Genomic DNA, 57671 nt, shown 5'->3' on the forward strand with positions numbered 1-57671 from the left:
CTTGACCGGCAGGGTCCGCATCGACAAGGAGACCTCGCGGTCGGAGATTCCCACTGCGGCGACACGGCCTGCGGTGGCGACCACGGACAGCGCGTTGGTCAGCGAGTCCGGCGCACCGGTGGCTTCGACGACCAGCGACGGTCCCTGCGCACCGGTCCAGTGCGAGAGCAACTCGTGCTGAGCCGCGTCGGGGAAGGACACCGCAGGATCGATCACCATCGTGTCGACGGCTCCGAACTTCCCGGCGAACTCGCAGCGATGCTCACGCGTGTCGGCCGCGACGACCTCCACTCCCAACGAGGTGAGGTACATGGTGGACAGTAGGCCGATGGGCCCGCAGCCGAAGACGAATGCCTTCTCCGCCGCACGCGGACGCCCGCGGTCGACCGCCTGCATCGCGATGCTCGCGGGTTCGGCAAGCGGCGCCACTCGCGGATCGAGCCCATCGGGAATGCGGTGCAGTTTGGTCACCGGAACGGCCATGTACTCGGCCAGGGCACCGTCCTCATAGCACCCGTAGACCGACATCCGCACGCAGGCGTTGACCCTGCCGATGGAGCACGCGTAGCACCGGCCGCAGTACGTCATCGGGGAAACCGCGACCCGATCGCCGACGGCCACTGCCTGCTGTGATCCGGACGCCTGCTCGACGATCCCGACGAACTCGTGCCCCTGCACGATGGGCAGGTCGGTGGCGTAGTCGTCCTCCCAGATGTGCAGATCCGTGCCGCAGAGGGTGAGGCTCTCGATGCGTACGAGGGCCTCACCCGGTCCGGCGACCGGCATCGGCACGTCGTGGTACTCGATCGTCTCCTTGGCGACCGTGCGAGCCACCCGCATTACCGTCGTCCCTTCCGAAGGCGCTGCGTTGCGCTCACTGCAGACCGCCGAAGAAGATCTGCCAGGCACGGATATCGCGGTCGGCGATGAGACCACGCTTGTAGAAGGGTTCCTGATCCAGCAGGGCGGCAACGTCCTCGACCGAGTCACCCTCGAACACCAGTAGCGCTCCGGGGTCGCTCTCCGGGCCGAACGGACCGGAGACCCGCAGTCGACCGGCCTTGTACTGGTCCTCCAGGAAAACCTTGTGTTCGGGGCGGTGCTCGTCACGCGAGGCCGCGTCGTCGGTGTAGGTGTAGATCACCGCATACGTACCCATGGGGCTCGCTCCACTTCTGATCCGGGGCAGCCCGGCTGTCCGGTGACTGCCGTGACACCCGGCATCATCGCGAAACGCGACTATTTCTGTCCAAGACAGAATTGGATACCTACTTAGTGCTTATTACACATAATCAGGATGGGATTCCCGAGGTCGTGGTGCGGGCTCGTTCAGGCATTGCCGGGCACGTCCGCGGAGTCCTCGGCAGACACGTCAGCCGGGGCGAACACCTCGTCGGCCACCGCGAGGATGGCGCGCAGCGCCTCGGAGGAGTGCTCGGGATTCCAGGCGATGCCGGTTCTCAGCACCGGAGGGGTGCCCACCAGCGGAACGAAGACGGCACCTGCGGGCATGATCGAGCGCAGGCATTCGGGCGCCAGGCTCACTCCGACTCCTGCGGCCACGAACGACAGGATCAGGTAGGGGTCGTAGACCTCCTGGGCGATCCTGGGTCGAAAACCCGCTCGCACACAGGCATTCACCACGATCTCCCGGTAGACCGATCCCGCCTGCAGCGGCATCGTGACGAAGTCATCGCCGGAGAGCTCGGCGAGATCGATGCCGTCGGCGGTGGCCAGCGGATGGTCGACGGGAAGGACGACTCCGAGGGACTCTTCGGCGATGTCTCGGGAGCACACCATCTCCGCGGACAGCGGCAACCCCACGAACGCCAGGTCGAGACTGCCCTGTTGGAGCTGATGGAGAGCATCATACGTGGCCACCCTGTTCACCAGGGTGAGCGCGATGTTGGGGTGGCGCGTGCGCACCGTGCGGGTCAGCGGGGGCAGGGTCCGATGGTTGAGCGCGCCCGAGAATCCGATCGTCACCTGGCCGTAGACTTCTCCGTGCGTGGCGCGGGCGGCCCGCTGCGCCAGGTCCATCTCACCCACGATCCTTCGCGCATGCGGGAGGAACGCATGACCTGCCGAGGTCAGGGAGACCGCTCGCGTGCTGCGTTCGAACAGTGTCGCTCCCAGCCGGCGCTCGAGCTTTTTGACGGTCTGACTCAACGGCGACTGGCCCATGTGCAGTCGTTCGGCCGCGCGCCCGAAATGCAATTCCTCGGCCACCGCGATGAAGGCCTCGACCCAGCGAATCTCCATGTCCCATCCCAGCAGACGGCATCGACACCCCCATAGTGCCGTGCGCTGTGATCGCCGGGCCCCAGGCCCGGTGCCGCCTCCACGGGTCCGGACACGCGGGCGGACACCGGGCCGATGGAGGCGATTCACGATAGCGTGCCGACATGGATCCGGCGCTACGAAGCGACCGCCTGCTGGTGCGGGACTGGACCGTCGACGATGCCGAGGAGGCGTTCGCGATCTACGGATCGGCCGAGATCGCGAAATGGTTGGCTCCGGCGATGCAGCAGGTCCCCGACCCCATCGCGATGCGCTCGGTGCTGGAGGCCTGGATCGAGGACCAACCCAACCTCATCCCCCCGAGCGGCCATTGGGCGCTGGTGCGGCGCGCGGACGAGGTGGTCGTCGGCGGGCTCGCGCTGCGGCTGCTGCCGCCGCACGAGGAGGACGTCGAAATCGCCTGGCAGATCCGGCCCGACGAATGGGGACGCGGATATGCCACCGAGGGCTGCCGGCTACTCATGCGATGGGCATTCACCCAGGACATCGACGAACTGTTCGCCGTGGCCCGAACGAACAACACTCGTGCGATCGCCACGGCCCGCCACATCGGCATGGAATGGGTCGGGGAAACCACCAAGTACTATGGACTTCGACTGCAGGTGTTTCGGATCCGCCCCGCTGATCTCGACAGTGTTCCTTCCTGAGGTTCCTTCCCGAGCGGACCGTCGCACCTGCCGGCCGCGCCCGGAAAACGCTTGTACGAGTCGGAGACGAACACCATCCGGCACCGATGGGAAGAGGTCCAGCGTGCAGCCCACACCCGAGGTCATCGACAATCCCGACCGCTCCCGGTTCGAGCTCTATTCGGGAGAGGAACTCATCGGCTTCGCCGAGTACCGCACCCGGGAGCAGACGATCGATTTCGTGCACACCGAGGTGGACTCCCGGTTCAAGGGGCGCGGACTGGGTACGCAACTGGTCGGTACCGCACTGGAGGCCGCTCGCCTGCGGGATGCGGCCGTCGTACCGCACTGTTGGTTCGTTCGCGACTGGATCGCCGAACATCCCGACTACCGGGACCTGGTACCCGAGCGGCTGCGTCCCGAATTCGATCTTTGATCCGAGCGGACCGGCCCGAGCAGGCCGCGATCAGGACTGCGGCAGGTAGCCGAGCTGCGCCGAGAGCTCCTCGGAGGCCACCGTCATCGCGCCCACGACTTCCTGGACCCGTTTCCGGGAGAACCGGTAGGACGGGCCGGAGGCACTCAGCGCCGCGATCACACCACCGTCATGGTTGTACACCGCGACGGCAGCGGCGTTGAGACCGAGTTCCAGCTCCTCGTAGCTGGTCGCATAACCGTCCCGCACGATCGCGTCGAAGTCCTTGCGCAACTCGTCGGGCTCGGTGACCGTGCGCACCGTGTACCGTTCGAGTTCCTCGGTGAGAAGTTCGTCCTGGTCTTCCTGCGGTGCATGCGCGAGCAGCACCTTCCCGCTCGAGGTGGCATGCAGCGGAGTGCGCTGACCGACCCAGTTGTGCGCGGTGACCGCCGCGGTTCCCCGCGCCTGACTGATGTTGATGGCGACGTCGTTGTCCCGGACCGCGATATTGACCGTCTCGCCCAGTTCGGAGGCCAGCGAGTCACAGAACGGCCGTCCGAGTCGAGGCAGATCCATGCGCTCGGTCGCCGCTCCGGCGAGCCGGACGACACCGAACCCGATCGCGTATTTGCCGCGATCACCGAGCTGCTCGACCATGCCCCGCGTTTCGAGCACGCTGACCAGCCTGGACGCGGTGGATTTGTGCACTCCCAGTTCACCGGCGATCTCCGTGATCCCGGCTTCACCATTGCGCGCCAGGAATTCCAGCACGGTCACAGCCCGATCGACGGACTGCACGAGTGCACCGGAGCTCTTGGCGCGTGACTCCTCTGCGTTACCCACGGGTCAACAGTATCCGTTACGGGGGTGCATGCCGGAACCGTCCGCGCGTCTCGACTCTCTGATACCAGGAAACCACATCTGTGCTGGATCATACCTGCTGTTCCCTATAGCGCAACATCGCAGCGAAAGTGCCCGGCGGAAGTCCGGAATTCGGCTCCTCGGGAACCGCGGACAGCGATCACCGATGGGTGAACTCGGCCATGGCATCCAGGAGCAGATCCGTCAGGTAGTTCGCGAAGGAGCCACGTACCAGCAGCCTGTAGTCGGGTTCGGTACCGACCTGCCAGAGCACGGCCTGCGTCCGCCCGAACAAGCTCTGCGCGCACTGGCCCGGTCCGAACGCACGCGGGTGCAGGTCCAGCGAGCAGACCTTCTCCAGTACCTCCCGAGCCGTCGGACCGGCCAGTCGAAGCGTGGTCCGATTCGCCGAAACGTCCACCGTCGAGCCCGGTGAGTCCGCCGACGCCGTTCGTACCGCCTCCACGATCCGCCCGGCTTGGCCTTCCGGAGCCATCACCAGCCATTCGTCGGGACCCAGCCACAGCACGGCATCGTGCTCGCCGCCTGCCACCCGGTTGGGTTCGCGCGGCAGGGTGAGTCCCAGTGTCCGCTCGATCCTGGCGACCGACGGACTCGCGGTAGGTGCTCGCAGGTTCACCTGGGTCAGGAACGGTTCCTCGCGCAACCGAACGCCACGCAGTCCGTCCGTACCGGCCGAGGCGAGTTCGTCCTCGCGGTCGGCAAGAGGGCTCCGTCGCAAGCTCGCGGATGCGGTCCGTGTTTCGTCGATGTCAACGGCCGTCACGGCGGACTCCTTCCTCGTCGTAGAAGATCGGTGTGGTGACCTCGACGGGGATGTCGGTGCCACCGACGGGCGCGTGGAGCACCTCACCGAGGCGGTGAGTCCCCTCGGTGATCAACGCGAGCGCGAACGTCCGCCCGAGCGCGGGACTGCGGTAACTGGAGGTGACGTGCCCGAGCATCGGCACCGGCGGCTGCCGTGGCGCGTCCGGAGCAACCAGATGTGCCCCCTCCGGCAACAACTTCTCCGGATCCACCGGAAGCAGCCCCACCAACTGCTTGCGGTCGGTGCGTGCGGTGTCCGGCCGTGCGAACGAACGCTTGCCGATGAAGTCCTTGCGTCGGGAAACCACCCGATCCATGCCCAGATCCAGCGGGGTGACCGTGCCATCGGTGTCCTGCCCGACGATCACGAATCCCTTCTCCGCACGCAGCACGTGCATCGCCTCGGTGCCGTACGGGGTGATGCCCAGGTCCGCCCCGGCCTCGGCGATCGCCTCCCACGCGGCGAGCCCGGACCAGGCGGGCACATTGACCTCGAAGGCCAGTTCGCCGGAGAACGAGATCCGGGATATCCGTGCCGGAATCCCGTTGTGCAGGGTGGTTTCCCGGAACTCCATGAACCCGAAGGCCTCCGCCGAGACGTCCAGGTCCGGTGCGAGGCGTCCGACCACGGTGCGGGAATCGGGACCGACGACCGCCACCGCGGCCCACTGCTCGGTGACCGAGGTGCAGTACACCACGAGGTGCGGCCACTCGGTCTGCAGCCATTCCTCCAGCCAGTCCAGCACACCGGCGGCACCACCGGTGGTGGTGCTCATGAGGTAGCGGTCCTCGGCCAGCCGCATCGACACCCCGTCGTCGAGGACCATCCCGTCGGCGGTGCACATCATGCCGTAGCGGGCCTTGCCCACCGGCAGCTTGGCGAATCCGCTGGTGTAGACGCGGTCGAGGAACTCGGGAGCATCGGGCCCCACCACCTCGATCCTGCCGAGAGTGCTCACGTCCTGCATGGCCACACCGGTCCGTGCCGCGATGCATTCGCGCTGCACGGCGGCGTCCATGTCCTCGCCCGGGCGTGGATAGTGCCGCGCACGCTTCCACTGGCCGACATTCTCGAACTCCGCGCCCGCTGCCACGTGCCAGGAGTGCATCGGCGTGGTCCGGACGGGATCGTACAGATGGCCACGGTCCCGGCCGACCATCAGCGCGAACGGTACCGGGGTGTACGGCGGGCGGTACGTGGTCGTTCCGACTTCACCCGGCGAACCGGCCGCCAGGGCCTCGGCAATCACCCCGATGGCGTTGATCCCCGAGGTCTTGCCCTGGTCCTGTCCGGTGGAGATCGTGGTGTAGCGCTTGACATGTTCCACCGAGCGCATCCCCGTCCCGAGCGCACTCCGGATATCGGCCACAGTGGCATCGCGCTGCAGGTCCACGAAGTGGTCGTGCCATTCGTCGGGAGTTCCCGATTCCGCCGGGACCAACCACAGTGGACGGGGTTGGGTACATGGCCGGTCTCCCGCGACCGGCGGCACCGGTGGCGCCGCGACGCGGAAACCGCTGGCGGTCGCCGCTTCGGCGCCTGCCGCCAGGCCCTGCGACAGGCAGCCTGCGAGATCGTAGGTTCCGCGTGCGGATCCGATGACCTTCGGCAGCGCACCGGACGACTTCTCGGGGACGAATCCCGCCGCGATGGGATCCCAGCGCAGGGCGCCACCCGCCTGGCTGAACAGGTGTACCGCCGGGTTCCAACCCCCGCAGACCGCCAGCAGATCACACGGGAAATCGTGCACCGGTCCCGTCGGGGAGCCTTCCGCGTCGATGCCCGCCACCCGGACCGAGGACACTCGGTCCTCACCCCCGGTGGCGACCACGGCCGACCCCGGATATACCCGGCCACCGGCCTCCCGGATCTGTTCGGTCAGGTGTGCGGGCGGATTCGCCCGCGTGTCCACCACGGCAGGTACCCGTGCTCCCGCGGCGATGAGTTCCAGTGCGGTGGTGTAGGCACTGTCCGATGTGGTGAGCACGACCGCCTGCCGTCCCGGCAGCACGGCATGGCGATTGACATAGCTGCGCACGGCCGAGGCGAGCATGATGCCCGGCCGATCGTTGTCGGCGAAGACCATCGGCCGCTCGTGTGCGCCCGTGGCGAGAACGACCTGCTGCGCACGCACGTGCCACAGCCGCTGGCGCGGGTGGTGTGGAACGGCCTCGGCCAGGTGATCGGTGCGACACTCGGCGATCAGCACGTAGTTGTCCTCGTAGCAACCGACCGCGGTGGAGCGGGTGAGCACCCGGACCTCCGTCATTTCCACGAGTTCGCGCACGGCCCGGCCGATCCAGTCCGTGGCCGGGCGGCCGTCGATCAACTCACCACCGTCGAGCAGCGTGCCGCCGAGCTCTCGCCGTTCGTCGACGAGGACCACGCGCGCACCACTGCGACCAGCGGACAATGCCGCCGCGATCCCGGCCGGCCCCGCTCCGACGATGAGCACATCGGTGTGCACGTATTTCTTGTCGTAAACCGCGGTGTCGGCCTCGTCGCCAAGACGGCCGACCCCGGACAGGCTTTCGGCGACCAGCCCGTCGTGGAGCTCGATCCGGGTGGCGGGCAGCATCGGCTCCTGGCAGGCACCGTGCAGTTGCACGAGTGCGTTGGGTTCGGTGCAGTCGGCAGCGACGATGCCGCGTGGGCGGCTCCGACGGATCGACGGCGCGACCGCGATCCTGCCCTCGGCCAGCAGAGCCGAAGCCAGCGTGTCCCCGGGGTGGCCGGAGAGCTCGACTCCGTCGAAGGTGAACCGCAGGGTGCGGGTGCGATCGATGCGCCCCGCCCTGGTCGTAGCATCGAGGCGGTTCGGATTCGTCATCGCGTCACCGGCTTTCTCGCCGAGGGCAGCTCGGCGCGCATCCGGTTGGTCGCCGTGTCGCGGATCGCGTTGAACCACCGTCGGCACCCGGCGGTGTGTACCCATCGCTCCGCGAGTTCTCCACACGGGTTGTCCCGGATGAACAGGTATTCGGCCCAGGCTTGGTCGTCCAGAGTGGATGTATCCTGCGGATGGTGCACATGCGCCTGTCCGCCGTAGCGGAACTCGGTCTCCTCGCGGTTACCGCACCATGGGCAACGAATCAACAGCATGGCGAAGAACCTCCTCAATGCGCGACGGCGGCGGCCCCGTGTTCGTCGATGAGCGCCCCGGTGGTGAAGCGCTCCATGCCGTACGGCGCGTTGATCGGATGGGGCTCACCGGTGGCGATGGTGTGCGCGAAGACCCACCCCACACCGGGAGTGGCCTTGAAACCGCCCGTGCCCCACCCGCAGTTGACGAACAGGTTCTCGTACGGGGTCGGACCGATGATCGGAGAGGCATCCGGGGTGACATCGACCGTTCCCGCCCAGGTACGGATCATGTGTGCCCGCGCGAAGATCGGGAACAATTCGACCGCAGCGGCGAGCTGATTTTCGATCGTACGGATCGAGCCCCGTCGGGAGTAACCGTTGTAGGGGTCGATCCCCGCACCGAGCACCAGCTCACCCTTGTGTGCCTGACTGCAATAGACATGGACGTGGTTGGACATCACCACGCAGGGATGCACCGGTTCGAGCAGTTCCGAGGCCAGTGCCTGCAGTGGGTGGCTTTGCAGCGGCAGTCGGATACCGAGGGTGTCGGTGAGCAGGCTGGTCCTGCCTGCCGCGGCCAATCCGACCCGACCCGCGGCGATGGGGCCGAGATCGGTCTGCACCCCGGTGACTCGGTCACCGTCGGTGGTGAAGCCGGTGACCTCGCAGCCCTGGATGAAATCCACGCCCATCTCGTCGGACTTGCGGGCCAGTGCCCACGCCACGTGGTCGTGCTTGGCGATGCCCGCGCGACGTTGCAGGGTCGCACCGAGTACGGGATATCTGACCTCGTCGGACGTGTTCAGGATGGGGCAGATCTCGGCGATCTCCTCGGGAGTGACCCACTCCGTGTCGACGCCGTTGAGCTCGTTGGCGAAGGACCGGCGTCGGGCATCGCGGACCTCCTGCTCGGTGTGTGCGAGATTGAGAACGCCGCGCTGGCTGAGCAGGAAGTCGTGGTCGAGTTCGGCGGGTAGCTGCTCCCAGAGGTTCAGCGCGTGGTTGTACAGTGCCGCGCTCTCGTCGAGCAGGTAATTGGAACGAATGATCATGGTGTTGCGAGCCATGTTCCCGCCCGCGAGCCAGCCACGCTCCAGCACCGCGATATCGCGGATGCCGTGGTTGCGAGCCAGGTAGTACGCCGTGGCGAGCCCGTGTCCGCCCGCACCGACGATGACCACGTCGTAACCGCGTTTCGGTTCGGGATTACGCCACAGGCGTGCCGATGGATCGGGGGGAACATGCCGAGGTGCGCCCACAGTGACTCCCTTGCGGAAAAAGCCTTCGTCGAGGGAACGCCTTTGTGCCGGTCCGGCGGCCGGAGACACCAGTGAATAATTCTCGTGTACAACTACACGACAACTGATATGTCAGTCTGTGAGGTAGGCTACGAGCCATGTCATCAGCGGTCAATTCCCCATCAGGTGACAGCTCCCCTGTCGACGGTTTCACAGGAATGCACCGGACGCAGAACCTCTCACAGGCCGAGCGCGCGTACCTGACCCTGCGGGATCTCATCCTGTCGCTGCGGCTTTCCCCGGGATCGCCGGTGCAGGAGGAGCCCCTGACCAAGGAACTGGGAATCGGACGCACGCCCTTCCGGGAAGCCGTCAAGCGGCTCCAGGCCGAATCGCTCATCGCGATCTATCCCCGGCGCGGAAGCTTCGTCACCGAGGTCAACATCACCGACCACGCCCTGATCGCCGACGTGCGCCGTCAACTGGAAGGACACGCGGCGCAACGGGCCGCCGAACGCGTCACCGAAGCCGAGCGCGGCGAACTCGAGGAACTACGCGAACTGGTCGAAGCCCTGCCCGGTGAGCAGGCCCCGATCATGGATGTGGATACCCGGGTGCACCGGACCGTGTATCGCTGCACCCACAACGGCTACCTGGAGAACACGCTCGGCCAGTACTACAACCTCGCCGTGCGGATCTGGTGCCTGTTCTTCGACCGCCTGCCCGACGTCACCGACCACGTCGTCGAGCACGGCGAGCTGCTCAAGGCCGTTATCGAGGGCGACACCGAACGTGCCGACCGGATCGCGGTCGCGCACGTGGACCATTTCGAGCACGCCATCCGCCAGGTGATCTGAACACGGACGACCTCCGCGGTCGGACACGCACCGCGTCGGCACTGCACCCACCGAAATCGCTCGAATGTGTGTCTTGACGCACACGAGCCCCCAAGCGCACTGTTGCGTGTGACGCAGTTAGTTGTCATAGGCGCAACGACAGCAGGGGGTGGAGATGGGTACGGAACTCGATTCCAGCGCGGGTGTACTCATCGTTGGCGCAGGAGTCGCCGGCTGCAGCGCGGTGTGCCACCTCGCACGTCGAGGGGTCACCGACGTGCTCGCCCCCTCGCGCTACGGCCACAGCATCGATGTCGGCCTCGCCTGCCCCGGCTGCCCGCCGATCTCACCGAGGAGGGCACCGATGTGCAGGTTGTCCGCTTCCGGCGGAGAGATCCGGCAACGGTCGTCATCGATCCCGCCTTCGATCCGAAGATGACGCGCATGCGCCGCTGACCGGTATTGATCGCGATCGACCACCCCATATGCAACGCCCGGTCGCTCCCATATGCAACGCCCGGTCGCTGACCACAGCGATCCGGGCGTCATCAACCCATCCACAAACCCACCCGTCAACTCACTCGCAGAAATCCACCCGTGGAAACCGACCCGAAAGAAAACCACACAACCCTCGAGGAGTACCCCATGAGCATCAATCCGAACCCGGGAATCCTGCAGTACCCGCGAATCCGCAAGTCCCCGTTCTTCTACGCCTCCCGCAGGCACGGCGTGAGCCTGTACAGCGTGTACAACCACACCTACCACGCTCGGCACTACGGGGACCCCGTCGCCGAGTACTGGGCCCTGCTGGAAGGTGTGACACTGTGGGACGTCGGCGTCGAACGGCAGGTGGAAATCACCGGCCCGGACGCTTTCGACTTCACCAACATGCTGGTTCCCCGGGACCTGCACAAGTGCCGGATCGGGCAGTGCAAGTACGTGTTCATCACCGCCGAGGACGGCGGCATCATCAACGACCCGGTCCTGCTGCGGTTGGGGGAGAACCACTTCTGGCTCTCGCTTGCCGACAGTGATGTGCTGCTGTGGGCCAAGGGACTCGCCTACAGCCTGGGCATGAACGTGCAGATCCGAGAGCCCGATGTGGGCCCGGTCCAGGTTCAGGGCCCCAAGTCCCGCGATGTCATGGTCGACCTGTTCGGCGAGTCCATCCTCGACGTGCCCTACTACTACGCCGTCGACCGCGAGCTGAACGGGATGCAGTTGGTCGTCTCCCGGACCGGCTTCACCGCCGAACTCGGCTACGAAATCTACCTGCACAACGCCAGCAGGGATGGCGTGAAACTGTGGGAGACCCTCTGGGAGGCCGGCCGCCCCTACGACATGCAGGTGATCGGTCCCTGCCACATCCGCCGCATCGAGGGCGGGCTGCTGTCGTGGGGCAACGACATCACCTACAACACCAACCCGTTCGAGGTCGGCTACGGCTTCGAAGCAACCTGGATGGTCGATCTCAACCAGGAGGCCGACTTCATCGGCAAGCAGGCACTGACCCGCGTCTCCAACGAGGGCATCACCCGCAAGCTGGTCGGGGTGGAGATCGGCGGACCGAGCGTCGGTAGCTTCAACGACGGGTCGATGATCGACGTCTTCGACGTGCACGACCCACACGGCCTGCGTATCGGCGAGGTCACCTCCGCCTGCTACTCGCCCCGGCTGGAGCGCAACATCGGCTACGCGATGGTGCCGATCAGCTACTACGAGACGGGGACTGCCCTGGTCGTCGATACCCAGCACGGACCGCAGGACGCGGTCGTGGTCGAAAAGCCGTTCCTCGACCCGAAGAAGGACATCCCCAAGCAAATCGAGCGGCAGGAAACGGCGGTGCCATCGCGATGACCACGAGCACGCAACAGCAACTGCAGCGGCACCTCATGCAGGCACGGTTCGAGATTCTGCCGCTGCCCGGCACCATGGACCAGGTCGGAGCCCTTTCCAGGGATGCCACCGTGACCGTGACCTCGTCCTCGGCGAAGGGTACGGAGGCGACGCTGGATCTCGCCACGCGGTTGCGGCGCGAGGGGTTCCACGTGGTTCCGCACCTGGCCGCGCGGCTCATCACGGATCGTGCACACCTATCACAACTGTGTGACCGGATCGCCGAAGCCGGAATCTCCGAAGTGTTCGTGATCGCCGGCGATGCTCCCACCGCGGCAGGCGAGTTCCCCGGTGCGCTCTCGTTGTTGCAGGCGATGGACGAACTGGGAATCCGGCCACGCCGAGTGGGGATCACCGGCTATCCCGAACCCCACGCCTTCATCCCCGACACGACGACCGTCCAAGCCCTCGACGAAAAATCCCGCTATGCGGATTACATCGTTTCCCAGATCTGCTATGACCCGACCACGATCCGGTCGTGGGTGGAATCGTTGCGAGAGCGTGGGGTCACGCTGCCGGTCTACATCGGAGCTCCGGGATCGGTGGACCCGAAGAAGCTGCTCCGGATCTCCATGAAGATCGGACTGGGCCAGTCGATGCGCTTTCTGCGCAAGCAGAACGGCATGGTCACCAAACTGCTCACGCGCTACACTCCCGAAAACATCTTCGACGAACTCGGTCCCTACCTTCTCACCCCGAACTACGGAATCGCGGGCTGGCATCTGTTCACCTTCAACGAGATCACCAGGACCCAGAAGTGGGTCGAGGACATGGCAGCACGACTGCAGGAGGTTCCGGCATGAGCATCCCGTCGGATCTGGACATCTCCCGGTCGTCCCCCCGCAAACCGCTGGAGGACGTCGCCGATCAACTCGGCATCGGCTCACACCTGCTCGAACCCTATGGCCGCGACGTCGCGAAGATCTCGCTGCAGGCGTTCGACGAGATTCCCGAGACCACCCCGGCGAAGTACGTGGTGGTCTCCGCGATCACCCCGACTCCGCTGGGCGAAGGCAAGACCACCACGACGGTCGGACTCGGACAGGCCCTGCAGCAACTCGGCAAGCGCTCGACGATCGCGGTTCGCCAACCCTCCATGGGGCCGACCTTCGGAATCAAAGGCGGCGCCGCGGGCGGTGGCTACAGCCAGGTCGTCCCCATGGAGGCACTGAACCTGCATCTGACCGGGGACATGCACGCCGTGACAGCGGCGCACAACATGCTCGCCGCGATGATCGACAACCACCTGCACAAGGGGAACCGGCTCGGCATCGACCCGCACCGCGTCACCTGGCGCCGTGTGATCGACGTCAATGACCGGGAACTGCGCAACATCGTCAGCGGGCTCGGGACCAGTGCCGACGGCACACCCCGGCAGAGCGGATTCGACATCACCGCCGCCAGCGAGGTCATGGCGGTGCTGGCGCTGTCCACATCGCTGCACGACATGCGGGCCCGGCTCGGGCGCATCGTCGTCGCCTACACCAAGGACGGCTCCCCGGTCACGGCCGAACAACTGGGCGCGGCCGGAGCGATGGCCGTGATCATGCGTGAAGCCATCAAACCGAACCTGATGCAGACGGTGGAGAACACACCGGTGCTGGTCCACGCCGGACCATTCGGCAATATCGCACACGGCAACTCCTCCATCATGGCCGATCGGATCGCCAGTCGCTGCAGCGATTTCCTGGTCACCGAGGCCGGATTCGGTGCCGACATGGGTGCGGAACGGTTCTTCAACATCAAGTGCCGCAACTCCGGGTTGCGTCCCGATGCAGCCGTTCTGGTCGCGACCGTGCGCGCCCTGAAGGCACACTCCGGTCGGTACCGTGTCGTGGCGGGCAAACCGTTGCCGGACGAGCTGCTCGCCGAGAGCCCGGACGACGTGCTGGCGGGGGCGGACAACCTGCGCAAGCAGATCGACAACATCCGCATGCACGGTGTCTCGCCCGTTGTGGCGATCAACGCGTTCCCGACCGACCATGCCACCGAACACGACGTCATCCGTCAGGTCGCCGAACAGGCGGGTGCGCGAGTGGCCGTGAGCAACCACTTCACCGACGGGGGTAAAGGCGCGGTCGAACTCGCCGAGGTGGTAGCCGAGGCAGCCGAGGATTCCAGCGACTTCCAGTTCCTGTATCCCGATTCGGCCGACCTGCGCACGAAGATCGAAACGATCGCCAAGCGGGTCTACGGTGCCGAGGACGTGTCCTATCAACCGGCTGCGGCCCGATCGTTGGACAGCTACACCGAGAACGGGTTCGACTCACTGCCGGTGTGCATTGCCAAGACCCACCTGTCGCTGAGTTCCGATCCCACACTGCTGGGAGCCCCGACAGGATGGACGCTTCCGGTACGCGAGGTACGAGCCTCGGTGGGCGCCGGTTTCGTCTACCCGATCTGCGGTGACATGCGCACCATGCCCGGCCTGGGCTCACAACCCGCGGCCGAGCGCATCGACATCGACGACCGCGGTGAGGTCGTGGGGCTGAATTGAGTCCCCTCGACACCTCCGTTCGGGATTTCCTGGCCGCGGTAGCCGCACCGACACCGTCCGCCACCGGCGGCGGCGTCAGTGCGGTGACCGCGGCTGCCGCCGCGGGACTGGTGGTGATGGTCGCCCGATTGTCGGCATCGTTACCGGACTCGGACGAGCTCACGGCACAAGCGGAGGGACTCCGCGAACGTGCGATGGAGATCGCGACGACCGATGCGGACTCCTATGCGGCGGTACTGGCGGCCCAGCGCCGTCCCCGGGAGGATCCGGAGCGTGCCCAGGCCCTGCGGGAAGCACTCGCGGAATCGGCGCAGCCACCCTTTCGACTCACCCTGCTCGCGGCCGAGATCGCCGATCTGGCGGCGGATCTGACGGCACGCGGTAAGCCGGGATTGCGCGGCGATGCGATCACCGCCGCCACGCTCGCCGCCGGTGCGGCACGAAGTAGCGCTGTCCTCGTGCGGATCAACCTGTCGACGGCCGGTCTCTCGCTCGAGCACGCCGACTCCGCCGACGTGGCAGCCGACGCGGCGGCTGCCACAGCACAACGCTGCGCGGGAACGGACCCGACCACAGCGGACCTCTCCACGGAACGTGGAGTTTCCCCCGGGTGAGGACGTGGTCTCCCACCACGGCCGACTCCGTTCACCCGAACTCGACTCGATCTCCCGGAACACCGGGTCACCCTGCTGACCGACCGGGATCCTGCGAAGGCATCCCGAGCCCTCCGGCTCGGGATGTTGACATGTGATCCACCTAACCATGAATATTTTTCGACATCTTCGTCGAAGATTCATTGTTGGTCGTTCGCACCGATCGAGGGAGACCCGATGCCCGCATCCGGCCGATTACCCCGCCTGGTGACACTGTGCCTGGCAGTCATGACCGGTGCGGCGGTGACCGCCACCGGCACCGCCGCAGCCCCCGCCACCTCCGCCTCGTTCTACGATCCACCTTCGCCCCTGCCTCCGGGAGAGAACGGCGACATCATCCGCCACGAACCATCGGAGTTCTTCCTCGACCCGCTCAAGACCTTGCCCGCCCGGGCCGATGTGCAGCGAATCATGTACCGCAGCACGGACACACACGGCGAGCCCATGGCGGTCACCGGCACCGTACTCACCCCACACGCGCCGTGGCTCGGCACGGGCGAGCGCCCGATCATCGGTTATGCGGTCGGTACCCAGGGCCAGGGTGATCAGTGCGCTCCCTCCAAGCTGCTGGCCGCAGGCAAGGAATACGAGGGCCTGTTCCTGAAGGGTCTGCTGGCACGAGGCTACGGAATCGCGATCACCGACTACGAGGGCTTGGGCACCCCCGGTACGCACACCTACACCAATCGCGCCTCGCAGGCGCACGCGGTGCTCGATGCGATCCGCGCCGCCCAGCGCCTGGACGAGTCCGGCCTGCCCGACGACGGGCCCGTCGCCACCTCCGGATACTCCCAAGGTGGCGGTGCCTCCGCCGCCGCAGCGGAACTACAAGCCGACTACGCGCCCGAGCTGGACTTCCGCGGCTCCTACGCGGGAGCGGTACCGGCCGACCTCGGCGCCGTGGCTACATTTCTCGACGGCAGCCTCTACTTCGGCTTCACCGGTTACGCGATCAACAGCCTCGAGGCCGCCTATCCCGCGGTGAACACCGACGAAATCCTCAACGAGCGCGGAGAGCGACTGCTCGACGAGGTCGAGCAGCAGTGCGTGGGCGAAACCGTCGCCCGATATCCGTTCACGGAGTCCAGCACGCTCACCGAGGACGGTCGTACGCTGTCGGCCTACCTCGGCGAGGAGCCCTACGCCGCCGTCCTGGCCGAGCAGCACATCGGCAACCGTGCCCCCGAAGCACCGGTTCTGGTCGCGCACAGCTTCCTCGACGACACCGTGCCGTACGAGCAAGGCAGGAGCATGGCCCGCGCCTGGTGCGAAGCCGGGGCGACCGTGCGGTTCTCCACCTACTCGTCACCAACCCACGCCGCCACCGCAGCAGCAGCCTTCCCGGAGGCATTCGCTTTTCTGGAAGGACGCTTCGCCGGTCTTCCCGCTCCCGATAACTGCGGTACCTTCTGACGCCCTGACGCCATCTCCACGTCAACACCATCCCGACCGCCCCGGGGCCTCTCCGTGCTCCGGGGCGGTTTCGTTCGGTAATCGGACCCGATCACGAGACTCCGGCGGGCATCCCTGTATTGCGCACTTGCCCCCTCGCGGTGAAACTCCCGAGTAACTCGGCCACAAAACGGGGTTGTATTCGTATCACCATTACGGCACAGTGTTGCGCACCACGGTCGACCCACCATGTCGACGCAACGCTCAACGGCGAGGAGTTCCACGTTGGAAACGATGCAACCCGCATACGGGGTTGTCCCCCTGTTGCTCATCGCAGCAGCAGCGGTCGCGTTGCTGCTGCTGCTGATCATGCGGTTCAAGCTGCATGCCTTCATCTCACTCGTGCTCGTCAGCCTGCTGGTGGCCCTGGCCACGCAGGTACCGCTGGACGAGATCGTGGATACCCTGCTCGCAGGGTTCGGGGAGACTCTTGCCAGCGTCGGTCTGCTGGTCGGCCTGGGAGCCATGATCGGGCGACTACTCGAGATCACCGGCGGTGCGCAGGTCCTGGCGAACACCCTCATCAACCGCTTCGGAAGCAGCCGCGCTCCCCTCGCACTCGGCGTGGCATCGCTGATCTTCGGTTTCCCGATCTTCTTCGACGCGGGATTCGTCGTCTTCCTGCCGATCATCTTCAGCGTGGCCAAGCGATTCGGTGGCTCGGTGCTGCTGTACGCACTGCCGGTGGCCGGCGGGTTCGCCGCGATGCACGCCTTCGTCCCACCTCATCCGGGGCCGGTCGCCGCGGCGACGCTGCTCGGCGCCAACGTCGGCCTGGTCCTGGTGGTCGGTTTGCTCGTCGCGATTCCCTCCTGGTACGTCGGCGCCTACCTGTTCTCCCGGTTCATCGGCCGCCGTATCGACGTGCCGATCCCCAACATTCCCGGTGCCGGGATCAACAGTGGCGGTGCCGGTGGCGGCGCCAGTGACACCGAGAACGAGGGGCAGGAACCCCCGGTGCAGCTGCCGCGCTTCGGCACCGTGATCATGATCCTGCTGGTCCCGCTGTTCCTGATCTTTTTGAACACGGGCCTGGACACGCTGGGCAGCATCGGCGTGGTGAATCCCGATCAGACGTGGGTGCAAGCGCTGCAGATGATCGGGCAGACCCCGATCGCCCTGCTGGCCACGGCCATTCTCAGCATCGTGGTGCTGGGGCGCGGCCGCTCCAACGCCAACGTCGAGCAGATCGTCAACGGTGCGCTGGGCCCGGTGTGCTCGATCATTCTCATCACCGGTGCCGGCGGTATGTTCGGAGCGGTACTGAACAAGAGCGGGATCGGTACCGCTCTCGCCGACACGTTGGAGGCTGCGGGACTTCCGCTGATCGTGGCGGCTTTCGTGATCTCGACGACCCTGCGGGTCGCCCAGGGCTCGGCAACCGTCGCACTCACCACCACCGCGGGGCTGCTCGCCCCGACCGTGGCGGCCACCGAGGGCTTGTCCCCGCTCTACCGAGTCCTGCTGGTGCTGGCCATCGCCTGTGGTGCGACGGTGCTCTCCCACGTCAACGACTCGGGGTTCTGGCTGGTGACCCGCTTCCTGGACATGGACGTCAAAACGGGCTTGAAGACCTGGACGGTGCTGGAGACCCTGCTCGGCGGGATCGCCTTCCTGCTGGTCTTCCTGATCAGCCTGGTGGCTTAGCCGTGATCGTGTTCCGTGGAGTCGGGAGTGCGCGGCGGTGGCTCCGCCACGGCCGCGCTCACCTCGGTGACGATGCTGTGCATCGCCACTCGGGCCACATCCGCATCGCCGGCCACGATCGAGGAGGCGACCAGCGCGTGGAAGCGCAGGGCTTTCTCCTCGGGCTGCGGCGGCATCAGGCGATGCACCGTGCGCCCCACCAGCACCTCCTCGATGACCTCGCACAATCCGGCCATCATCTCGTTGCCCGAGGACACCAGCACGAGGCGATGGAACTCGATGTCCAACGACAGAAACGCTTCCAGGTCCCCGGAGCGGCCGGTCTCGCCCATCAGCGGACCCAACTCGGCCAGTCGGGAACGCTGCTGCGGCGACGCGTGCTCAGCGGCCAGGGCGGCAGCGGGCGGCTCCACGGCAGCTCGCAGTTCCGTCAGCGACCGCAGTTGGGCGTCACGGCCGTGTCCCGCCATGCGCCAGCGGATGAGCTGCGGATCGAAGACGTTCCACTCGGTTTCCGCGGAGACTGTGACACCCGTGCGGGGCCTGCTCACCACCAGGCCCATCGACTGCAGGACGCGCACGGCCTCGCGAGCCACGGTGCGCGAAACACCGAACTGCTGCTCGATCCGTTCGAGGGTCAGCACATCCCCCGGAACATAGTCACCACTGACGATCGCCGGGCCGAGCACGCTCAGCACACGGTTATGCAGGGTTCGATGATGCATCGAGACCATCCGGCACACCACCTCCCACACCGGCGTCGAGATCGCCCACGACAGCGCCTCGCATTGATATCACCAATCATACTGTCACCAAGGCCGCATGGCCGGCATGCAAACCACAGCCACTCCGAGAGAGGAAAACACGATGTCGATCCACGTCATGATCATGGGTGTGGCAGGATGCGGCAAAACAACGGTCGGCAAGCTGCTGGGAGAGCGGAGCGGCCTGGAGTACGCGGAAGCGGACGAGTTCCATCCACCTGCCAACATCGCCAAGATGAACTCGGGGCAGGCACTCACCGACGAGGATCGCCTTCCGTGGCTACACCGGCTCTCGGAGTGGACGGGCGAACGTCGGCGTGCCGGTGTATCGACGGTGCTGGCGTGCTCGGCACTCAAACGTTCCTACCGCGACATCCTGCGCGTCCACGCCCCGGATCTGCGGATGGTGCACCTGTCCGGGCCTGCTGACCTGGTTCGATCCCGGATGCTCAGCCGGGGGGAGCATTTCATGCCCGCTGCACTCCTGGAGTCCCAACTGCGGGACCTCGAACCGTTGCAGGACGACGAGGACGGCACCACGCTGGACCTGACACTCGCACCGACCGATCTCGTGCAACGGTCACTCGCTTGGCTTGCACAGCAACCGGCCGACAGCACTCCGTCGTGAGCCGGAGTGCCCGGTCAACACTTTCCGGTCAGCGCACCACGGTCACCGGACAGTGCGCGCTGTGCACGAGTTTCAGCGCGACCGAACCGAGCATCATGCCACCGAGAGCACCATGCCCCTGGTTGCCCAGTACCAGCAGGTCGGCCTGACGCGTCAGCCCCACGAATTCGTCGACCACGTGCCCGCGCAGCAGCCTTGTCTTGAGGTCCACCTGGGGAAACTCCGCACGTACCGGATCGACGACCTTGTCCAGGGAAACCCGGGCACGCTTTTCGAGCTCCACGTCGGGGACGGCCACTCGGTAACCGAACTGGACCGGCTGGTGCCACACCGTGATCGCATGGACCACACCGCTGAGGCGGTATGTGTACTCCGCGGCCCAGCGCAGTGCATGTCCGGACTTGTCCGAGCCATCCACGCCCACGATGACAATCGGTGGACGCTGCGCCATGATCGACTCCCTCCGGTGCCCCTCGCCTGCCATGACGAAAAGGCCGGTACTTCAGCAAACGCTCGGGCCCTTTTCCGACACACCACTTGATCGTATGGCACACATATCGCCTTCGCCAACCACACGACACGCCCGCCGGGCATGATCGGGCAACAGGTGCAGGCACCGAGAAACCGGCTGCTGCCGCACCGGCAGGCGGATTCCTACAGCTGGTCGACGGCGGTCACCCGGATGACCGCCGTGCCCGCCTCGTCGGAGGCGGCGAGGTCGATCTCGGCGCTGATACCCCAGTCGCGATCCCCGGCCGGATCGTCGAAGATCTGCCGCGCGGTCCACGGGTCGTTGTCCTCGTTGATCATCAGCAGCGCAGGGCCTCGCGCGTCGGCACCGGTGCCGATCTCCTCGTGCTGGTCGAAGTAGTCGTCCAGCGCCTCCGCCCACTCGTCGGCATCGAAACCGCTTTCGTGGTCGAGTTCGCCGAGCTCCTCGTGACGGCGCTGGGCGGCAAGCTGAACGCGCCGGAACAGCGCGTTACGCACCTGCACCCGGAATGCGCGGGTGTTCGCGGTCACCCGCCACGTCTCGTCGGCGGTCGGTGCCGGGGCAGCGGATTCCTCCCCGGAGGGATTGCGCAGGCGTTCCCACTCGTCGAGCAGGCTGGAGTCGACCTGGCGCACCAGCTCGCCCAACCACTCGATGAGATCACCGAGCTCCTCGGTCTTGGCATCGTCGGGCACGGTGTGGTGCAGTGCCTTGTAGACGTCGGCCAAGTACCGCAGCACCAGCCCTTCCGACCGTGCCAGGCCGTAGTGGTTGACGAACTCGACGAAGTTCATCGCCCGCTCGGACATGTCCCGCGCGACGGACTTCGGCGACAGCTCGTGCTCGGCAACCCACGGGTGACCCCGCCGGTAGGTTTCGTAGGCCGCCTCCAGCATCTCCTCGAGTGGCCGGGGATAGGTGATGTCCTCCAGCATCTCCATACGTTGCTCGTACTCGATGCCGTCGGCCTTCATCTGCGCGACCGCCTCGCCACGGGCCTTGTACTGCTGGGCCGACAGGACCTGACGTGGATCGTCCAATGTCGACTCGATGATCGAGAGCACGTCGTGGGCATAGGAGGGCGACTCCGCGTCGAGCAGTTCGATCGCGGCCAGAGCGAACGGCGACAGCGGCTGGTTGAGCGCGAAGTCGAACTGCAGGTCCATCGTCAGCCGGACCGTGCGTCCTTGCTCATCGGGCTCGTCGAGGCGTTCCACGACCCCGGCGGCCAGCAGAGCCCGGTAGATCGCGATCGCCCGCAGGATGTGCCGCCGTTGGGCGGGCCGGGACTCGTGGTTGTCGGTCAGCAGGTGCCGCATCGCCGCAAAGGCGTCACCCGGCCGGTTGACCACGTTGAGCAGCATCGCGTGCGTGACGTGAAAGCTCGATGTCAACGGTTCGGGCTGTGCCTCGACGAGCTTGTCGAAGGTTTTCTCGCTCCAGGACACGAAACCCTCGGGAGGTTTCTTGCGCACCACCTTGCGGCGTTTCTTCGCGTCGTCGCCCGCCTTGGCCAGCGCCTTCTCGTTCTCGATCACGTGCTCGGGCGCCTGTACCACGACGTAGCCCGCCGTGTCGTAGCCTGCACGGCCCGCGCGACCTGCGACCTGATGGAACTCCCGAGCCTTGAGATGCCGGGTGCGCGTGCCGTCGAACTTCGTCAATCCGGTCAGCAGCACCGTCCGGATGGGCACGTTGATGCCGACGCCGAGAGTGTCGGTGCCGCAGATGACCTTGAGCAGCCCTGCCTGGGCGAGCTGTTCGACCAGGCGTCGGTACTTCGGCAGCATCCCGGCGTGGTGCACTCCGATGCCGTGCCGGATCAGCCGCGAGAGAGTCTTACCGAAACCGGCGGTGAAGCGGAAGTCCCCGATGGCCTCGGCGATCCGGCCACGCTGCTCCCGGCTCGCGACGTTCATGCTCACCAGTGCCTGCGCCTGCTCCAGGGCCGAGGCCTGGTTGAAGTACACGACGTAGATCGGTGCCTGGTTCCCGCCGAGCAGTTCCTCGATCGTCTCGTGCAGCGGAGTCATGGCGTAGCGGAACGTCAGCGGGACCGGCCGCTCGGCGGAGCTGACCACGGCCGTCTCCCTACCCGTGCGCCGCGTCAGGTCCTTCTCGAAGTGGCTGACATCGCCGAGGGTGGCCGACATGAGCACGAACTGGGCCTGGGGCAGTTCCAGCATCGGCACTTGCCAGGCCCAGCCGCGTTCCGGTTCGGCGTAGAAGTGGAACTCGTCCATGATGACCTGGCCGACCTCGGCTCGCGCACCGTCGCGCAGTGCGATGTTGGCCAGGATTTCGGCGGTGCAGCAGATGATGGGGGCCTCGGCGTTGACGCTGCTGTCGCCGGTCAGCATTCCGACGTTGTCGGCGCCGAACACGTCGACCAGCGCGAAGAACTTCTCCGAGACGAGCGCCTTGATCGGGGCGGTGTAGAAGCTGCGCTGCTTGGTGGCCAGCGCCGTGAAGTGCGCACCGACGGCGACGAGGCTCTTGCCGGAACCGGTCGGCGTGCTCACGATCACGTTGGCCCCGGACACGGCCTCCATCAGCGCTTCTTCCTGCGCCGGATAAAGCTCGATGTCCTGCTCGCTCGTCCACGTCATGAAGGTGTCGAGCAGGGCGTCGGGGGCGGGATCGGGGGTGTCCGGGAGCTGGTCGGTAAGCGTCATCGCACTCCTATCGTCCCTGCTCATCTCCCACCGGCGGTAGGCGGGGTGCCCGACAGCACCCCACAGGAGTTTCTCGAGCTGTGCGACACCGGCCCTTCCCCCGGATAATACGGCCGGTGTCGGCATTGATGATCACCGCGGTAGCCGCCGGTCCGGTCCTGGCCATCCCGGCCGGTGCCGGACTGGCCATGTGGCGCCCCCCGCGTCCGTGGCAGGCCAGCGCGGTCCAGCACCTGGCCGCCGGACTGCTCATCGGGGCCGTCGCCCTGGAGTTGCTCGCCCCCGTTTCGCGCGGGTCTCCCTGGGCCGCCGTGCTCGGGGTGGGCGCGGGACTGGGTGCGGTGCTGCTGCTCAACGCGCTCTCCGAACGATTGCGCAAGCGGGGGCAGCAGTCCGGCGGTATGGGCTTGGCCGCTGTGGTCACGGCCGACCTCGCCATCGACGGGATCCTCCTCGGCGTGGCGGCTTCGCAGGACCTCCGGCTGGGGTGGTTGCTGGCGATCGGCCTCGTCCTGGAGGACTTCTTCACCACGCTGTCGCTGACGATCAGCCTGTTGGAGAACACCGGAAGAAGGAAGATCACCCTGATCGCGGGAGGCATCGCGGCGGGGATGGTCCTCGGGGTTGTCCTCGGAGCAATGCTGGCCCCGGTGCTCTCCCGGTTCGGCTACCACGTCGTGCTGGCGTTCGGTGCCGTGGCACTGCTGTTCCTCGTCCTGGAGGAACTGATGCGCGAGGCGCACCAGGTCGAGGAAACGCCCTGGGCCACCACGACCCTGTTCGTCGGGTTACTCGGCTTCGTGCTCCTGCACATGCTCCTCTGAGCAAGATCGCGGAACCATCTCCGCCGGTGCTGCCGGTGCTGCCGGTGCTGCCGAGATCCATACGAGTCGCACCCGGCGGATCAGCGAGAACATCTCCTGCGCATCGACGGCGGACGAGCAGTGCGCCAGTGACCGACCGTCCTCGGTGAACACACTCGCGCGCCGCCCGACCTCGATGCCCGGGCGGTACAGCAAGGCCCCCGAAGACGGGATGCTCGTCGTTCCCACGACCCGCTGGTCCGCCTGCCTCCACGACCCTCGACGACGTCGGCACCGCCCACCCCATCCTCGACAACCTGTCGGAAGGACCGGAATGACCATTGAAGCCGAGCCCCTCGTCCGCTTCGGGCGCAACGAACGCGACCACATCAGCGTGCACGTTCCCGAAAGCCACGTACCCGTACTCGACGTTATCGACGAGCGCGCCCTGACCACCATCTCCCACCGGGACTTCATCACCATCACCGAGGGCTGTCTCGCCGAACTCGACCGCTGGTACACCGAACACGGCATCTCCACCGACCAACGCCACGACCTCTACCACCCCACCGAAAACCCCACCGGCAAGCCGTACCACGAACTGCGCTCGGGCCGTTTCCAAGCCTGATCAACGAAGTCCCGCTGCCGGTACGAATCGACCGGCGAACACGGCCTCCATCAGCGCTTCCTCCCCAGGCCGAATAGAGTTCGAGGTCCTGCTCGGCCCGTCCACGCACGGTCCGGACCGTGCCGCCGTACCGTGGAATGCTCCGCCTTTGATGAATCGCCGGTTGGTTGTCGAGGAACGCTGGATGGAGATGAGATGCACGAGCAGGTGCCCTGGGCGGGTGTGATCATCGTGGCGGTAACGATGGTCGGCGGTGCACTGCTCGTACACCAGGTGGTTCGGCGCGCTTCGGACGGTCGCCTCCGCCGTAATGACTTCGCCGGTATCCGAACTCCGTCCACGATGGCGAACGAGTCGGCCTGGATCGCCGGCCACCGGGCGGCACGCCGGGCGACCGATCTCGGGGCTGGAGGCATGGGCCTTACCGGTGTGATCGTTCTTGGACTGCGAGACCCGTGGCCCTTCCTGATCACGACACTGTCGGGGGCTATGTGGGTGCTCTTCTGGGTGTTCGTCAGCGCACGCCAGGCCGGCAAGGCAGCCCGGTCGGCCTCCGACATCACGTAGGCAACGGCGGTGCCGACACACACCGGGATCAGCACGCTCAGTCCCGTTGACGCTTCGGGGAAACGACCGGGTCCCTTGCCCTCCCTGCACACCGCTGGAGCTACCGAACACGGCCGATCCGACCAAATCACCTCCTGACCAGGCATGAGACACTGCTTGGCAAAGCATGAGCGCCTGTGCGACCTGCGTCACACCCCTGAGCTGTCTCGCTGAGCGATCGCTGGGCCTACCATCTGCTCCATGACGGCGTCCCAGCACTCAGCGTCGAGCAGTGGCCGATCCGAACTCGCCCTCATGGAGGGGTTCGAGGTGCCGACTCACGAGCAGTGGCAGCAGCAGGTGGAGAAGGTCCTACGCAAGTCCGGCCTGCTCGCCGAAGGAACACCGACACCCGCTGCGCCGGAAACCCTCCTGGCCGCCACCACGCACGACGGAATCACCGTGCAACCGCTGTACACGGCGGGCCACGACTCCCCGGAAGCCGGATATCCCGGATCGGCTCCCTTCGTCCGGGGCAGCCGACCGGACGGCCGCGTCACCGAGGGCTGGGACATACGGCAGCGCCACACCGACCCGGACGCGACGGTGACGAACCGGGAAATCCTGGCGGACCTCTCGGGGGGCGCGGCCTCGGTGTGGTTGCGTCTGGGGCCATCCGGCGTGGCCGTGAACGACCTCGCCGATGCCTTGCACGGCGTGCATCTGGACATGGCCGGCGTCGTCCTGGAGGCCGGTGAGCGCTTCGGCGAAGCGGCCGAGACCCTGCTGAAGCTGGCCGCCGAGAACGGTGTGCAACCGAGTTCGCTGCGCGGGAACCTCGGCGCGGACCCGATCAGTGTGCACGCGCGCACCGGGCAAGCTCCGGACAACGCTCCCGCCATCGATCTGGCACGTCGCTGCGCCGAGTCCTACACCGGGGTGCACGCGATCACCGTGGACGGTCTGCCCTACCACGACGCGGGCGGTTCCGACACCGAGGAACTCGGCTGCACGATGGCGGCCGGAGTCACCTACCTGCGTCTGCTGACGGCACCCGCCCCGGCCGGGGCCGGGTTGGACATCGACACGGCTGCCGGACTGCTGGAGTTCCGCTACGCGGCCACCGTCGACCAGTTCCTCACGATCGCCAAGCTCCGCGCGGCACGCCGGATGTGGGAACGAGTGCTGCGCGCCTGCGGCGCCTCCGAGCACGCCCGCGCCCAGGCCCAGCACGCGGTTACCTCCTCGGCGATGCTCACGCAACGCGATCCCTGGGTGAACATGCTGCGCACGACGATCGCCGCCTTCGCGGCCGGAGCCGGTGGCGCTCAGGCAGTGACGGTGCAGCCCTTCGATGCCGCGATCGGGCTGCCGGACGGTTTCTCCCGGCGGATGGCCCGCAACACCCAGTCACTGCTGCTGGAGGAATCGCATCTGGCGCAGGTCATCGACCCGGCCGGTGGCTCCTACTACGTCGAGCAGCTCACCGACGACCTCGCCCGAACCGGGTGGGAGTGGTTCCAGCGCATCGAGGCGGCAGGCGGCATGTCGGCCGCGCTGGATTCGGGTCTGGTCGCCGACAAACTCGCGGCGACCTGGTCGCAACGGCAGGAATCGATCGCCGACCGCAGCGATCCGATCACCGGGGTCAGCGAGTTCCCGGACCTCGACGAGACACCACTGCGCCGCGAACCCGCACCGGAATCCGGTGACGAGCCGACGGCGCGGACTGCGCTGCCCCGCCACCGCTACGCCGAGGACTACGAGCGCCTGCGCGACGCCGCCGATAGGCACCTGGCCGATTCCGGCAGACGCCCCCGGGTTTTCCTGGCCACGCTCGGCTCGCTGGCCGCCTACAACGCCCGTGCCTCCTTCGCACGGAACCTGTTCGCAGCAGGCGGTATCGAAACACCGGAAGCCGGAGTCACCGAATCCACCCGGGACCTGGTGGACGCCTTCACCGAGGCGGAGACCTCGCTGGTGTGTCTGTGCTCCTCGGACAAGGTCTACGCCGAACGCGCGGAAGCCGCCGCCGAAACCCTCAAACAGGCCGGTGCGAGCGTGGTGCTGCTCGCGGGCGCTCCCCAGGACCCGCCGCCTGCCGGTGTGGACGGCTTCGTCCACAAGGGTGGCAACGCGCTGGAAATTTTGGCCGATATCCACCACAGGTGGGGATCAGCGAACGGAGCGAAGCAATGACACGCAACGACCAGGTCCCCGGTTTCGCCGAAATCCCCCTCGACGATCCGATCGGCTCGGGTGACCGCGAGCAGTGGGACAGCGCCGTGCAAGCGGCTACCGGCACGGAATCCGACGCGCTCACCTGGGAAACTCCGGAGGGCATCGACCTCAAGCCGCTGTACACCGCCGCCGACACCGAAGAGCTGGACTTCCCGCGCACGTATCCGGGTATCGCGCCCTACCTGCGGGGGCCGTACTCGACGATGTACGTCAACCAACCGTGGACGGTGCGTCAGTACGCCGGGTTCTCCACAGCGAGCGAATCCAACGCCTTCTACCGCCGCAACCTCGCCGCCGGCCAGAAGGGGCTGTCGGTGGCCTTCGATCTGGCCACCCACCGCGGCTACGACTCCGACCACCCGCGTGTCGGCGGTGACGTCGGCATGGCCGGGGTGGCCATCGACTCCCTCTACGACATGCGCCAGCTGTTCGACGGTATCCCGCTGGACCGCATGAGCGTGTCGATGACCATGAACGGCGCCGTCCTGCCGGTGCTGGCGCTGTTCATCGTCGCCGCCGAGGAACAGGGCGTACCACCGGAGAAACTCGCCGGGACCATCCAGAACGACATCCTCAAGGAGTTCATGGTCCGCAACACCTATATTTACCCTCCGCAGCCGTCGATGCGGATCATCTCCGACATCTTCTCCTACACCTCGCAGAAGATGCCGAAGTTCAACTCCATCTCGATCTCCGGCTACCACATCCAGGAAGCCGGGGCCACCGCCGATCTCGAACTCGCCTACACCCTGGCCGACGGCCTCGACTACATCCGCGCCGGTCGGCAGGCGGGTCTGGACATCGATTCCTTCGCTCCCCGACTCTCGTTCTTCTGGGGCATCGGGATGCACTTCGGCATGGAGGTCGCCAAACTCCGTGCCGCCCGGCTGCTGTGGGCCGAGCTCGTCGGCCGATTCGAGCCACAGGACCCGAAGTCGCTGTCGCTGCGCACCCACTCGCAGACCTCCGGTTGGTCGTTGACCGCACAGGACGCCTTCAACAACGTCGCCCGTACCTGCGTGGAGGCGATGGCCGCCACCCAGGGGCACACCCAGTCGCTGCACACCAACGCCCTCGACGAGGCACTGGCGCTGCCGACCGACTTCTCCGCCCGGATCGCCCGCAACACGCAACTCGTGCTGCAACAGGAGTCCGGTACCACGCGGGTCATCGACCCGTGGGGAGGCAGCCACTACATCGAGCGGCTCACCCAGGACCTCGCCGAACGCGCCTGGACCCACATCACCGAGGTCGAAGAGGCCGGCGGGATGGCCCAGGCCATCGACGCGGGTATCCCCAAACTGCGGATCGAGGAGGCCGCCGCGCGCACGCAGGCCCGCATCGACTCCGGGCGGCAGCCACTGATCGGCGTCAACAAGTACCAGCCCGACGCCGAAGAGGCCGACGGGGCGCCCGATGTGCGCAAGGTCGACAACACCGCCGTGCGCGAGGAGCAACTCGACAAGCTGCGGCGACTGCGGGAAGAACGCAATGACGAGGCCTGCACGGCCGCGCTGGCCCGGCTCACCGCCGCAGCCGAGGCCAGTGTGGACGGAAACCGCCCCGACGATCTGGACCACAACCTTCTGACGCTGGCCGTCGACGCCGCGCGCGCCAAGGCCACCGTCGGGGAGATCTCCGATGCGCTGGAGAAGGTCTTCGGGCGTCACTCCGGCCAGATCCGTACGATTTCCGGGGTGTACACCGACGAAGCGGGCCCCTCGGACAACATCGAGGGTGCCCGCGCCCTGGTGGACGGGTTCGCCGAGGCCGAAGGTCGCCGTCCGCGCATCCTCGTGGCCAAGATGGGCCAGGACGGTCACGACCGGGGACAGAAAGTCATCGCCACCGCCTTCGCCGATCTCGGATTCGACGTCGACGTCGGTCCGCTGTTCCAGACTCCGGCCGAGGTCGCCCAGCAGGCAGCGGAATCCGATGTCCACATCGTCGGTGTGTCCAGCCTGGCTGCCGGGCACCTCACTCTGGTGCCCGCGCTGCGTGAGCAGCTGCGCGAGGTAGGCCGGGAGGACATCACGATCGTCGTCGGTGGTGTCATCCCCCCTGCCGATCACGACGCGCTGTACGCAGCGGGAGCCTCCGCCGTGTTCGGGCCCGGTACCGTCATCGCCGACGCCGCACACGGCCTCCTGCGTCGGCTCCACTCCCAAGCCGGTCACGACGCCGAGCAGGGCTGACAGGCAAACCATCGAGAGATCATGCCGCGCATCATCGACGTCCACGACTACGCCAAGGGCGTACTGGCCGGTTCCCGCACCAAACTCGCCCAGGCGATCACGCTGGTCGAGTCCAGCCGCTCCGATCACCGCGCGCGGGCCCAGGAACTCCTCGTCGAGTTGTTGCCGCATTCCGGGCACGCCCACCGCGTCGGAATCACCGGCGTGCCCGGAGTCGGCAAGTCGACCTTCATCGAATCACTGGGCACGATGCTCACCGCCGCCGGGCATCGGGTGGCGGTGCTGGCCGTCGACCCCTCCTCCAGCCGCAGCGGCGGCAGCATCCTCGGGGACAAGACTCGGATGCCCACGTTGGCCACCGACCCGTCGGCTTTCGTGCGCCCTTCCCCCACGGCAGGAACACTCGGTGGGGTCGCCCGCGCCACCCGCGAGACCATCGTGCTGATGGAGGCGGCCGGATTCGACGTGGTGCTCGTGGAAACCGTCGGAGTGGGGCAGTCCGAGATCACCGTGGCGGGCATGGTCGACTGCTTTTTGATGCTGACCCTCGCCCGCACCGGGGACCAACTGCAGGGCATCAAGAAGGGGGTGCTGGAGCTGGCGGATCTGGTCGCGGTGAACAAGGCCGACGGTCCCCACGAGGCCGACGCTCGCAAAGCCGCCCGTGAGTTGCGTGGAGCACTGCGGCTGCTCACCCCCGCCGGGGCTTCGTGGAGGCCACCCGTGCTGACCTGTAGCGGACTGAACGGCACCGGCCTCGACACGCTGTGGGAGCACATCGAGCAGCACCGCGCCACGCTGACCGAAACCGGCGAGCTCGCCGAGAAGCGCAGCCGTCAGCAGGTCGACTGGACCTGGTCACTGGTGCGCGATCAGCTCATGTCCGAACTGACCGGGCACTCGGGCGTCCAGAGCGTCCTCGGCGAGGTGGAACAACAGGTGCGCGACGGCGAGCTCACCGCGAGCCTGGCCGCGCAACGTATCCTCGGCGCCTTCCGCGGAGCTTGATCCACCCCCGGGGTGAATGCGTCGTCGTGACAGTCTGACTGCCAGCATGACGCGTTCACCTCGCCGGCTACCGGCCGAGGTTCTCGGCCAGTTCGCGCATCACGGCGATCTCATCGCGCTGGGAGGCGATCACGTCCTTGGCCATGGAGCGCACCTGCGGATCGGTCCCCTCCTCGAGGACGTTCTCCGCCATCGACACCGCACCCTCGTGATGCCTGCTCATCAGGGTCAGGAACAGTCGATCGAACCGTGTGCCCGAGGACGCCTCCAGTCGGTCCAGCTGCTCCGGCGTCGCCATCCCCATCCTGCGTTTGTGCTGTGCATCGACGTGCGGATCGGAAACCCGCGGAAGCTCGTTGCGTTCGAGCCATGCCTGCATCATGCCGATCTCGGCTTCTTGAGCTCCCCCGATGCGTTCGGCCAGGGCTCGCACCTGCGCATTCTTCGCTCGCGTCGGCGCCAGGGCCGTCATGGTCAGGGCCTGCTGATGGTGCGGGATCATCATCCGGATATAGCGAATACCGGCCTCGGACGGCTCGGCTTGCTCGGCATCGAGCTCCGCCACCTCTGCGGGACCGGCCACCTCGGGTATGTCACCAGGAGCGCCCGGCAGTACCACCGGCGCCGAGGAGGTGGTCCGCTCCGGGTTGCCCGCCGGGTCCGCACTCGTACAGCCGCCCAGGATCATCAGGCTCACCACGGCCACTCCTGCGACCGCAGCCCCGGCTGTGCCCGCCCTGGCCGTACCCGCACTGGCCCGACGCATCGGCCCTCCTTCCTCACCCCGGACGAAGCATCCCGCAGTAGAACACGAACCGCAGACGTGAAATACCTCCATTGAGGGGATTGGATCCAAGATCTCACGGCAACATACTGGCTCGCGGCAACACACCCGTACCGGTCATCCCCACCGGACAGGTGTCGGCCGGCCGAATCCGGAAACATGGAGTGTGGTGGTCTTGAGCCCACGATCCCGCCCCGTCGGCACGGCGTCACGCAGACGCGGACCAGGAGTCCTCGTCGGTGTGCTGTCCCTGCTGGCAGGACTACTATTCGCAGCTCCCTCTGCTGCGACGCCACCGGCGAACCAACCGGAGGAGAGCTCTCCGGCGACGACTGCCGCTCAGAGCGACCGCAAGACTCTCATGAGCGAGAACATGGAGCATGTCGCCCACGTGCCCAAACAGGCCCCGTTCGACGCGGCGGGCGCCTTCGGCACCGACATCGCCTTCAAGAAGCACTACGCTTTCGTGGGCAATTACAGCGGGTTCACGGTCTACAACATCGCCAACCCGCGCAAGCCGCGGGTGATCAGCCAGGTGGTCTGCCCCGGTGGACAGGGTGACGTCTCGATCTCCGGCGATCTGCTGTTCGTCTCGACCGATTACCCTCGGACGAACAACACGTGCACGAGCGAGCCGACCGACAGTGCCGACCCGCAGGGCTGGCAGGGCATGAAGGTCTTCGACGTGAGCAACCCGCGCAAGCCGCGCTATGTCTCGGCGATCGCCACGTCCTGCGGTTCGCACACCCACACGCTGGTACCGGACAAGGCGGGCAAGGCCGCATACCTCTACATCTCCTCCTACGGTCCTTCGGAGGAGTTCCCGAAGTGCCAGCCGCCGCACGACAAGATCTCGATCGCCAAAGTGCCCTACGCGAATCCGGATTCTCCGGTTCTCGTGGACGCTCCGGTGCTGTTCCCGGAAGGTGGTAATCCCGGTAACGACAGCACCAGCGCCACCACCGGTTGCCACGACCTGACCGTCTTTCCCTCGAAGGATCTGGCCGCAGGCGCCTGCATGGGTGACGGCATCCTGATGGATATCTCCGACCGGGAAGCACCGCGCGTCATCGAACGGGTCCGCGATGACGAGAACTTCGCGTTCTGGCACTCGGCGACGTTCAACAACGACGGAACGAAGGTCGTCTTCACCGATGAACTCGGCGGTGGTGGCGCCGCGACCTGCAACAAGGCGGTCGGGCCGAAGCGGGGCGCCGACGGCATCTACGACATCGTGGGTAAGGGCGAAGACCGGACGCTGAAGTTCCGCAGTTATTTCAAGATCCCGCGTCACCAGGCCGACACGGAGAACTGCGTGGCCCACAACGGTTCCCTGATCCCCGTCGAGGGCCGCGACATCATGGTGCAAGCGTGGTACCAGGGCGGCGTCTCGGTGTGGGACTTCACCGACTCGGCCAACCCGAGCGAGATCGCCTACTTCGACCGCACTCCGTTCAACACGGAGCGGATGCAGATCGCCGGATCGTGGTCGGCGTACTACTACAACGGCTACATCTACTCCAGCGGGATCCAGGAGGGACTCGATGTCCTGAAACTGCACGATCCCAGGACGGGTGATGCGGACAAGGTGCGGTTCAAGCAGTTCAATCCGCAGACGCAGCCGGTGTACTGACGCACATCGGCCGGTATGCGAGAGCAGGTAAGCAGCGGTCCCTCGTGGGAGTCGGGACTCCCACGGGGGACCGTCCACATTCGGCAGGGCCCGGCTGTTGGGCCCGGCTACTGAGTCCGGCTACTGGCCCGGTCGGCCCCCGGAACCGACTTCCGGATGTTTCGGGATGGATCAAAGCGGGTATACATCAGCACAGTCGTGACAGACCATGCCCGGTGGCCCATCCCCGACTCCGGAGGTACCGCGTGACCGAGTTCGCCAACCCGCACCAGAACGTGACGTTCGCCAGCAACGGCGGAAGCGCACACGGATACCTCACCCTTCCGCCTTCCGGTCGCGGGCCGGGCGTTCTCGTGATCCAGGAGTGGTGGGGCCTGACCGACCACATCGCCGACGTCACCGAGCGGTTCGCCGCCGAAGGGTTCGTCGCTCTCGCCCCCGACCTCTACGGCGGGCGAACCACACACGACTCCCGAGAAGCCTCGACGATGATGCAGAACCTGCCCGTCGAGCAGGCCACCCGTGATCTGTCCGGAGCGATCGACCACCTGCTCGCCCAGCACGCCGTGACCGGTGACTCCGTGGGCGTGGTCGGATTCTGCATGGGAGGCAAATTCGTTCTGGTCATGGCCGCCCAGCAGGGCGACCGGGTCGGTGCCGCCGTCCCCTTCTACGGTCTGCCGTCAGCCGAGGAAACCGACTTCTCCCACCTGACCGCCCCGGTACTCGGGCACTACGGCGAGCACGATCGGACCATCACCCCCGAAGCCGTGGAGGACATCAGGGCCAGGATCCCGGCCGCCTCCGAGGTTCCACCTCAGATGCACTTCTATCCGGCAGGCCACGCCTTCTTCAACGATCGGAGCCCGTCCACGTACCACGAGGATTCGGCCCGGCTCGCATGGGCACGCACACTCGAATTCCTGCACACCCATCTGGACTGATTCCACCGGATCGATCCTGGACCGGTCCCGCTTTGGCCGGACAGCCGACAGCAGTGGGCCGGTCCGCACCTGCTCACACCGCACGAAGCAGCCGGTTCACCGCCTCGGCGGGGATCGGATCACTGTAGACCGGTCCCGCAGCGATTTCGCAGCCCCTCGAGTGCCACCATGCGGCTTGTTCCTCGGCTTCCACCCCGACCACGGTGATCGGCACCCCGCAGGCACGGGTCCAGGGCAGCAGGCTCTCGATCGCACGGATTTCGGGGGATTCATCGGCCTCCCGTTCGTGGACGAGTCGCACCAGGTCGTCGGCGAGTTGAACCGCGCACACGGGAAGCTCGCGCAGACAACGCAGTTCCTCCGGGGAAGCACGGAAATCGCGGAGGGCGGTCTGCACACCCATCGCATCGAGCGTGGTCCCGTTGTCCCGTGCCTCGTCGCCATCGTCCATCATGGCCGTGATCGGCATGACCACCCGCAACCACTGCGCGTCGAGCTCGCTCCCATCGAGTACCTCACGCACCCTGGCAACCAGGTCGGGGTCGCGCGACTGGTTCGGGCTGAGCCCGGTGACCAGCCGTGGCCGGTGCCCCTCGCGATGCCACGCACTTACCTGCTGCCATGCCGTGCTCAGCATCCAGTCTCGCAAGGACAGCGTGATGCCGGAACGTTCGGCCAGGCGCAGGCACTCGTCGTGGTCCAGCCGATCGTGCCCCTTCGGCTGCCAACTCAACTGTGCCGCCACCCCCATCAGCTTCCGGTCCGGTATGGACACCAAGGGCTGATAGAGCACGTCGAACTCGCCGAGTTCGAGTGCGCCCGGCATGATGGCCGCCAGCTTCGCCTCGACCTGCTCATTGGGGGCTCGCTGCGGGTCGAACAGCGCCCACTGCCGCTTTCCCGCCGACTCCGCACGGCGCAGCGTCACATCGGCACTCCACATCAACGCGTCGGTTTCCGCCTCGGCCACGGTGCGCTGCGTCACGCCAATGCAGGCCGAGGTCGCGATGCCGTGCTCGCCGACGTAGATCGGCTCGGACAGCTCCTCGTTGATCCGGGCGGCGAACGAGGCAATGTCCGGCGTGTCCGCTGACTGCTTGAGCAGGATCGCGAACTCGGTACCACCGAGCCTGGCGACCAAACCCGCCTCGTCGGCGATGAGCTGATCCAGACGTTTGGCCACAGCCTTGACGATGCTGTCACCGATCTCGTAGCCCAACCCGTCATTGATGAGCTCGAACCCGTCGAGACCGAGGTGATAGAGCGTCAGTGTCACGTCCCCGGGTTGACTGGCCAACGCCGTCTGCAGTCGACTACGGAAGTGTTGGCGGTTCGGCAATCCGGTCATGGCGTCGTGCAGCGCCTGATGATGGAAGCGGTCCTGCAGTGAGCTCAGCTCACGGAGATCCTCGACCATGGTGACGAAGTGCCGCGGCGCGCCGTCGGCGTCCCGCAGCACCGACACGGCCAGGTAGGTCCAGGCCCTGTCTCCGTCGGCGCGCACGAGGTTGCGCCGTTCGCGCAGGCCGTGGCGGGTTCCCCCGGCCAATTCGGCGTAGGAGGCCGCGATGCTCCCGGCTTCCTCCGGGGCGAACAGATCATGGATCGTCTTGGACCGCAGCTCCTCATCGGAGTAACCGAGCGTGTCCCGCAGCGCCGAGTTCGTCTCGATGAACGTGCCGTCCAACTCACAGATCGCGACACCGATGGGGGTGGTGGTGAATATTTCCCGGAAGCGTGCCTCGCTGACCTGCAGCTCCCGTTCGGTGTGCACCTTGGAACGCAGCAGTGCCCGCTTCAGCGTCTCCTGCTGCTGAAACGTGCTCTCCCGGTCGGCACCGGCATAGCCGGCAGTCACCGCTGCCAGCAGTGCCAGAATTCGACGTGCCGGCTCGTTGCCGGGCCCGGTGAGGAGGCCATCGCTCAGCAGTTCCAGCGTGCGGGTCAGGCTTTCCTCGCCGGTGGCGTGCATCCGCACCAGGCTGCTGCCCACCTCGCGGCCCACTTCGTCGATCTCCGAAGGTTCTTCCAACGCATCGATGAGGCGGTCCACCAACTCCAGCAGACGTTGATCGATCGATGCGCGCGACATCGGGATGTAGGAGGCATCATCGAGTCTCCTGGCCCACTGGCGGGCAAGCTCCGCACGCCAGTGTCCGCTGCGCCACTGCCGAGGGACCTCGTCCGAGGCATACTCCGAGGAGCCGCCGTCCGAACCGCCGATCTTCATGACGCTCGTCCCATGCCGATCGCCTTCACGAGCACGTCCGCCGATCCGCTCCCTCGATCCTCGTTCTGCATTCATCCTCCTCGGTGCCTCCGAGTCACCCAAGGCGCACCGCATGCGCTTCTAGAGCTTGCGTCCGACTCCCGCGTAGATCCGAGTACCCCCGGGCTGTTCCGCCGAGGCGTCCGGCTCGTTCGGTCGCCAGTGCGCGGTACCGACCACACCGGGATCGAGCAGTTCGAAACCGTCGAACAGCTTCGTGATCTCGTCCCGAGTACGAGGATGGACGGGGTCGGCACTGTGGCGCATCACCTCGACCACTTCGGCCATCTCGTCCGGCTCGACATCGGCGGTGAAATGCGACAGGGCCAGAAAGCTCCCGGACGGTAGTTCGTCGCGATACTGCCGAACGATCCCGGCCGCATCGGCTCGGGTCGGGACGAAGTGGAGAACACCGACCATGAGCAGCCCGATGGGCTGCGAGAAGTCCAGCAGCCGCCGAGTTTCGGGATGCCGCAGGATACTGCCCGGTTCCCGCAGATTCGCCTGAATCACGGCAGTGCGGTGATCACCGTCGAGCAGCAACTCGCTGTGCGCGACGGCGATGGACTCACTGTCCACGTACACCACACCTGCCTGCGGATCCAGGCCGTGGGCGATCTCGTGCACATTGCCCACAGTCGGGATTCCGGAACCGAGGTCGAGGAACTGACGCACCCCCGACTCTGCCAGTGCCACCACAGCGCGTCGCAGGAATGCCCGGTTGAGCCGGGCGACGTTGCGGGCACTGGGCAACGCGGTCAGGAACTTCTCCCCCAGGCAACGGTCGACGGCGAAATTGTGCGCACCACCGAGCAGGTAGTCGTAGATTCGGGCCGCACTGGGCACTTCCTCGTCGATCTCATCCGGGCTCCAGGTCGCCTGTTCCGTCACGGTACATCCCTGCGTGGTTCCTCTGTGTGTGCGCCAGGCTACTGGGTGACGCCAGAGCGATCGACATGGCGGTCGATGATCAACAACGTGTCACCCACCAAGCCGAACAGTCCCGTGATCGACCGTCGGGGCGGCATCGACGCGTGCGCATCCGCGGACCGCGCCCACGCTCGACAGGCCCCGCATCACTCCACGGCCTCCAGGGTTTCGCCGTCGGCCACGAGCGCGTCCAGCCCCGCCACCTCGGCGTCCGTGAGCTCTATCCGGGCCGCGGCGGTGTTCTCCTCCAGGTGCCGTGGCGATGACGTGCCGGGGATCAGCAGGATGTTCGGCGACCGCTGCAGCAGCCACGCCAACGACACCTGCGCCTGCGTGGCACCATGCCGCTCGGCCGCTCCCCGAAGAGCCTCGTCGTCACGAGCCCTGCTACTGGTGAAACCCGAGCCCAGCGGGAAGAAGGGAACGAAGGCCGTCCCGGTCTCGGCGGTCCGGCGCAGGAGCTCGGCTGCCGAGCGATTCACGAGATTGTAGAGATTCTGCACCGCCGCGATCGGCGCGATCGCACGGGCCTGTTCGAACTGATCCACCGAGACGTGCGAAAGCCCGATGGCGCGAATGAGCCCAGCCTCCCGGAGCTCGGCCAGGGCACCGACACGGTCGTCCAGCGCGGTACCGGACTCACCATCCATGAAACGCAGATAAACCAGATCCAGCGAGTCCTTGCGAAGGCGCCGCAGGTTGTCGTGTACCTGCGCGCGCAACGCATCCGGGTGGTTCAGCGGCAGCCAGCCGCCCTGCTGATCCCGGTAAGCGCCGATCTTGGTGGCCAGCACCAAGTCCTCGTCGTAGGGACGCAGCGCCTCGGCGATCAGCTCGTTGACCACCCATGGGCCGTAGAAGTCGCTGGTGTCGATGTGGTTGATGCCCAGTTCGACAGCACGCCGCAGGATGCGCATCGCACGGTCGTAGTCCGTGGGTGGCCCGAACACACCGGGGCCGGCAAGCTGCATCGCACCGAATCCGAGTCGGTTGACGGTCAAGCCCGTACCCAGTTCCCGAGCACCACCGAGGATGGTTGATGTCGTCGTCACGGGGGTGATGTTGTTCCAATCGGGGCGTATCGGCAACCGGGCAGTGGAGGAAGTCGCAGATTGCCACTCGAGCACTCCCACCGAATGGGATCACACCTGCGGCAGGAGCAGCAGCCACCGCCCGCCGATTCCCACGGCCGCAAGGCCGATCACGAACCACAATGCGAGCCACACCACTGCGGGGACACGAGTCAGGTGTGCAAGCTGATCGGCGTCGGAGTGCACAGCTCCGCCTCTCCTGCGCTTGCCGCCCAGCTCGGCGAGCGGGCGAATCCCGCCGAAGAGCAGGAACCAGCTCAGCAGTGCACAACACAATGCCTGCACCGCAGGAGCAGCCCACCAGGACACCACGAACACCAACGCCGCGGTCACGAGCACCGACAGCACGCCATGGACATTGCGCAGCGCGAGCAGCATCGCGACGAGCAAGCCGACGGTGATCCACAGCATCGTCTGGGTCCGGTCGATGACGACCAGCCACGCTCCTGCCAGACCCAGCAACGACACGGCCGGGTAACCGGCGAACAGGGTGACGACCATGCCGAGGCCGGTGGCCCGGCCTGTCGAGACCGTGAGTCCGGAGGTATCCGAGTGCAGCCGGATCCCGTTGAGTTTGCGACCGCTGAGCAGGGCCATCGCGGCGTGGCCGCCCTCGTGCGCGATGGTCACCACGTTGCGCAGCAGCGGCCAGGACGTGTGGGAACCGACCAGGACGAGGGCCACCGCAGCCACGGCCAACGCGGTCAGATCGCCGAAGTCGGGCAGCCACAGCGCGAACCGCCGCGATAATTCATCCACAGGAGACACTCACCGTCCGGGGATCGGGGCTCTCCTGACAGGATGCCACGGCGGCGATCACGGCAGCGGAAGTCCGCGACGAACTCATCAGCGGACTCCTCGGCGAAGCTTCCGACGGAACCGACCGGGCTCATGCCCTGAGCTGTACATCCTGCGATCCGGCCGCGGCCGGATCGAGCAACCGGTGCGCCAGCAAGGTGCCACCGACGACCGCGGAAGGAATCACCACGAGCTGCACCACCGGAACGAGACACAGGAAATAGGTCGACAACCCGAAACCGAGTACTCGGGCACGGTGGCGCCGCAGCACCCGATGCCGTTCACGAAGCCGAAGGCCGCCACGCTGGAAGACCAGGCCCACCATCTCCAGGCTGATCACCCAGGCACCGAACAACGCTGCCAGGATCGGCGTGACGACCTGCCCGGCAACGGGCACGAACCCGAGAGCGAACAGGACGAGCCCGCCGGCGAGCGTGATCAGCACGAGCTTGGCCGAGTCCCGGACACCACGGCCGGTCTGACGCAGCCACCCGGCACCGTCCCCGGTACTGTTCAGCCCCCAGCGCTTCTCGGCAACCTCGGCGATGTGCTCGTAGAAGGGTCCGCCGATCAGCAGTGTCAGAGCGATGAACGACAGTGACCCCACCAGTGCGGCGGCGCCGATGAGGGCGATGCCCACAACGATCCGAACCGTACGTTGCCAGGCCTGTGCCCAGTCCTCGGCGAAGGGCGTCATCCAGCCGATCAGGTCCCCACTGAAATAGATCAGTACACCGAGGGCACCCACGAGCAGAACCGTGCTCAGCAGCGCAGGGACCGCCCCGATCAGCAGCAGCTTCGGTGAGCGCAGAATGGTCCCGAAGCCGGTGCCCAGGGTCCGGACACCGGCGGTGAAGTTGCGCAAGATGGTTCGTCTCCAAGGTCCTGGGCCGCAGGGGTCCCGGCGGCGGAGCGCCCGAGCGGCAAGGAGTCCGAGAGCAGGGCCTCGTACCGGTGGGTACCATGATCATACCCACCGTCGAGTCGACAGGCGGGCGTCACCGCTTGAGATGATTCTCCCGCCGGATGTGGCGGCTGGTGCGAGGCGCACGTCCCTTCAACGGATACGTGCGCCGGGGTCGGCGTTGCTCCTGGAGGGCATACAGCTCGACAAGCGCCACATCGGGGTTCTCGCCGCCGTAGCAGCGCCAGAGCATGGTGAGCAACTCGTCCTCGGTGAGCACCCAGCGACGGTCGAAGACCCAGTCACCGCCGGACCGATCCTCGTGACTCATTGCCGTCACCCCCGAGCAAGTCGGTGCACGCTCGCAGGCTCACTCGGTGCCTGCCTACCCCAGAATACCCCACATCACAACTACCGAGCGTGATACGCGAGCCGCCGACACATCAGCGGGCGGGTCCGCGGCGGTCGGGGGACACCGCGGACCCGCCCATCCCTCCCCCTGACTTCAGGCGAGTGGTTCCCGAGTGGGTTTTTCACTCGAGCCCCGGGAACCGGCCGTCTCAGGCGATGATGCGGATGGGATCTTCCAGCAGCCCGGTGAGCTGCTGGAGGAACACCGCACCGACGGCACCGTCGACGGCGCGGTGGTCGGCCGACAGCGTCACCCGCAGCATCTTGCGGGCGACGAACTCGCCGTCACGCACCTGCACCTCGTCCTTCGTCTCGCCGACCGCGAGGATGCCTGCTTCCGGCGGGTTGATGACCGCGGTGAACTCCTCGATGCCGAACATGCCCAGGTTCGACACGCTGAACGTGCTGCCCGTCATCTCGTCCGGCTTGAGCTTGCCCGCACGAGCCCGCTCGGCTTTCTCGCGGCCCTCGGCGGCGATCTCCGAGACGCTCTTGCGGTCGGTGTCGGGAATCACCGGCACCACGAGTCCCGAGTCGATCGCCACCGCGACCCCGAGATGGACCCGCTTGTGCTGCAGCAACTTGTCCCCGGCGAAGGAGACGTTGAGCGAGGGATTGGCCCGCAACGCGGTCGCCACCGCCTTGACCACCAGGTCATTGAGGCTGACCTTCGGGCCACCCGCGGCCTGCAGACGCTCGTTGAGGTCGGCCCGGAACGCCACGAGGTCGGTCACGTCGACCGCACTGGTGAGATAGAAGTGCGGGGCCTGCTGCTTGCTCTCGGTCAGGCGCCGGGCGGTCACCTTGCGGATGTTGCCCAGCGGGATCTCCTCGACGTCGTCGCCGGTGGCTGCCGACGACGCGGCGGGGGCTCCGGAGGCGGGGGATTCCGCGCTCGGGGCGGAGGCCTGCGCAGCCGGTGCCGCGGGCTGTTCGACCGCGGCGGCATCGATGTCGGCGCGGATGATCCGGCCGTTCGGACCGCTGCCCGTCACATTCGTGAGATCGACGCCCCGATCCTTGGCGACCGCCTTGGCCAGCGGCGACGCCTTCGGCCTCGCGGTGTCGCCGGAGTTCGTCCCGGCGGCCTTCTGCGCGGCGGCCTCTTGTCCGGCGGATGGCGCAGCCGGGGCAGCGGCTTGCTCCTGCTGCCCGCTTTCCGGCTGAGCCGGCTGGGCCTGCTGAGCGGAGCCGTTCCCGGCGGGCTCGGCGGCGGCTGCCGAACCGGACCCGTCCCCCATCAGGCCGATGGGGGTGCCGATCGGCGCCGTCTGCCCCTCGCCGATGAGGATCTTCTCCAGAACGCCCTCGTCGTAGGCTTCCATTTCCATGATGGCCTTGTCGGTCTCGATCTCGGCCACCACGTCACCGCGGTTGATGTGCTCGCCGACCTGCTTGCGCCAGCTCGCGATCACGCCTTCCTCCATCGTGTCGGACAGGCGCGGCATGTGGATCTCGGTCATGGTCTTCCTTCGGGAATCTCAGCTCACCGGCGGCGGCCGACGGCGTCCAAGGTTTCGTGCACGGCAGTGGTCAGGGATTCGGCCGAGGGCAGTGCGGCTCGCTCCAACGGCTTGGCGTAGGGCAACGGCACCTCGGCCGCGGCCACGCGGCGCACCGGAGCGTCGAGGGAGTCGAAAGCACCATCCGAAATGGACGCCGCGATCTCGGCACCGATACCGTAGGTCAGCCAGTCGTCCTCGGCGATGACGGCACAGTTCGTCCTGCGTACGGACTCCACGAGGGTCTCACGATCCAGTGGGCGCAGACTCCGCAGATCCACCACCTCGGCGGAAATGCCCTCTTCCTCCTGCAGCTTCTCGGCCACCTGGTGAGCAACCGTGGCCATGCGGGAGTAGCCGATGATGGTGATGTCACTGCCCGGCCTGGTCACCGCTGCCTTGCCGATCTCGGCCGGTTCGGCAGTGTCGGGCACCTCGCCCTTGGTGTTGTAGAGGGCGAGATTCTCCAGAAACAGCACCGGGTCGTTGTCGGCGATCGAGGCCCGCAGCAATGCCTTGGCATCGGCGGGTGTGCTCGGTGCCACCACCTTCAACCCCGGAACGAACGCGTAATACAGCTCGATGTTCTGCGAATGGGTGGCGCCGAGCTGCTGACCGCCACCGCCGGGAGTGCGCATGACCATCGGCACGCTGCACTGACCGCCGAACATGCCGTAGATCTTGGCCGCGTGGTTGACGATCTGATCCAGTGCGATCAGCGAGAAGTTGATCGTCATGAGCTCGGCGACCGGGCGCAGGCCCTGCATCGCCGCGCCGACCGCCGCGCCGATGAAGCCCTCTTCGGCGATGGGAGTATCGCGTACTCGCTTCTCCCCGAACTCGTCGAGCAATCCCGCGGTGATCTTGTAGGAGCCCTCGAAGACCCCGATCTCCTCGCCGATGAGGAAAACATCCTCGTCGGCGAGCATTTCCTCGCGCAGTGTGTCGTGCAGCGCTTGCCGGTAGGTGATGACGGCCAAGGGTGTTTCTCCTGGAAGTACATCGTGAGCGGCGTGGCCGTTCGACGGCCGTGGCCGCTCACGAACCGTGGTGGGTGGTCGCCTGCGGACTCAGAACACCGGGTCGGCGGGCAACCGTCGGGAGTCGTTGGCCACAGGAGTGGCATAGGTGTAGTCGAACAGCGTCGACACGTCCGGGTGCGGGCTGTCGTCGGCGAAGGCCACCGCCGCGTCCGCGTCCGCCTGCGCCTGGCGCTCGATCTCCGCGGCACCGTCCTCGTCGAGCACGCCGGAGTCGATCAGCTGAGCGCGGAAGGCCACCACCGGATCGGCGGCACGGGCGGCCTCCACGGATTCCTGGCTGCGGTACTTGCCCGGGTCCACGACCGAGTGCCCCTTGAGCCGGTGGCTGACGGTCTCCAGCATCGCGGGCTCTCCGGTCTCGCGCGCGTGCTCGACCAGGCGGCAAGCGGCCTCGTTCACGGCCACGACATCGTTGCCGTCCACCCGCTCACCGTGCATGCGATAGCCCACCGCGCGCTTGTACAGCTCGGACTCCGCCGAGGACTTGTCCACCGTGGTGCCCATCCCGAGGTAGTTGTTGACCACGACGAAGACCACGGGCAGGTTCCACAGCGCCGCGATGTTCAGCGACTCGTGGAACGCACCGATGTTGGTGGTGCCGTCGCCCATCTGGCACATGACGACCTGATCGCCACCCCGGTAGTCGATGGCCAGCGCAGCACCGGTGGCCAGCGGGACCTGCCCGCCGACGATGCCGTAGCCGCCGAGCAGCCCGGACTCCACGTCGAACATGTGCATCGAGCCGCCCCACCCCTTGGAGGTGCCGGTGGTACGCCCGTACAGCTCGGCCATCACCCGGCCGGGTTCGATCCCCTTGGCGATCGCGTACCCGTGTTCACGGTAGTTGGTGAACAGGTAGTCGTTTCGGCGCAGGGCACTCATCAGGCCGACCACGGTGGCTTCCTCACCGAGGTTGAGGTGGCAGTAGCCACCGATCTTGGCCTGCGTGTAGCCCTGAGCGGCACGCTCCTCGAAGCGGCGAATGAGCGTCATCTGGCGGAAGTAGTCGCGCAGCGTCTCGGGCGACTCGTCGCTGAACACGTTCTGCGCGTCATGCTGCACGCGCTTTCCGCTCGTGCGCGTGCCGTTACGACGAGACTTGGTCCCACCGGAGGCGGGCTTGTTGCGGGTAGCCGTCTCAGCCATCACGGATCCCTCTTTTCCGAAGCTTGATATCGGTGAAGTGCGAGCACTTGCTCGGGCGTGGTCGGCGCCGCCACGGCGGCGTCGGTTTACCGCCGCCGTGGCGGCGCGGTGTGGACGGGTAGCCCCAGGGCGGACATCGCCGCCTCCATGCCGACCTCGCCGAGGGTCGGATGGGCATGGATGGTCTCGGCGAGTTCGTCGAGGGTCGCCTCCAGCGTGATCGCCAGTGCGCCTTCGGTGATCAGATCGCTGGCCGAGGGACCGATGATGTGCACACCGAGTACCTCGCCGTACTGCTTGCCTGCCACGATCTTCATGAAGCCCTCGGTGTCGCCGTAGGTCTTCGAGCGACCGAGCGCGGCGAACGGGAACTTCGCGGTGACGATCTCGTGGCCGAGTTCGACGGCCTGGGCTTCGGTGAGCCCGACACTGGCGACTTCCGGATGGGTGAACGTCGCGGCGGGCACGGCGGTGTAGTCGATGCGGGTGTGCTCGTTGCCCGCGATCACCTCGGCGGCCGTGATGCCCTGATGCGAGGCCACATGCGCCAGCAGCGCCTTGCCGGTGACGTCGCCGATCGCGTACACGTGCTCGACATTGGTGCGCAACTGATCGTCGACCTGCACGAAACCGCGGTCGTCGGTGGCGACACCGGCGGTGTCGAGATCCAGTGCGGCCGTGTTGGGCTTGCGACCGACGCCGACGAGCACCACGTCCACGTCGACTTCCTGTGCCTTGGCCCCCTCGACGGTGACCCGGAGCCCGGTCGACGTGCCGCTTTCGATCTTGGACACGGTGGATTCGGTGAGTACCGAGATACCGCTCTTGCGCAGTGACTTGCCCAGTTCCTTGCCGATCTCGGCGTCCTCGGCGGGCACCAGGCTCGGCATCATCTCGACGATCGTGACCTCACTGCCGAGAGTGGCGAACAGGCTCGCCCATTCCGCGCCGACCGCGCTCCCACCGACGACGGCGATGCGGTCGGGTACCTCGGTGAGGCCGAAAGCACCGTCCGAGGTGATCACGCCGGGCAGGTCAGCGCCGGGCAGGGGCAACTGCACCGGGACAGAGCCGGTGGCGATGAGCACATCGCGGGCACGGACCTGTTCGATCGGTTCGGACCCGGCCGGAGCGGCGGCGTAGCGGGGTCCTCCCGTGCCGAGTTCGGACTCACCGGTCGCGTAGACGTCCACCGTGGTCGGGCTCGTGAACCGTGCGTGGCCGTCGACGACGGTCACACCGTTGGCCTTGAGAAGTCCCGCGACCCCGTCGGTGAGGTTCTTGACGATGCCGTCCTTGCGGCGCGAAACCGCATCGTAGTCCAGCGTCACGTTCTCGGCGTGAACACCGAAGTCGGCGGCGTGCAGCACGGTCTCGTAGACCTCGGCCGAACGCAGCATCGCCTTGGTGGGGATACAACCCCAGTTCAGGCAGACCCCGCCTGCCTTCTCCTTTTCCACCAGACCCACCGACAGGCCACGCTGGGCGGCCCGGATCGCGGCAACGTAGCCGCCGGGACCGCCACCCACCACGAGAAGATCGAATTCCTGCACTTCGCTGTGCTCCTTTGTCTGCACGCGTCGGTCGTGACCGTCGAACAATCTCACCGAGAGTGTCGTGACCACGGACACTTTCGCGCCATGCTCGGCCGCCCAGACTTGAGGGCCGACTACTGTGCATCCCGCACAGCGAGAGCCATATCGAACACTCACCGCGCACAGTGAAACACATTTGGTCACAACAGACGTGCGCGCAACGCACAACACAGGAGAAATCACGAAGGACCGGCAGGAGCATCAATTTCTTGACATTTTCGCTCGCCAGGTAGTTGACAAACTTACACCAGCAAGGTAGCCGGAATCACTTCGGCTCGTCGCCGCGGAGTCGAAGCGCCGACAAGGCAAGTGACAACGCAACGTAAGCATCTCGCCCGTACAACGGGCGCCCGATCAGGGTAGTGATCCGATGCAGACGGTTGAGCACCGTATTGCGGTGGCAGTGCAGGCGAACCGCAGCGTTGGCAGTCGAGCAGTTCTCCTCCAGCCAGGCGGTGAGGGTGTCCAGCAGCATGTCGCGCTCCTTGGCCGGAAGCGCGAGCACCGCACCGAGCTGGGAATCCAGCAGCCGCTGCGCCAGATCAGGCGACTGCACCAGCAGCGCCTCCGGATAGCGCTGCTCCAACGACACCAGCTCCGTCGCTCCGTGCGGCGCCGTACCCAAGGTCGTCAATGCGAGCTGGTGGGCCAGGCCGATTTCGGCCAGCCCCCGCACGGCGGGCGAGGAGGCCACCCGGCCCCGCGCGAGCTGCCGGAGCGTGCCGAGAGCCGTCTCCTCGTCGTGCTGTTCCAGCGCAACCAGACCGACCAGGGTGTCGGCCCGGACCTGCCACACCGAACGGATGTGCAGAGCGCTCAACGCCGCCTGCTGACCGCGCAGCGCGAAACTGCCGTCGGATTTCATTTCCGCCACGACGGCGAGATACCGGCCACCGGTGGGCAGGTCGAGTTCCTTGGCGGTGCGCTGAGCGAAGGCGGTATCCCTGGCACGTCCACTCAGCAGATCCTCCACCAGTGCATGACGCCGCTGGTCATCGCGGCGCAACTGTTCCAACTCGGTGTTGCGGTAGGAGGTCGACAGTGTCGAGGACAGACCGTCGATCACCGTCCACATCGAGGTGGCCACTCCCAGTACGGCATCCGGATCGACCCCGTCGGCATGGGCCTGCTCGACCAGCGCTTCCCAGACGATGCGGCCACCGAGACGGAAGGTTCGCAGCATCACTTCCAGCGGCACACCCTGCTCGGCGCGGCGCCTGCCGATGGACGCCGCCACGCTGTCACCGTCCGGTCCGGCCACGGTTCCGCTCAGGATCTGCAGAATCCGGCCGAGGTAGTGCTCACATCCCTTCCAGAGGTCCTCACGCGGCACCGGACTGTAGTCCGTCCATTCCGGGTTGTCGGTGAAAATGGCCGCCATCAGCCGCTGCGCCAGCATCGGGACATCGCCGAGCCGTGCGCTGGCCAGCGAGTGCGTGATTTCCTCGGCGTCGCTGCCGGGAGCGACGCCGAAGAGGTTGCCGGGGGCCGGCTCGGACGGATCTGCTGCCACGTCCTCCGACGATACCGATGACGCAGGCAGCAACGGCGTGTCAGTGCGCTGCCATCCCACGAATCCGCGCCTACGGCGCTGTGCTGATCCGCAACCGGCGACGCAACGATCGGCGTTGTAACGTTTCCCGCTCCCACCGCGAAGCACAGGATGCCGGGCACGTCGTGCGACCGGCATTCCCACCCACCCGGAACACGCGGAGGTACAGCCATGCACAGCAGCAGCCGCCACACACTTGTGTCGGTGGTAGCAACGGTCACGATGGTCGTCATGACCGTCCTGCTGGCAGCATGGTTTCCTGCCCAACCCGGTCCGCCTCCCGGGGACGCGATCATTGCCGTGACCCCTGCTCGCTGACGGCTCACGAGCCACGGATCGGGGACACGGGCACCGGGAGACGGCTCACCGGACAGCGGTTCACCGTGGCACGGCGGCTTCGTGGATCTCCGCCCACGGATCGTGCTTGCGCCGAAGCCTGCGCGCCATGTTCGCGAGTCCGTAACCGCCGGGGGTTACCCGCGTGAGTTCGCCGGGTTCGAGCGGTGTCGCGGCGGGCGCGCCGGAGCGGGCACGCAGGGAGTACGGCGCGATCATCGTCTGGGCATAGGCGTTGCGGTTGATATCCAGGAATATCCGGTCGCCGCGCTTGTTCTTGCGTTGTTCGGTGGTGAGCCGCTCCGGGTCCTCCCGGACTGCCTCCTCGGCGATGTCATCGGCCCAGCCACGAACCCGGTCGAAGTCCGCCTCCGCAGCCAGCGGAGCCACGACGTGGAATCCCTTACCTCCGGTAGCCTGCACATGCGGTGCGAGCCCTGCCCGCCCGAAGCGGTGACACAGGTCCCGTACCACCGACCGCAGTTCGGTGGTACGAACCCCCTGGGGCGGATCGATGTCGAGCACGATCAGATCCGGCCGCTCCAAGGAACCCGCAGTGGACAGCATCATGTGGAATTCCAGACACGCCTGGTTGGCCAGATACAGCAGCGTCGCCGCATCATCGGCGATCACGTGATGCACCGGCCCTCCGCTACCGCGCTGGGGCACCTCCTCGATCCGGATCCAGTCCGGCAGATGGCCGGAAGCCTCCTTCTGGAAGAACCCCTCCCCTGCCAGACCATCCGGAAAACGACGCAACGTGAGCGGCCTGGCCCGCAGGTGCGGGACCATGACCCCGGCCACCGATCGGTAGTAGGCCACCACATCGCGTTTGCCGTAGGAATCGTCCGGATACAGGACCTTGTCCGGGCGGGACACCTCGATGTGCCCGCCATCGACCTCGAATCGCTCGCTGCTCGCGCTCACCGTGCCTCTCCCGTTCACCGCAGCTCGGGCATTCGAAAGTTGTCAAAGTCACGCCCGACCCGGTAAGAGAGCGGCGGATCCGGCTGCACCATGGATGGCGGGTACCCGCCATCCACACCAGTCAATCGACACCGGGGTGATATCGACCACCCCAGCTGATTCCACGAATCGGTGAATGCGGGATACTGACGACAACGCCCGTGCGTGAGTGGCACTCGCGCGAACCGACGCTGAAGGTGCACAGGCAGATGCCGAAGAAAACCAACCCGGTGGCGCAACGAAGCGGCACGTCGACCAATATCATCCTGACGGCGATCGTGCTGATCGTCGCGGTGGTGGTCATCGGTGGAGTACTGCTTTTCAATCGTGGTGGGGAAAGTCAGGCGGGACCGGGAGAGGCGGTTCCGGCTTCGGTGCTGCACCCGAAGGGCAGCAACATGGTCTCCCAGGGCCCGAAGGGCGCCCCCACTCTCGTCGAGTTCGTCGATTACCAGTGCCCCTCCTGCTATAGCTACTACCAGAATATGACCAGCAAGATCGAGCAGGAGTACGAGGGCAAAATCAACTTCGTGGTCCGCAACTACCCGCTGGACATGCACCAGTTGGCCGTTCCCGCTGCGAAGGCCGTCGAGGCAGCCGCGATGCAGGGCAAGTTCGAACAGATGTATCACAAGATGTTCGACAACTACAACTCATGGGCCGCGGCACCGAGTGGCCAGCAGCTCAGCACGAACAAGCAGGCCGCCGTCCGGCAGTTCGAGACCTTCGCCAAGCAGATCGGGCTCGATGTCGCCAAGTTCCGTGCGGATATGAACTCGCAGGAAGTTGCCCAGCGCGTCGAGCAGGACCGCGCCGACGGCAGCAAGGCCGGGGTTCAGGGCACTCCGACCTTCTACCTCAACGGCCGGAATTTCGAGCTTACCGGTAATACCGCTCAGGATCTCGACAACCTGCGGCAGAAGCTGGACGGAGCGCTCGCCAAATGACCGCCACACGTGATGCCGAGCGCGCCACGGACGATGCTGCCGCATCCACCGCCACCCCGTTCGGCAGCGGACTGCACTGGCTCTACGTGGTCGGCGGCGCCATCGGTTTTCTCGCCTCGTTCGTACTGAGCGTCGAGGAATACCTCAGCCTGCTCAATCCCGACTACGTGGCCAGCTGCAGCCTGAACCCGATCGTGTCCTGCGGTTCGGTCATGGAAAGCGACCAGGCCACCCTGTTCGGGTTCCCCAACCCGCTGATCGGTGTGGCCGCCTTCGCCGTCGTGGTGACCGTGGGAGTGGCGCTGCTGACCGGCCTGCGAGCACCGCGTTGGTTCTGGCTCGGGATGCAGCTCGGCACCACGCTCGGCGTGATCCTCGTGCACTGGCTGATCGTGCAGAGCCTCTACGAGATCGGGGCGCTGTGCCCGTACTGCATGGTCGTCTGGGTGGTCACCATCGCGATTTTCGCCTACACCACCCTGCACAACCTCGAACAGGGGCACCTGCCTGCGGGTGGTGCCCGTCCCGCGGTACTCGGCCTGATCCGCTTCCACACGCTCGTGGTCGTGCTCTGGTATCTCGTGATCGTCGCGCTGATCCTGCAGGCCTTCTGGAGCTACTGGACCACCCTGCTCTAGAAGCTGGCCCGGCCCGGCACAGGGATCTTCCGGTTTGCCGGGAACACTCGTTTGTCCCTTGCCGGGTCCGGGTACCACACGGCCATGAATGGTGTCACTTTGACATCCGATCGGCCGTGGAGCGCTCTCCTCGACGGGTGGCAATCTGGAGCGACCCCCCAGGGTGGGGAGTCCCGATATTCCTCTGATTCGATGTGCGGTGGTCTCGAATGAGGTTGGAGCGAGGTGTCCGCGTGTCAGCGTCCGATCCCGATTTGCCCCAAGTCCCTACCGGGGAGCCCGAACCGTCCGCGGCAGCCCCGGACCCCGGTGCGGAACCTCCCGTGGAAGTTCGCGTCTCCGCTGAGGCCACACAGCTGTCCGTGATGCGTGCCGTCGTCGGTGACCTGGCGATGCGTGCCGACTTCGACGTCGACTCGATCGCGGATCTGCGACTGGCCGTTGATGAAGCATGCTCCTCGTTGATCCGCAGAGCGGCCGGCGACGCCTGGCTGCTGTGCCGATTCCGCTGCGGAGCCGACGGCCTGTCCCTCACGGCAGAGGTGACCAGCGACGAGTCTTCCGCACCCCGTACGGACACGTTCAGCTGGCGCGTGCTCAGCGCGCTCACCGATACCGTGGCATCCTCGGTGGAGGCTGCCGGTGACGGCGCCGGAAGGCACGTGGTGCGTATCGAGCTACGCAAGGGACGGACGGACACGAGTGACGCCAGGGGACTCTGAATCCGCTGCTCACTCCCGAAGTCAACGTTACGACGAGCTCGCTCCGCTGTTCGTCGAACTCTCGGGCGTGAGCAAGCAGGACCCGCGTTATGAGGAAATACGCGACAAGCTGGTTACCGAGCATCTGCCGGTGGCCCAGCACATCGCGCGTCGTTTCAGCCACCGGGGAGAGTCGCAGGAGGACCTCACCCAGGTGGCGACTTTGGGTCTCATCAACGCGATCGACCGGTTCGACCCGCAGCGCGGAGTGGACTTCCTCTCCTACGCGGTGCCCACGATCATGGGGGAAGTGCGCAGACACTTCCGCGACACCGGCTGGGCAGTGCGAGTTCCGCGACGGCTGCAGGAGCGGCATCTCTCGGTATCCTCGGCCATCGCCACCCTGTCCCAGGAATTGGGGAGGGCACCGACACCGAGTGAACTGGCCACGCACATCGGGATCAGCAAGGACGAGGTGTATCAGGGGCTGGAAGCCGGTAATGCCTACCGGAGCAGCTCACTGGACGAACTCCTGACCAATACCGACGAGATTCCTCTCGGGGATGCCATCGGTACGGAGGATGCCGAGCTCGGCGAGGTGGAAAATCGCGAGGTGATCCGGCCACTGCTGGACGAACTCGGCGAGCGCGAGCGGCGCATCCTCATCCTGCGCTTTTTCCGGTCGATGACCCAAACGCAGATCGCCGAGCAGGTCGGTATCTCCCAGATGCATGTGTCCCGGCTGCTGTCGCGCACACTGGCCTGGTTGCGGGAACGACTCGAAACCGAGGCTCCCCGGGAACCGGTGGCCAACGAGTAGAGGATCTGCCACGAGCGTGCTCAGGCGGTTGCCGTACCGGTACCGCCTGAGCAGAGACGCCCGAAGCAGAGTTGCCCGGGACCCGGTCGGGGGAGAATCGGGCCCCGGGCAACAGTCTCGAGGGACTTTTCGCCTCAGGCGAGGGAGAAGCCCTGGTTCTTGAGCCACGGAATCGGGTTGGTTTCCTGACCACCGGCGCCGTGGCGCACCTCGAAGTGCAGGTGCGGACCGGTGGACTGGCCGCGGCTTCCCACAGTGGCGATCTGCTGGCCGGCCTCGACATGCTCACCGACGCTGACCTGCGACTGATTGATGTGGCCGTAGACGGTCACCTTGCCGTCATCGTGCTTGATCCGTACCCACAGACCGAATCCACTGGCCGGCCCGGAGCTGATGACCTCGCCTCCGGACGGCGCGTGGATCGGGGTCCCCATGTCGGCACCGATGTCGATACCGGCATGCGAACCACCACGGGTGTGGTAGCCGGACGTGAGCCTGCCGCTGTCGACCAGCTTGCCGCCGGATTCGGCCGACGCGGCCTTGGGCTTGGGTGCGGCAGCTGCGGCCTTCTTCTCGGCGGCCTGCTTGGCGGCCTGCTCCGCGGCCTTCTGCGCTGCGGCCTTTCTCTCGGCGGCCTGCTCGGCAGCCTTCTGCGCGAACGCCTTCTTCAGGCGGATCTGCTCCTGGACAGCCTTGCGCTGGGCTTCCTTCTTGCGCTGGGCGTCTTTCGCAGCCTGAGCCTTCTCGGCCTGGGTCTTGCCGGAGTCCTGGTCCGCGGCAGAAGCCCCACCCTCGTCGGATTCGGGTGACTGAGGTGCCGGCGCCGGAGCCTCAGCGGGCTGGGCTCCGCGCAGCTCGATCGAAGCCGGAGCCTCCTGGGCCTTGTTCACCGATGCCTGCATCGGCTGCTGCGCGGCCATCGACTTCACGTTGTTCTCGGGGGAGTCCGATCCGTCGTCGATGAACGACTGACCCACCGCGGCGAACGCACCGGTGGCAACGACTGCAGCGATGACCTTGTTGCGGACGGGGGTGCGGGAATCGCTGTGTGGCGTGCCGTATCGGAGGGAAGTCGGCAGGTATCCCATGAGGGAGGAAATCTTGCCGGGACCACCCTCGTCGCGGTTCTTGCCCATGTTGGCCTTTCCGTCTCGGGGACGGTCCGGTTACTTCCCGTCGGGGAGGGGGCCACCTCTCGGGGGTGAGGTGATTCGTAACCGAACCGTGACGTACAGCCGAGAAGGTAGCGGAGAGTTATTGCTGCATCAAGCGTTCACCCATTCGTGTGCAGGTCTAGCGCACTCTTCTGGCCCGACCAATCACGAAGTGTATTTGCCAAAGATGACCTTCAGGTTACGAAAAAAACCAAACGGTTACTTGGCACAGCGACGCTTCCGGGGCCCATCAAACCGATCTCGGCTCTCCGGGACGATCATCGGCAACATGTCGGCCGATGCGCACGTTTTCGCTGGTGTGCCCACCAGCGCTCCTTGATCGAAAAAGCGTTGACGATCTCCCGCGCCGATGATTCTCGACAATCGCACAGCAGAGAGCAGTCGCCGACTCACCGGTATGTCGTCCTTGCTTGCGAATGCCGATCTTCCTGCGCAGTCGCCGGGTATCGGCGATGGAAGACCGAAAAGTGACCTTGAGCACATATCACGAGAAGCCTTCACGTCAACCCGTGTATCGGACGAACGATCCGCCTCGGCGAGGCGCCCTTCGAGAGAGGGCCACAAGAAATCAGCGGGAGCTCAGCAGCAGGCATCATCCGACGGTAGGTGCCCCGGGTGCGGTGGGGTTTCCGCACGCGCCCGGGGCACCGCTCCCCGTACCGCGGTCCTTCAGGCGCGACCGCACACGCATGGCACCCGCCTCGCGGATACACACACCGCCTTGGGAGGGTCTCTCCGGGGCCGGGGCCCGTATCCGTCCTTCAGCAGGCGATGCGTCCCAGTGTGCACGTCGCATTTGGCATATTCCAGAGCCGCACCATGACTCTTCGCGCAAGCGATGGCCACGAGCGCGCAGCAGCAGGTCGGCACAGCACCGGTGATCGTGACCATCCGTGACCCGGCCATGCACGATGACCCGGCCGTCCTCGTTCAGCCCTGGTCGCGCATGGGGCTGGAGGCGGTGCGCCATTGCACCGTGGGGCGCATGGCGGCCAGGTCCACGCGGTGCTTGTGGGCTTCGGCCACCTGGAACAGCGAGTCGATGAGGGTGTTGGACAGCAGGTGTGGCTGCAGCCCCAGTTCCACCAGCCCGGTGTGGACCACGTTGTAGTAATGCTCGGCCTGCTCCACCCGCGGGTTGTCCAGGTGCTCCACATCGACGGCGCCGTCATAGCCGTTGGCCACGACCTTGGCGATCTCGCCGACCGAGAAACTCTCGGTCATCTGGTTGAACACCCGGAACTCGCCGGACTCGGCCGGGTTCTCCGCAGCCAGCCGGATGCACTCGACGGTGTCCCGGATGTCGATCAATCCCCGGGTCTGACTACCGGACCCGTACACCGTCAGCGGATGCCCCAGCACGGCCTGGATGACGAAGCGGTTCAGCACCGTGCCGAAAATGGCGTCGTAGTCGAACCGCGTGGCCAACCGCGGGTCCCGCTCGGTCTGCGGGGTCTCCTGCCCGTAGACCACCCCCTGGTTGAGGTCGGTGGCCCGCAACCCCCAGATGCGGCAGGCGAACTCGATGTTGTGACTGTCGTGGACCTTGCTCAGGTGATAGAACGAGCCCGGCTTCTTCGGATACAACACCCGGTCGGTGCGACCCTTGTGGGTCACCTCCAGCCAGCCTTCCTCGATATCGATGTTCGGCGTGCCGTACTCGCCCATCGTGCCGAGCTTGACCAGGTGGATATCCGGGTTGACTTCCTCGATCGCAAACAGCACGTTGAGGTTGCCGACCACATTGTTGTGCTGCGTGTACACCGCGTGCTTGCGGTCGATCATGGAATACGGGGCGGCACGCTGCTCGGCGAAATGCACGATCGTATCCGGCTGGAACTCCCGGATCATATGCACCGTGAACTCGCCGTCCACCAGATCACCACAGTAGACCGCGATGTCCTTGCCGGACACCTCACGCCAGGCATCGACCCGCTGCTGCAACGGCTCGATGGGCACCAGACTCTGCACACCCATCTCGTGGTCATAGCCCCGCCGGGCGAAATTGTCGGCCACCGCCACCTCGTGGCCGCAGTCGGACAGGTGCAGAGCGGTCGGCCAACCGAGGTAGCCGTCCCCCCCGAGGACGAGGATTCGCACGCCTTCTTCTCCCCTTCGTGATATTGACGCTGCCTGTTCATCGGCAACACGACCAAGCTGGTCGGCCACCTACCGTCGGCACTCCCCGACACACCGATAGTCCGACCTGCCGGAAAGGTACTGCTTGATCGTAGCGATGGGAACAACCGGTATCGCCTCGCCCCGACGGACTCCTGGAAGAATCGTCTCACCTCCCGGCCCCCGGGGACAGTGGTCCCCATGGCAGGAGATCTCCATATCGCCGAGTACCGCCGAGCACCCGGAGCCACACAGCCGACCGGAGTATCGTTGCCTGGCACGGCTCGCCCCGTCCCCGGACGGTGCGAGCGGAAACGGTCGAGGAGCAATCGTGCAGCATGCCACCGCAAACGCCGGCCGGACGGCTTCACACCGTGGCCGGTACAGGCGGCTGATCAAGAGATTCGCCGCCGCCTCGGCGGTGGCGACCGTGTCGAACCAGGTCGTGTTCGTGACCGCCTATGCCGCCGGGGCGTCCCCCGTGCTGGCAACCGTGCTCGCATGGCTGGCAGGAGCCGTACCGAACTTCCTGCTCAATCGACGCACCTGGGGCAGCGGTGGGCGCACGGCGCTGCGTGGCGAGATCCTGCGCTTCGTCACCATCTCGGTGAGCACCGCACTGCTCGCCGCCTTCGCGACGAGCAGTGTGGAGCCGCTGGCACTGCGGTTGTTCAGCGAGTCCCCCGGTGCCCGAATCGCTCTGGTCTCGGCGGTCTTCGTCGCTACTTACGCGGTGATGTTCGTGGTGAAGTTCGTCCTGATGGACCGCATCGTGTTCACCGCTCACCGATGGCGGGGGCCGACTCGGTGACCGTACCGACCGCAGTCGCACCCGAGGTGTGGCTGCGGGTGCGGCGCTCCCGCAGCCACGTGGTGAACACGACCTTGGCGTACCGGTAGCCGTAGAAGAGATTGTTGCCCTTCTTGCTGTGCCCGGCTGTACGAGCATGCATCGTCATCGGCTGCTCCAGGACCCGGTACTTGTGGGCGAGGATGCCCACAAGCAGTTCGGAGGACTGGTACTGCGGCTGCTCCAGGCGTACCGCGGCGGCAACTTCGACCTTCATGGCCCGGAAGCCGAACGACGTATCGGTGACACGTTGCCCGGTCAGAGCACTGACCAACCAGGCGAACACGTAGGTTCCGGCACGGCGCAGCGAGTCGGTGGTCTCGCTGCTACCGAGCCGCCGGGACCCGGTGACGAAGTCGGCCTCGTCCTCGATCAGTGGCTGCAGCAGCTTGGGCAGTTCGGCGATGTCGTACTGCCCATCGGCGTCGGTGGTCACCACGTAGCGAGCACCACGCTCGGCCGCCAGTCGGTAGCCCAGTCGCAGTGCAGCGCCCTGACCACGGTTGGCAGGGACCGTGCAGGTCTGCGCCCCGTGGCGCAGCGCCACCTCACCGGTGTTGTCCGTGGCCCCGTCCACCACGACCAGGGTGTCCACGTCGAACCCGCAGCTGGTGGCGGGCATCCCGTCGAGGACTCCGCCGAGGGCCTCTTCCTCGTTGTAGGCGGCGATGAGCACGACCACCGGAGCGAAACGGCGCCCGCCGTAGCGCTCGGCATAGTCGTCCAGTGCCGCCCGGTCCACCTCGTCGGGGGAGTTCGGGGCCATGGTGTTCTCCTTCGGTGATGCCGTGGTGGCAGTCGTATTCGTCACGGGGCCTGGGGAATCGGGGGGTCTGCGTCCCGTGATGGCGGTGATGCCCAGCGCACCGGCAACGGGAAGCAGCACCAAGCCGGGCAGCTGATAGCGCCAGGAGAATTCCAGCGCCGCCGCCGTCATCAGCACGGTGACAGCCATGCCCGCAGGCAGCAGGCATACGGCGCGCAACCCGGAACGCCGCGCCCGCCCCAGTCCCAGCACGGCGGCACCGGCGATCAGCAACGCGGCGCCAAGCACCGTGCCCGGGGCATAGCCGCCGCCCAACTGGTAGGTGCGCAGGAAACCGGCCAGGTCCTCGTTCACCGAGTAGGTGCCGTCGTCATAGCGCTCCAGCCACTTGGCGACATACTCCGGCTGCTGGCCGTACATCGGGTAGCTGGTCTGGAACTGCCAGCGGGACAGCGGAACATCGCCCGGCGACTGGGTACGCGTCGGCGCGAAGCCCTTCAGGAAATCCTGCAGCACGCCACCGAGGACATCGAACGGCTGATTGAGGATGACCTGCACCGCAAAGGAATGCTGCACGGCCGAGTAGTCGAATCCCTCCGGCAGCGCTTCGACGTTGTCCTCATTGTGGAAGTAGTGGACGTAGTAGTCGATACCGTTGAGCTTGCGCTGCGGGATGGGTTCATCGGGACACACCCGCCGTTCCTCGGGAGTGAGATCGAGTTTCTCGCACTCGGCCACCACCGCCGTCCGGCCGTAGAGAACGCTGCCGGTCGACGTGCTCAGGGCGGGCACCCCGGTCCAGATCATGTGGTACATCGCATAACCGAACAGGACGGCGACGAATCCGGCCGCCAGAGCGCCTGCGGACAGCAGCCGCCGCTTCCACCCGTCTCTCGGACGCAGCCCGGCGGCCAGCAGCACGAACACCGCCGCGGGCACCACCAGTGCCACTCCCACCAGCCGCACGATCACCGAGGTCGCCAGCACCACCCCGGCCACCGCCGCCAGCCGTGGTCCGGGAGTGCCGCGCCAGGTCAGCAGGATCACCGCGACCAGCAGCAGAATCTGGAACAACAGATCCGACATGATCAGGTGTTCGATCTGCAACTGATACGCGTCGAGCAGCACCGGCGCGGCGGCCAGTGCCGCGATCCAGCGGCGGCATCCCAGCCGCAGCAGCAGTACGTAGATCGCGATGGCCAGCGCCAACCCCAGCAGGTGCTGCACGAGCACCACGAATCCCAGGTCCCCGATGAGCAGCAACGGTCCCAGAAGCAGGAGTTCGTAGCCGATCGGGTTGAGCCCGCCGGGGAAGAAGGCACCCAGATTCTGCAGGTACCGGTAGGAGTCGATGTAGAGCAAAGCCGGCTGGTAAGCCAGCTCGACGACCACACGCAACCCGATCCCGCCGAGTACCAGCACCACCATCAGCC

51 protein-coding genes (2 of these 51 running past the window's edge) are annotated in these 57671 nt (G+C 66.3%); 23 read left to right on the top strand and 28 right to left on the bottom strand.

From position 1 onward, the window contains the following. The 3 genes from JOF55_RS02930 to JOF55_RS02940 all read right to left on the bottom strand — a co-directional run. Window positions 1–840, bottom strand: partial view of an alcohol dehydrogenase catalytic domain-containing protein gene (locus tag JOF55_RS02930; RefSeq protein ID WP_374727209.1) — the 5' portion only. The gene continues 204 nt to the left of window position 1, outside the view; the window shows 840 of its 1044 coding nt (coding positions 1–840); the start codon lies at window positions 838–840; the stop codon falls past the left edge of the window. A gap of 34 nt (window positions 841–874) precedes the next feature. Next, window positions 875–1159, bottom strand: a complete 285-nt coding sequence (locus tag JOF55_RS02935; RefSeq protein WP_310269156.1) for a YciI family protein — start codon at window positions 1157–1159, stop codon at window positions 875–877. Window positions 1160–1329: 170 nt separating this feature from the next. Then, the gene (locus JOF55_RS02940) at window positions 1330–2262 is read right to left on the bottom strand and encodes a LysR family transcriptional regulator (RefSeq protein ID WP_310269158.1); all 933 of its coding nucleotides are present in this window, start codon (window positions 2260–2262) and stop codon (window positions 1330–1332) included. 143 nt (window positions 2263–2405) lie between these two features. Here JOF55_RS02940 and JOF55_RS02945 point away from each other — a divergent pair, with 143 nt between their 5' ends. Both JOF55_RS02945 and JOF55_RS02950 read left to right on the top strand, forming a co-directional pair. Beyond that, window positions 2406–2948 (top strand): GNAT family N-acetyltransferase, encoded by a 543-nt coding sequence (locus JOF55_RS02945; RefSeq protein ID WP_310269160.1) that lies wholly within the window; start codon window positions 2406–2408, stop codon window positions 2946–2948. A 103-nt stretch (window positions 2949–3051) separates the two neighbouring features. Next, the gene (locus JOF55_RS02950; protein ID WP_310269162.1) at window positions 3052–3363 is read left to right on the top strand and encodes a GNAT family N-acetyltransferase; all 312 of its coding nucleotides are present in this window, start codon (window positions 3052–3054) and stop codon (window positions 3361–3363) included. Window positions 3364–3393: 30 nt separating this feature from the next. Here JOF55_RS02950 and JOF55_RS02955 read toward each other — a convergent pair whose 3' ends face one another. From JOF55_RS02955 to JOF55_RS02975, 5 genes are all read right to left on the bottom strand, one after another. Beyond that, the gene (locus JOF55_RS02955) at window positions 3394–4143 is read right to left on the bottom strand and encodes an IclR family transcriptional regulator (protein ID WP_374727371.1); all 750 of its coding nucleotides are present in this window, start codon (window positions 4141–4143) and stop codon (window positions 3394–3396) included. Window positions 4144–4366: 223 nt separating this feature from the next. Beyond that, window positions 4367–4993, bottom strand: coding sequence for a sarcosine oxidase subunit gamma (locus JOF55_RS02960; RefSeq protein ID WP_310269167.1), 627 nt, complete (start codon window positions 4991–4993; stop codon window positions 4367–4369). Then, entirely contained in the window at window positions 4980–7865 is a 2886-nt protein-coding gene (locus tag JOF55_RS02965) for a 2Fe-2S iron-sulfur cluster-binding protein (RefSeq protein WP_310269170.1), read from the bottom strand. The genes JOF55_RS02960 and JOF55_RS02965 overlap by 14 nt, the downstream gene beginning before the upstream one ends. Further along, window positions 7862–8137, bottom strand: a complete 276-nt coding sequence (locus JOF55_RS02970; protein WP_310269173.1) for a sarcosine oxidase subunit delta — start codon at window positions 8135–8137, stop codon at window positions 7862–7864. The genes JOF55_RS02965 and JOF55_RS02970 overlap by 4 nt, the downstream gene beginning before the upstream one ends. A gap of 14 nt (window positions 8138–8151) precedes the next feature. Then, window positions 8152–9378, bottom strand: a complete 1227-nt coding sequence (locus tag JOF55_RS02975) for a sarcosine oxidase subunit beta family protein (protein WP_310269175.1) — start codon at window positions 9376–9378, stop codon at window positions 8152–8154. Window positions 9379–9515: 137 nt separating this feature from the next. Between JOF55_RS02975 and JOF55_RS02980 the strand changes: the two genes are divergently transcribed. The 7 genes from JOF55_RS02980 (at window position 9516) to JOF55_RS03010 (ending at window position 18338) form a co-directional block, all read left to right on the top strand. Then, the gene (locus JOF55_RS02980) at window positions 9516–10214 is read left to right on the top strand and encodes a GntR family transcriptional regulator (protein ID WP_374727210.1); all 699 of its coding nucleotides are present in this window, start codon (window positions 9516–9518) and stop codon (window positions 10212–10214) included. Window positions 10215–10838: 624 nt separating this feature from the next. Continuing rightward, the gene (locus JOF55_RS02985; RefSeq protein WP_310269179.1) at window positions 10839–12050 is read left to right on the top strand and encodes a glycine cleavage T C-terminal barrel domain-containing protein; all 1212 of its coding nucleotides are present in this window, start codon (window positions 10839–10841) and stop codon (window positions 12048–12050) included. Continuing rightward, window positions 12047–12892, top strand: coding sequence for a methylenetetrahydrofolate reductase (locus JOF55_RS02990; protein ID WP_310269182.1), 846 nt, complete (start codon window positions 12047–12049; stop codon window positions 12890–12892). The genes JOF55_RS02985 and JOF55_RS02990 overlap by 4 nt, the downstream gene beginning before the upstream one ends. Next, window positions 12889–14586: a formate--tetrahydrofolate ligase gene (locus JOF55_RS02995; RefSeq protein WP_310269184.1), complete on the top strand. Its 1698-nt coding sequence runs from the start codon at window positions 12889–12891 to the stop codon at window positions 14584–14586. Before JOF55_RS02990 ends, JOF55_RS02995 begins: the two co-directional genes overlap by 4 nt. Beyond that, window positions 14583–15200, top strand: a complete 618-nt coding sequence (locus JOF55_RS03000; protein WP_310269186.1) for a cyclodeaminase/cyclohydrolase family protein — start codon at window positions 14583–14585, stop codon at window positions 15198–15200. The genes JOF55_RS02995 and JOF55_RS03000 overlap by 4 nt, the downstream gene beginning before the upstream one ends. A 216-nt stretch (window positions 15201–15416) precedes the next feature. Next, entirely contained in the window at window positions 15417–16652 is a 1236-nt protein-coding gene (locus JOF55_RS03005) for a lipase family protein (protein WP_310269189.1), read from the top strand. Window positions 16653–16916: 264 nt separating this feature from the next. After that, entirely contained in the window at window positions 16917–18338 is a 1422-nt protein-coding gene (locus JOF55_RS03010) for a GntP family permease (RefSeq protein WP_374727211.1), read from the top strand. Here the strand turns inward: JOF55_RS03010 and JOF55_RS03015 are convergent. Beyond that, on the bottom strand, window positions 18335–19072 hold the full coding sequence (locus tag JOF55_RS03015) for a FadR/GntR family transcriptional regulator (protein WP_310269192.1): 738 nt from the start codon (window positions 19070–19072) through the stop codon (window positions 18335–18337). The two genes, JOF55_RS03010 and JOF55_RS03015, sit on opposite strands and share 4 nt — an antisense overlap. A gap of 133 nt (window positions 19073–19205) precedes the next feature. Between JOF55_RS03015 and JOF55_RS03020 the strand changes: the two genes are divergently transcribed. Then, the gene (locus JOF55_RS03020) at window positions 19206–19730 is read left to right on the top strand and encodes a gluconokinase (protein ID WP_310269195.1); all 525 of its coding nucleotides are present in this window, start codon (window positions 19206–19208) and stop codon (window positions 19728–19730) included. Window positions 19731–19758: 28 nt separating this feature from the next. On the opposite strand, the gene JOF55_RS03025 is transcribed toward JOF55_RS03020, so the two are convergent. Continuing rightward, window positions 19759–20181 carry a universal stress protein gene (locus tag JOF55_RS03025; RefSeq protein ID WP_310269198.1) on the bottom strand — a complete coding sequence of 141 codons (423 nt, stop codon included), beginning with the start codon at window positions 20179–20181 and terminating at the stop codon, window positions 19759–19761. 203 nt (window positions 20182–20384) lie between these two features. Further along, window positions 20385–22898 carry a DEAD/DEAH box helicase gene (locus JOF55_RS03030; RefSeq protein ID WP_310269200.1) on the bottom strand — a complete coding sequence of 838 codons (2514 nt, stop codon included), beginning with the start codon at window positions 22896–22898 and terminating at the stop codon, window positions 20385–20387. 116 nt (window positions 22899–23014) lie between these two features. Between JOF55_RS03030 and JOF55_RS03035 the strand changes: the two genes are divergently transcribed. After that, window positions 23015–23722, top strand: a complete 708-nt coding sequence (locus JOF55_RS03035) for a ZIP family metal transporter (RefSeq protein ID WP_310269203.1) — start codon at window positions 23015–23017, stop codon at window positions 23720–23722. On the opposite strand, the gene JOF55_RS03040 is transcribed toward JOF55_RS03035, so the two are convergent. Continuing rightward, window positions 23687–23950 (bottom strand): hypothetical protein, encoded by a 264-nt coding sequence (locus JOF55_RS03040; protein WP_310269206.1) that lies wholly within the window; start codon window positions 23948–23950, stop codon window positions 23687–23689. The genes JOF55_RS03035 and JOF55_RS03040 overlap by 36 nt on opposite strands. A gap of 85 nt (window positions 23951–24035) precedes the next feature. Between JOF55_RS03040 and JOF55_RS03045 the strand changes: the two genes are divergently transcribed. From JOF55_RS03045 to meaB, 5 genes are all read left to right on the top strand, one after another. After that, window positions 24036–24329: a hypothetical protein gene (locus JOF55_RS03045; RefSeq protein ID WP_310269210.1), complete on the top strand. Its 294-nt coding sequence runs from the start codon at window positions 24036–24038 to the stop codon at window positions 24327–24329. A 195-nt stretch (window positions 24330–24524) separates the two neighbouring features. Beyond that, the gene (locus tag JOF55_RS03050) at window positions 24525–24896 is read left to right on the top strand and encodes an SdpI family protein (protein ID WP_310269212.1); all 372 of its coding nucleotides are present in this window, start codon (window positions 24525–24527) and stop codon (window positions 24894–24896) included. Between the two features lie 240 nt (window positions 24897–25136). Then, window positions 25137–27074, top strand: a complete 1938-nt coding sequence (locus JOF55_RS03055) for a methylmalonyl-CoA mutase family protein (protein WP_310269215.1) — start codon at window positions 25137–25139, stop codon at window positions 27072–27074. Further along, the gene (scpA, locus tag JOF55_RS03060) at window positions 27071–29311 is read left to right on the top strand and encodes a methylmalonyl-CoA mutase (RefSeq protein ID WP_310269216.1); all 2241 of its coding nucleotides are present in this window, start codon (window positions 27071–27073) and stop codon (window positions 29309–29311) included. Before JOF55_RS03055 ends, scpA begins: the two co-directional genes overlap by 4 nt. Before the next feature lie 21 nt (window positions 29312–29332). Continuing rightward, window positions 29333–30319, top strand: coding sequence for a methylmalonyl Co-A mutase-associated GTPase MeaB (gene meaB, locus JOF55_RS03065; RefSeq protein WP_310269219.1), 987 nt, complete (start codon window positions 29333–29335; stop codon window positions 30317–30319). 67 nt (window positions 30320–30386) lie between these two features. Here the strand turns inward: meaB and JOF55_RS03070 are convergent, their stop codons facing one another. Then, window positions 30387–31085, bottom strand: coding sequence for a DUF305 domain-containing protein (locus JOF55_RS03070; protein ID WP_310269222.1), 699 nt, complete (start codon window positions 31083–31085; stop codon window positions 30387–30389). Window positions 31086–31464: 379 nt separating this feature from the next. On the opposite strand from JOF55_RS03070, the gene JOF55_RS03075 reads away from it, so the two are divergent. Together JOF55_RS03075 and JOF55_RS03080 are read left to right on the top strand one after the other, a co-directional pair. Continuing rightward, on the top strand, window positions 31465–32736 hold the full coding sequence (locus tag JOF55_RS03075) for an LVIVD repeat-containing protein (protein ID WP_310269225.1): 1272 nt from the start codon (window positions 31465–31467) through the stop codon (window positions 32734–32736). Window positions 32737–32981: 245 nt separating this feature from the next. Beyond that, a complete protein-coding gene (locus tag JOF55_RS03080; RefSeq protein WP_310269227.1) occupies window positions 32982–33680 on the top strand; it encodes a dienelactone hydrolase family protein in 699 nt (232 codons plus the stop codon). Window positions 33681–33753: 73 nt separating this feature from the next. Here the strand turns inward: JOF55_RS03080 and JOF55_RS03085 are convergent, their stop codons facing one another. The 12 genes from JOF55_RS03085 to ligD form a co-directional block, all read right to left on the bottom strand. After that, window positions 33754–35910: a putative bifunctional diguanylate cyclase/phosphodiesterase gene (locus JOF55_RS03085; protein WP_310269230.1), complete on the bottom strand. Its 2157-nt coding sequence runs from the start codon at window positions 35908–35910 to the stop codon at window positions 33754–33756. A gap of 120 nt (window positions 35911–36030) precedes the next feature. Further along, complete coding sequence (locus tag JOF55_RS03090) at window positions 36031–36840, bottom strand: SAM-dependent methyltransferase (protein ID WP_310269233.1); 810 nt, start codon at window positions 36838–36840, stop codon at window positions 36031–36033. Window positions 36841–37025: 185 nt separating this feature from the next. Then, a complete protein-coding gene (locus tag JOF55_RS03095; protein WP_310269236.1) occupies window positions 37026–37931 on the bottom strand; it encodes an oxidoreductase in 906 nt (301 codons plus the stop codon). A 90-nt stretch (window positions 37932–38021) separates the two neighbouring features. After that, window positions 38022–38729: a M50 family metallopeptidase gene (locus tag JOF55_RS03100; protein WP_310269238.1), complete on the bottom strand. Its 708-nt coding sequence runs from the start codon at window positions 38727–38729 to the stop codon at window positions 38022–38024. Between the two features lie 130 nt (window positions 38730–38859). Continuing rightward, window positions 38860–39633, bottom strand: coding sequence for an EI24 domain-containing protein (locus JOF55_RS03105; RefSeq protein WP_310269241.1), 774 nt, complete (start codon window positions 39631–39633; stop codon window positions 38860–38862). A 133-nt stretch (window positions 39634–39766) separates the two neighbouring features. Beyond that, window positions 39767–40003 (bottom strand): hypothetical protein, encoded by a 237-nt coding sequence (locus JOF55_RS03110; RefSeq protein WP_310269245.1) that lies wholly within the window; start codon window positions 40001–40003, stop codon window positions 39767–39769. 229 nt (window positions 40004–40232) lie between these two features. After that, on the bottom strand, window positions 40233–41546 hold the full coding sequence (locus tag JOF55_RS03115; RefSeq protein WP_310269249.1) for a dihydrolipoamide acetyltransferase family protein: 1314 nt from the start codon (window positions 41544–41546) through the stop codon (window positions 40233–40235). A 23-nt stretch (window positions 41547–41569) separates the two neighbouring features. Next, a complete protein-coding gene (locus JOF55_RS03120) occupies window positions 41570–42565 on the bottom strand; it encodes an alpha-ketoacid dehydrogenase subunit beta (protein WP_310269252.1) in 996 nt (331 codons plus the stop codon). A gap of 90 nt (window positions 42566–42655) precedes the next feature. Further along, window positions 42656–43774, bottom strand: a complete 1119-nt coding sequence (gene pdhA, locus JOF55_RS03125) for a pyruvate dehydrogenase (acetyl-transferring) E1 component subunit alpha (protein ID WP_310269255.1) — start codon at window positions 43772–43774, stop codon at window positions 42656–42658. An 86-nt stretch (window positions 43775–43860) separates the two neighbouring features. Next, the gene (lpdA, locus tag JOF55_RS03130) at window positions 43861–45327 is read right to left on the bottom strand and encodes a dihydrolipoyl dehydrogenase (protein ID WP_310269257.1); all 1467 of its coding nucleotides are present in this window, start codon (window positions 45325–45327) and stop codon (window positions 43861–43863) included. Window positions 45328–45634: 307 nt separating this feature from the next. Next, window positions 45635–46882, bottom strand: coding sequence for a PucR family transcriptional regulator (locus tag JOF55_RS03135; RefSeq protein WP_310269259.1), 1248 nt, complete (start codon window positions 46880–46882; stop codon window positions 45635–45637). Window positions 46883–47299: 417 nt separating this feature from the next. Next, on the bottom strand, window positions 47300–48184 hold the full coding sequence (ligD, locus tag JOF55_RS03140) for a non-homologous end-joining DNA ligase (RefSeq protein WP_310269261.1): 885 nt from the start codon (window positions 48182–48184) through the stop codon (window positions 47300–47302). A 248-nt stretch (window positions 48185–48432) separates the two neighbouring features. Here ligD and JOF55_RS03145 point away from each other — a divergent pair, with 248 nt between their 5' ends. The 4 genes from JOF55_RS03145 (at window position 48433) to JOF55_RS03160 (ending at window position 51329) form a co-directional block, all read left to right on the top strand. Further along, a complete protein-coding gene (locus JOF55_RS03145; RefSeq protein WP_310269263.1) occupies window positions 48433–49170 on the top strand; it encodes a DsbA family protein in 738 nt (245 codons plus the stop codon). Continuing rightward, complete coding sequence (locus tag JOF55_RS03150) at window positions 49167–49808, top strand: vitamin K epoxide reductase family protein (RefSeq protein ID WP_310269265.1); 642 nt, start codon at window positions 49167–49169, stop codon at window positions 49806–49808. Before JOF55_RS03145 ends, JOF55_RS03150 begins: the two co-directional genes overlap by 4 nt. A gap of 233 nt (window positions 49809–50041) precedes the next feature. After that, on the top strand, window positions 50042–50530 hold the full coding sequence (locus tag JOF55_RS03155; protein WP_310269268.1) for an ATP-binding protein: 489 nt from the start codon (window positions 50042–50044) through the stop codon (window positions 50528–50530). Next, window positions 50511–51329, top strand: a complete 819-nt coding sequence (locus tag JOF55_RS03160; protein ID WP_374727212.1) for an RNA polymerase sigma factor SigF — start codon at window positions 50511–50513, stop codon at window positions 51327–51329. Before JOF55_RS03155 ends, JOF55_RS03160 begins: the two co-directional genes overlap by 20 nt. Window positions 51330–51463: 134 nt before the next feature. Here the strand turns inward: JOF55_RS03160 and JOF55_RS03165 are convergent, their stop codons facing one another. Further along, entirely contained in the window at window positions 51464–52465 is a 1002-nt protein-coding gene (locus tag JOF55_RS03165) for a M23 family metallopeptidase (RefSeq protein WP_310269274.1), read from the bottom strand. 969 nt (window positions 52466–53434) lie between these two features. Further along, on the bottom strand, window positions 53435–54604 hold the full coding sequence (locus tag JOF55_RS03170; RefSeq protein ID WP_310269276.1) for an NAD-dependent epimerase/dehydratase family protein: 1170 nt from the start codon (window positions 54602–54604) through the stop codon (window positions 53435–53437). A gap of 349 nt (window positions 54605–54953) precedes the next feature. Between JOF55_RS03170 and JOF55_RS03175 the strand changes: the two genes are divergently transcribed. Beyond that, the gene (locus tag JOF55_RS03175; protein WP_310269279.1) at window positions 54954–55433 is read left to right on the top strand and encodes a GtrA family protein; all 480 of its coding nucleotides are present in this window, start codon (window positions 54954–54956) and stop codon (window positions 55431–55433) included. Here the strand turns inward: JOF55_RS03175 and JOF55_RS03180 are convergent. Beyond that, window positions 55399–57671: the 3' portion of a glycosyltransferase family 2 protein gene (locus tag JOF55_RS03180; RefSeq protein ID WP_310269282.1), read on the bottom strand. It continues 37 nt past the right edge of the window; only the last 2273 of its 2310 coding nucleotides appear in the window; the start codon falls outside the window, past its right edge; its stop codon occupies window positions 55399–55401. The two genes, JOF55_RS03175 and JOF55_RS03180, sit on opposite strands and share 35 nt — an antisense overlap.

The sequence above is a fragment of the Haloactinomyces albus genome, assembly GCF_031458135.1.
GTDB classification, from domain to species: domain Bacteria; phylum Actinomycetota; class Actinomycetes; order Mycobacteriales; family Pseudonocardiaceae; genus Haloactinomyces; species Haloactinomyces albus.

Excerpts from the sequence above, each read along its gene's own strand:
- JOF55_RS03115 (WP_310269249.1), bottom strand. The coding sequence starts at position 41,546 with ATGACCGAGATCCACATGCCGCGCCTGTCCGACACGATGGAGGAAGGC.
- JOF55_RS02970 (WP_310269173.1), bottom strand. The coding sequence starts at position 8,137 with ATGCTGTTGATTCGTTGCCCATGGTGCGGTAACCGCGAGGAGACCGAG.
- JOF55_RS02940 (WP_310269158.1), bottom strand. The coding sequence starts at position 2,262 with ATGGAGATTCGCTGGGTCGAGGCCTTCATCGCGGTGGCCGAGGAATTG.
- pdhA (WP_310269255.1), bottom strand. The coding sequence starts at position 43,774 with ATGGCTGAGACGGCTACCCGCAACAAGCCCGCCTCCGGTGGGACCAAG.
- JOF55_RS03055 (WP_310269215.1), top strand. The coding sequence starts at position 25,137 with ATGACGGCGTCCCAGCACTCAGCGTCGAGCAGTGGCCGATCCGAACTC.
- JOF55_RS03005 (WP_310269189.1), top strand. The coding sequence starts at position 15,417 with ATGCCCGCATCCGGCCGATTACCCCGCCTGGTGACACTGTGCCTGGCA.
- JOF55_RS03070 (WP_310269222.1), bottom strand. The coding sequence starts at position 31,085 with ATGCGTCGGGCCAGTGCGGGTACGGCCAGGGCGGGCACAGCCGGGGCT.
- JOF55_RS03050 (WP_310269212.1), top strand. The coding sequence starts at position 24,525 with ATGCACGAGCAGGTGCCCTGGGCGGGTGTGATCATCGTGGCGGTAACG.
- meaB (WP_310269219.1), top strand. The coding sequence starts at position 29,333 with ATGCCGCGCATCATCGACGTCCACGACTACGCCAAGGGCGTACTGGCC.
- JOF55_RS03085 (WP_310269230.1), bottom strand. The coding sequence starts at position 35,910 with ATGAAGATCGGCGGTTCGGACGGCGGCTCCTCGGAGTATGCCTCGGAC.
- JOF55_RS03150 (WP_310269265.1), top strand. The coding sequence starts at position 49,167 with ATGACCGCCACACGTGATGCCGAGCGCGCCACGGACGATGCTGCCGCA.
- JOF55_RS03075 (WP_310269225.1), top strand. The coding sequence starts at position 31,465 with ATGAGCGAGAACATGGAGCATGTCGCCCACGTGCCCAAACAGGCCCCG.
- JOF55_RS03020 (WP_310269195.1), top strand. The coding sequence starts at position 19,206 with ATGTCGATCCACGTCATGATCATGGGTGTGGCAGGATGCGGCAAAACA.
- JOF55_RS03145 (WP_310269263.1), top strand. The coding sequence starts at position 48,433 with ATGCCGAAGAAAACCAACCCGGTGGCGCAACGAAGCGGCACGTCGACC.
- JOF55_RS02990 (WP_310269182.1), top strand. The coding sequence starts at position 12,047 with ATGACCACGAGCACGCAACAGCAACTGCAGCGGCACCTCATGCAGGCA.
- JOF55_RS03045 (WP_310269210.1), top strand. The coding sequence starts at position 24,036 with ATGACCATTGAAGCCGAGCCCCTCGTCCGCTTCGGGCGCAACGAACGC.
- JOF55_RS03030 (WP_310269200.1), bottom strand. The coding sequence starts at position 22,898 with ATGACGCTTACCGACCAGCTCCCGGACACCCCCGATCCCGCCCCCGAC.
- JOF55_RS02965 (WP_310269170.1), bottom strand. The coding sequence starts at position 7,865 with ATGACGAATCCGAACCGCCTCGATGCTACGACCAGGGCGGGGCGCATC.
- JOF55_RS03015 (WP_310269192.1), bottom strand. The coding sequence starts at position 19,072 with ATGGTCTCGATGCATCATCGAACCCTGCATAACCGTGTGCTGAGCGTG.
- JOF55_RS03165 (WP_310269274.1), bottom strand. The coding sequence starts at position 52,465 with ATGGGCAAGAACCGCGACGAGGGTGGTCCCGGCAAGATTTCCTCCCTC.
- JOF55_RS02985 (WP_310269179.1), top strand. The coding sequence starts at position 10,839 with ATGAGCATCAATCCGAACCCGGGAATCCTGCAGTACCCGCGAATCCGC.
- JOF55_RS02995 (WP_310269184.1), top strand. The coding sequence starts at position 12,889 with ATGAGCATCCCGTCGGATCTGGACATCTCCCGGTCGTCCCCCCGCAAA.
- JOF55_RS02980 (WP_374727210.1), top strand. The coding sequence starts at position 9,516 with ATGTCATCAGCGGTCAATTCCCCATCAGGTGACAGCTCCCCTGTCGAC.
- JOF55_RS03110 (WP_310269245.1), bottom strand. The coding sequence starts at position 40,003 with ATGAGTCACGAGGATCGGTCCGGCGGTGACTGGGTCTTCGACCGTCGC.
- scpA (WP_310269216.1), top strand. The coding sequence starts at position 27,071 with ATGACACGCAACGACCAGGTCCCCGGTTTCGCCGAAATCCCCCTCGAC.
- JOF55_RS02945 (WP_310269160.1), top strand. The coding sequence starts at position 2,406 with ATGGATCCGGCGCTACGAAGCGACCGCCTGCTGGTGCGGGACTGGACC.
- JOF55_RS02935 (WP_310269156.1), bottom strand. The coding sequence starts at position 1,159 with ATGGGTACGTATGCGGTGATCTACACCTACACCGACGACGCGGCCTCG.
- JOF55_RS03025 (WP_310269198.1), bottom strand. The coding sequence starts at position 20,181 with ATGGCGCAGCGTCCACCGATTGTCATCGTGGGCGTGGATGGCTCGGAC.